The organism is Streptomyces blattellae, from assembly GCF_009709555.1.
Lineage (GTDB): Bacteria > Actinomycetota > Actinomycetes > Streptomycetales > Streptomycetaceae > Streptomyces > Streptomyces blattellae.
Genome location: NZ_WJBG01000111.1, coordinates 57672 through 115016, shown reverse-complemented (window position 1 = coordinate 115016; position 57345 = coordinate 57672). Strand labels below are relative to the sequence as shown.

Here is a 57345-nt window from a genome sequence, read left to right as displayed (position 1 = left end):
GGCGGTGCCGGGCCGCTTCTCCACCGACAGCCGGGAGCACATCACCAGCAAAATCTCGTCCACGCGCGCGTACTCCGCACGCAGACCCGCATCCCGCAGTGCGGGGTGCCGCTCCATCACATCGACGCCCAAGGGGGCCCGTACGACATTGCGCGCCCCGGTCCGCACGAACTCGCGCTCCGCGAACTCGGTGGTGCACACGACCCGCGAGTAGGTGTGCGCCGTACGGACGTTGAGGGCGTCGGCGGTCCGCCGGGACAGGTTCTCCGACAGGCCCCAGGTGCGCAGCACGCCGTCCGCGGTCTCGTGGGAGACCATCACGGCGGGGACCCGGGCGCGGCGTGCCCACTTGCCGGTCCAGCGCAGGGTCGTACGGTCGGAGACCTCCAGTCGGTCGGGTCCCAGTTCCGCCAGGAGCCCCGCGACCCGCCGCTTGTCGATGAGTACGCGGTAGCCGCCGGTGCCGGGCAGCAGCGGCCCGGGCAGCGTGATCACCCGGCCCTGCTCGGTCTCCCGGTCGGAGTACCGCTCACCCGGCACGATCAGCACCGGCTCGTGCCCGGCCGCCTTGAACCCCTTGCCGAGTTCGCGCAGCGCGGTACGCAGACCGCCCGAGGCGGGCGCGACGAAGTTCGCCAGCCTGACGATGCGCAGTGACTCGTTCACGCCGCCACCACCGTCTTCTTCCGTGTCTTCAGCACCTCGGCATAGTGCCCGATGAGCTGGTCTCCGACAGCCGCCCAGGTGCGGCCCTCCACCATGGTGCGCGCGGCGGCGCCGTACGCGGCCCGCAACGCGGGGTCGGCGGCCAGCGTCTGCACCGCGTCCCGTACGGCCGCCGCGTCACGCGGCGGCACCAGTAGCCCGGTGCGCCCGTGGGCGACCAGGTCCAGCGGACCGCCCGCGGCGGGCGCGATGACGGGCACGCCGCTTGCCATGGCCTCCTGGACCGTCTGGCAGAACGTCTCGAAGGGGCCGGTGTGCGCGAAGACGTCGAAGGAGGCGAAGATCCTGGCGAGGTCCTCGCCGGTGCGGCGGCCGAGGAAGACCGCGCCCGGCAGCACCTCCTCCAGGTTCGGCCGGCTGGGTCCGTCGCCCACGACCACTACCCGGACGCCGGGCAGGCCGCAGGCACCGGCCAGCAGCTCGATGTGCTTCTCGGGGGCGAGCCGCCCGACGTAGCCGACGATCGGCTCGCCGTTCGGGGCGAGTTCCCGGCGCAGCGCCTCGTCCCGGAGGTCGGGGCGGAAGCGGACGGTGTCGACGCCGCGCGGCCACAGCTTCACCCGGGGCACGTCGTGTGACTCCAGGTCGTGCAGGGACACGCTGGACGGCGCGAGGGTGAGGTCGGCGGCGGAGTGGACAGAGCGGATACGACGCCAGGCCGCGGCCTCGCCGGCACCCACATAGGTGCGGGCGTACCCGGCCAGGTCGGTCTGGTAGACGGCCACGGCGGGGATGCCGAGCCGGGCGGCGGCGGCCATGCCGCGGACGCCGAGGATGAAGGGGCTGGCCAGGTGGACGACGTCCGCGCGGTGCTCGATGAGCGCCGCGGCGAGGCGTCGGCTGGGCAGAGCGACGCGCACCTGGGGGTAGCCGGGGAGCGGCAGGGAGGGGACATGGACGACGGGGCACGGCGCGAGGCCGGCCACCTTGTTCCCGGGAGCGGGAGCGGGAGCGACGACGAGAGGAGCGTGACCGCGATCGACGAGGTGTCGGGCGGTCTGGAGTGCGCAGTGGGCCACGCCGTTCACGTCGGGGGGAAAGGATTCGGTCACGATGACGACACGCATATGGGTGTTGTCGCCGTACTGGACGTGGCCGCGTCAACGTCGATCTTTCCCGGCGGCGAACGCCTCATGAGCGTTGCGATGCCCACCCGAGCAGGCCAGACCGCGTCCATACCCGCCTGACTCGCGCGTCATCTCGTGTTCACACAGCGGGCGCGTCGGGGCCGATCCGGCTGCGTACGGCTGTCTGGACCTCGGCCTCCTCGGCCGGGTCCGCGGCGAGCCTGCGCAGCTGCTCCACGACCCGGGCATCGCCGGTCTCGGCGTGCCGGGCGGCGATCTCACGGGTGCCTTCCTCGCAATCCCAGAGGCATTCGACGGCGAACCCGGCGGGGAAGGAGGGATCGGTGGCGGCGAGGGCACGGGCGGCCCGGCCGCGCAGATGGGATGACGCCGTCTCGCGGTAGATATGCCGCAATACGGGCGCGGCGCAGGCGATTCCAAGCCGTCCGGTGCCGTCCACCAAGGTCCACAGGGTCGGCGCGTCGGGCCCTTCGCCCCGCACCGCCTCTCGCAGCGCCCCCAGGACCAGGTCCCGGTCCCCGGTGCCGCCGCGACAAGCGAGCACCCGCCCGGCGGCGGCGCCCAGCACATCGGGCCGGCGGGCCCAGCCGCGAGCCCGGTCGACGGCGGCGACACTGCGCATACGTTCGAATGCGTCGACGGCGGCTTCCACGACGGCGGTCGAGCCGGTGGCAACGGCGCCCTCGATCAGGTCGAGGGCCTCCGGATCGTTGCCGTCGGCGAGATAGCGCAGCGCCGTGCAGCGGGCGCCCTCGCCGCCGTCCTTGGCGGCGGCGACGATGTCGGGCCGGTCCTCGGGGCCGGCCACGGCGGTGAGGCACCGGGCGGCGGGAACATGGAGCGCCACTCCGCGCTGCACGCCCTGCTGGGCCCACTCGAAGACAGCCTGCACGCTCCACCCGGGACGCGGGCCGGTCGGGCTCATCTGACGTTGCCAGCGGTCGAAACAGCCGGCCTCCTGGGCCGTACGCACGCGCGTGGCGATGGATTCGCGCGGATCTTCGGCCCACAGGCGCCAGGGCCGGGGCTCGAACGCGTCCCGGACGGTGGCGGCCAGCTCGGCCTCGCCCTCGGCGTCGGCCGGGAAGCGCGCCAGGACGGGGGCCGCGAGGGCGCGCAGTCCGGCGTCGTCGTCCCGCAGGGCGAGCTCATCCAGCGCCCAGGCCCAGTTGGCGCCCCCGGCGGCATACCTGCGCAGCAGCCCCAGGGCGTCGCGCCTGCCGTACGAGGCGAGGTGGCCGAGGACGGCCAGGGCGAGCCCGGTGCGTGACTCGTCGGTGTCGAGGGCGTCCTCGACGTCGAAGAGGTGGGCCTCGATCTCGTCCAGCTCGCCGTTGAGGTCGAGGTAGAGACGGGCGTAGTACAGGGAGCGGTTCTCCACCTGCCAGTCGTGGCGTGGGTCGTGCAGCACGCAGTGGTTCAGTGCCGCGAGCGCTTCGGCTCGTGGGGCGGTGAGCGCGTGCAGTGTGCCGTCGCCGCGGCCCCGCTGGAGCAGGCCGAGCAGCGTTCCGCTGGGCGCTATGACCGGATCGAACATGGGAAACAGCCTCACATCAAGCGTCGACGCAACCGGGATCTTGCTCTACCTGGCCGCGTGACAACACGTCGGGGCGCCCGCCGTTTCCTGCTTGCTGCACGCCATCTTCCTCTGCCTCTCGTTGGTGGGCCCGTGCGGACCGCTCACGGCCCGCGCGGTGCGGCAACACCTGCCCAGCCATCGCGTCCGTGAATCACGACGTCATGATGACTCGGCAGTTCTGCCTGCCGCGACCGAAATTTCCGGCGGCCCCGTACCGCCTCCCCCGTTGTTTGCTTCCTGTCTGCTTCAAATCTCTGTTTTGCCTGGTCAGGACGTTCGGATCAGTGTGCGCCGAACAACTCCAGCAGTTCGGCCTTGCCGAACATCCGGGCCGTGTCGATGGCCGACGGAGTACCCGCGGCCGGGTCGGCGCCACCCTCCAGGAGGGCTCGGATCACCTCTTCCTCGCCCTTGAAGACGGCCCCGGCCAGGGGAGTCTGCCCCCGGTCGTTGATCCGGTCCGCCTCGGCGCCCCGGGCCAGCAGCACCCGTACCGCGTCCGCGTGCCCGTGGTAGGCGGCGAGCATCACCAGGGAGTCGCCGCGGTCGTTGGTGAGGTTGGCCGGTACACCCGCGTCGACGTAGGCCACGAGCGCCTCGGTCCGCCCCTGCCTGGCAAGATCGAAGATCTTGGTCGCCAGCTCCACGACCTCGGGGTCGGGGGCTTCAGTCATCGGCCGGACCGCCTCTCACTAGTACGGGTGATTCGCCAGCGTACTGGCTTCCAGGACACATGACCGGATACGCCCGGGGGCAATGATCATCGCAGGGCCGCAGTGTGCGGCCGACCTGCCCGAACCGCCGATGAGCACTGGGCCGGGCGAGCGAAATATGCCGTAATTCACCCGGTTGCACCTTTTGTAGTATGGATACATCCTGTGAGCCTGGAAGTACTCATGGTGACTGTCCCCGCGAACCAGGAGAACTCACATGATCCTGTCCATCTCAGGCGTGGTCCTGCTCGGCATCATCGTCTTCCTCTTCTTCCGCAAGGACGGCCTCAAGGCGTCGCACGCCCTGGTCTCGGCCTTGTTCGGCTTCTATCTGGCGAGCACGGCGATCGCCCCGAGCATCAAGGCCGGCGGCGAGAGCCTGGCGAGCCTGCTCGGCGGAATCAAGTTCTGACGCCGCCCTCACGCCCGTACCCACGCACGCATCTTCAGGAGACAGCAGTGGCCCGCCGCCCCCTCCCCCGCATTCTGAGCAACGGCAGCGCGCAGCTCGCCCGGAGCAAGGAGCTGGCCCGGACGGCGGCCGACAGCGCCACCGATGTCCTTCACCCGCTGATCACGATCACCCGCGGTCTGCGCCGGCTGGCAGCGGCCGGACGGCGCAAGTGGGCCGACGCGCCCAAGGACCGGCGGGGGCCGCTGCTGTTCCTGGTGGCCTCGGTGATCCTGGTCGTGGCGCTCGTTCCGTACGGCCCACTGCTGGCCGTCGTCACCGTGATGGCGGCGGCAGCCTGGCAGGGCCGGGACCGCACCCAGCGGGCCCCGGACGGCCCCGACGAGTCACAGGCCAAACGCCTCCAGGCGCTGTACGAGGCCCTGGTCCCGTACTTCTCGACCGCCGAGGACCCCGCGCCCCTGTACGCGCACAGCGGCGAGTGGGAGAAGGCGTTTCCGACCTACGGCTTCGACGACACCGGCCGGGTCACGCACCTGGTGATCCGTTACCCGGCGTATTTCACGGACGGCGAGGCCGAGGCCCGGGCCCGGATCGAGTATCTGGTCACCGCCAAGTCGGGCCGTGGCCGCGAGTACCACTTCGGCTGGGATGAGGAGGGCAACCTGCTGACGGTCACGGTCCTCGCCCCGCTGCCGACCGACATCGCCGCCCAGCGCTTCGTCACGTCCCCCGGCGAGACGGTCCTCGGCTTCACCGACCCCGTCCAGGTCCAGCGCACGCTCCCCCTCACCTTCGGTGAGGAACAGCGCGATGTCCCGCCGGTCGTCTGGCGCACCGGCGTCCGCTCGACCGAGCCGCACCTGCTCGCCATGGGCCAGCCGGGCAGCGGCACCTCGACCCTGCTGCGCTCCATCGCCCTCCAGGCCCTGCAGCACGGCGACGTCCTGATCATCGAGGGCGGCGGCACCGGCGAGTACGCCTGCCTCACCGGCCGGGACGGCGTGCTGGCCGTGGAGTGCGCACTGGCCGGGGCGCTGGCGAGCCTGGAGTGGGCCGCCGCCGAGACGGAGCGCCGCCTGATCGCGGTCAACCGCGCGCGCCAGGCGGGCCACCCGCCACCGGACGACACCAAGCGCCCGCTGTGGATCCTGCTGGACCGCCCGAGCGCCTTCACCCACGTCGCCGCCGCGGACGGCCGCAAGGACCCACAGTCCCTGCTCCAGGTCCCCCTGCGCCACGGCCGCGCGGCGAACGTGACCGTCGTCGTGGCCGACCAGTTCGACAGCGTGGACACCCTGAGCGATCCGGTACGACAGCACACCCGCGCGCGGGTCGTCCTGGGCCCGGCCACGGCCGACCAGCTGAAGACGGTCCTCGGCACGCCCCCGCACACCACCCCCGTCACCCACGTCCCCCCCGGCCGCGGCTACGCCCGCCTCGGCACAGGCCAGGTCCACCGCCTCCAGGTCCCCGCGACGCCGGACCCCTACGACGACACCACAACAGAGGCCCACCGCCAGGCGGTACTGGCCCTCCTCCCCCCGAAAACAACACCGGCCGACGCGGAACCGGCCCCCCTGCCGGAAGAGCCACAACCAAAACAGCTTTCCGAAAAGGCAGCCGCAGTAGAACCCGCGTAACCACCCCGCCCCGCACCGACACCAACCCCCACACATTCACTCCACCCCAAGCCGCGCGCATCCACACCACGCCAACCTGCGGGCATTCGTGCCGCCTAAGGCCACGGGTGGGCGCGGGCGGCACCCCGTCGGCGCCGGGCTGCGCGACCCACCCCGGCCCACGCCCCCGCGGCACCCCGCAAACGCGGGCCACGCCCAGCCCGTACGTCCCGCCCGGTCACGCCACAAACGTGCGAGGCGTCTCAGTCCCCCCGGCTCCCCCACCCCCACCGCTCTCCACCAACCGAGCCGCAGCAGCCAGCCGTACCGCGGCCTCCTCCGCCACCGCACCCCCGACCGTGAACGGCAACCGCACATACCCCTCGAAGGCCCCGTCGACCCCGAAGCGAGGCCCGGACGGTACCCGTACCCCCACCCGCTCCCCCGCCTCCGCGAGCCGCGACCCGGACAGCCCCCCGGTCCGCACCCACAGCGTCAACCCGCCTCGCGGCACCTCGAACTCCCACCCGGGCAGTTCCTTCCGCACCGCAGCCACCAGCGCCTCCCGGTTGTCCCGCGCCTGACCGCGCCGCACCTCCACGGCCTGCTCCCAACCCCCGGTGCTGAACAGCCAGTTCACGGCCAACTGCTCCAGCACAGGCGTACCCAGATCCGCATACGCACGCGCGGCGACCAGGCTGCGGATCACATCGGGAGCCGCCCGCACCCACCCGATCCGCATCCCCGCCCAGAAGGCCTTGCTCGCGGACCCCACGGTGATGACCGTCGACCCGGCAGGGTCGAAGGCAGACACGAGCCGCGGCATCTCGACCTCGTCGTCCAGCCACAGCTCGCTCATCGTCTCGTCGGCGATCAGCACGGTCCCCGCCGACCGCGCCGCGTCGACCAACTGGCGCCGCTGGTCCTCGTCGGCGAGCGCGCCGGTGGGGTTGTGGAAGTCGGCGACGACATACGCGATCCGCGGCGCCGCCTCCCGCAGCACCTGCCGCCATCGGTCCAGGTCCCACCCGGCAAGCCCTTCGGCCATGGCGACGGGCACGAGCCGAGCGCCCGCCTCCCGCATCAGCTGCAGGATGTTGGCGTACGACGGCGACTCCACCGCGATCCGCTCGCCCCGCCCCCCGAAGAGGTGACAGATGGCGTCGATGGCGCCCATCGCACCCGTCGTCACCATGATCTGCTCCGGCATGGTCGGAATCCCGCGCGCGGAGTACCGCTCGGCGATCATCGCGCGCAGCGCCGGCAGCCCCGCCGGATAGTCACCGTGCGTGTGCGCGTACGGCGGCAGTTCCTCCAGCGCCCCCTGCACCGCCCGGGTCAGCCACGGCTCGGGCGCGGGCAGCGCCGCACAGCCAAGGTCGATCATCGAGCCGAGCGCCTCGGGCGGCAGCGGCTCCAGACCGCGCGCCGGCAGCGGATTGCCGGCCGGTACGGCGGTCCAACTGCCCGCCCCACGCCGGGACTCCAGGAAACCCTCGGCGCGCAGCGCCTCGTAGGCCGCGGCGACGGTCGTACGACTGACGGAGAGGGAGAGCGCCAGCTCGCGTTCGGCGGGCAGGCGAGCGGCGACCGGGACGCGGCCTTCGAGCACGAGCAGCCGGACGCCATCGGCGAGCGCGCGGTAGGCGGGCGGACGGCGCGTGCCCGGGCCCGCCGGGCGGTCCTGCTGGGAGCTGAGCAGCCGGGCGAGCTGAGCAGCCCCCACCGCCGAGGTCCACTGCGCCATACAAATCAGTCCACCTTCCCCAAATTGGCCATGGATCACGCTTCTTCCCAAGCCACAGGGTGTCATGCATCGGGCCACAGCCACCACCAGGGGGAAACGTCTTGTCCATGAAGGACCGCAAGGACCGCAAGGACCGGAAGGACCGTAAAGGCCTTGAGAGCCCATTGCCTCGCCGGCTGATCCAGTTGTACGTCGGTCTCGCCCTCTACGGAGCGAGTGCGGCCCTGCTCGTCGAGGCGGGCCTGGGTCTGGAGCCCTGGGGCGTGCTGCACCAGGGCCTGGCCGAACTGACGGGCCTGACGATCGGCGTGGTGTCGATCGTGATCGGCGCGGCGGTCCTGCTCCTGTGGATCCCCCTGCGCCAGCGTCCCGGCCTCGGCACCGTCTCCAACGTCTTCGTCGTCGGAATCGCCATGGACGGCACCCTCGCCCTGCTTCCCGGCACCCACTCCCTGACCGTACGGATCCCTCTGCTGCTCGCCGGGACCCTGCTCAACGGCGCGGCCACCGGCCTCTACATCGCCGCCCGCTTCGGTCCGGGCCCCCGGGACGGGCTGATGACCGGGCTGCATCGGAGCACCGGCCGCTCGATCCGGCTGATGCGGACGGCCGTCGAGGTGGCGGTGGTCGTGACGGGCTTCGCGCTGGGCGGCACGATCGGCGTCGGCACGATCCTGTACGCGGTGTCGATCGGCCCGCTGGCCCAGCTCTTCCTGCGCGTGTTCGCCGTCCCGCCGGCACCGGGCCGCAGCACGGTCGTTGCCGAGGGGCCACCCCATGGAGCGATACTTCGATCGTGAGCACGCGGATACGCCACCCCTATCTCGACCATCCCGGCCCGATCGCCTTCGCCCACCGAGGCGGAGACGCGGACGGCCTGGAGAACACCGCGCTGCAGTTCCGGCGCGCGGTGGAGGCGGGCTACCGGTACCTTGAGACCGACGTCCACGCCACGTCGGACGGAAAGCTCGTCGCCTTCCACGACACGACCCTGGACCGGGTGACCGACGGGGCGGGCCGGATCGCCGACCTGCCGTGGAAGGACGTGGCGCACGCGCGCGTGGCGGGCAAGGAGCCGGTGCCCCTCTTCAAAGACCTGCTCCAGGAGTTTCCCGGCATCCGCTGGAACGTCGACATGAAGGACGAGCCCGCGCTCCACCCGCTCCTCGAACTGATCGAGCGCACGAACACCTGGGACCGGATCTGCGTCGGCTCCTTCTCCGAGGCGCGCGTGGTGCGCGCCCAGCGGCTGGCCGGGCCGCGCCTGGCGACGTCGTACGGCACACGCGGCGTCCTCAATCTGCGGCTGCGCTCCTGGGGCGTCCCGGCGACGCTGCGCCGCTCGGCGGTCGCCGCACAGGTGCCCGAGGCCCAGTCCGGCATCCAGGTGGTGGACCACCGCTTCATCCGCACCGCCCACGCGCGCGGGCTGCAGGTGCATGTGTGGACGATCAATGAGGCCGATGACATGCACCGGCTCCTCGACCTGGGCGTCGATGGCATCATGACCGATCACATCGACACACTGCGCAAGGTCATGGAGGACCGGGGCCTGTGGGTCTGAGTGGGTCTGAGTCCCCGGCAGGCATCGGCCTTCTCGGGGAAGCGAGGGCAGTCTGGGGCGGCCGGCCCGGGCCTACGGTGCCAAGCGCACCATCCTCGGCTCGCCGATCGCAGCCAGGCGCCGTCCCGCTCCCTGTTCTCACGTCCGGTCCCGCCCGGAAAGGAGGCCGAGCACTTCTCGGCATACGAACTCAGTGACCGGGGCATGAGCCGGCTGGGCCCGCTTCTGTTCGGTCTCGCCTAACGGCTGACCGGAAGTCATCGGGACGCGATCATCTCGCTGATGGTCTTCTTCATCCTGGGGTTTGCCCTGCTCGCACGGGTTCCGGTGCGGCGGGCGACCGCCGACGCGGGCAATGTCGTTCCGGCCAGGATTTAGCGCTCAAGGCGAAAGGGCGGTAGTGTACGCGTTTGGCCTGCCAGGCGTACCGTTACTGCGCGTCAAAGATGCCGAAACGCTGGGTGACATCTGCTAGCAGATGTGACAAACCGGGCGCTGGTGGGTACAACAAGGGGCGGCTACGACGGCGACGCATGACCCGGAACGGGACACGGAACGGGAATCTTTACCGCCGACCGGACGTTGACCGGATGACGACGACAGCGACACCTGTCCTGTGGGCGACAAGCCCGGGAGGCACGATTCATGAGTGAGCGAGCTCTTCGCGGCACGCGCCTCGTGGTGACCAGCTACGAGACGGACCGCGGCATCGACCTGGCCCCGCGCCAGGCCGTGGAGTACGCATGCGAGAAGGGGCACCGCTTCGAGATGCCCTTCTCGGTCGAGGCGGAGATCCCGCCGGAGTGGGAGTGCAAGGTCTGCGGGGCCCAGGCACTCCTCGTGGACGGCGACGGCCCTGAGGAAAAGAAGGCCAAGCCCGCGCGTACACATTGGGACATGCTGATGGAGCGGCGCACCCGCGAGGAACTCGAAGAGGTCCTTGAGGAGCGTCTGGCAGTTCTGCGGTCCGGTGCGATGAACATCGCGGTACATCCGCGCGACAGCCGCAAGTCCGCGTGATCCCTGCGGGGCTTGGGCAGTAGGCAACGCACACACAACCGCGGGCGCCGTACGTGAGTTGACGTACGGCGCCCGCGGTTTTCGTGTGCCCGGGCGGGCCTCAGCCCATGAGCGGCGGGCGCGGACCCTGTGGGGCGTCCCCCGGTTCGTCCCGGATGACCTCACCCTGCACGACCTTGCCGTCCGGGCGGTGGATGCGAGCCTGCTGGAAGGCGTCGCCCAGGGTGCCGGGTGCGGCCTGGCGGAGGGTGCGCTCGAAGGTGCGCTCCGCATAGCGGCTGATGGCCTTCTGGACGGGCGGGACGAGCAGGAGCAGGCCCGCCGCGTCCGAGACCAGGCCGGGGATCATCAGCAGCAGGCCGCCGAGCATCATCAGCCCGTTGCCCTCGCTGTTGCCCGCCGGGGCCGGCGGCGTCGCGCCGCTCTGCTGCTGTTGCAGCGTCTCGGTGAGGTTCCGGAAGGCACGGCGGCCCGCCCGCTTGATGACCACCGCGCCGAGCGCGAAGCCGGCGAGCAGCAGCAGGAACACCGTGAACCCGCTCGATGCGCCCGCGACCATGGTCAGCAGCCAGATCTCCAGTACCACCCAGGCGGCGATGCCGAGCGGCAGGAAGGTGCGCAACCGGGAGCGCCGGGGCCGTGCGGAGGGTGCGGGGGTCGGAGCGCCAGTCGTCATGCGTCCAGTGTGCCTGGGTCCGGCTCAGTACGGGATAAGAGGACGATCAATGGTGCCTGTGAGGTCGTAGCGCTACGACTGTGGCGGCTTTCTTCCGCCGAAGACCTTGCCGACCCGCTCCCCCACGCCCCATGTGGTGACCCGCCACAGCGCCTCCACGAGGATGTCCCGGCTCATCTTGGAGTCGCCGTGCTCGCGTTCCACGAAGGTGATGGGGACCTCGACGACGTGGTACCCGGCCTTGATCGCGCGGCGGGCCAGGTCGACCTGGAAGCAGTAGCCCTGGGAGGCGACCTCGTCGAGGCCGAGGCCCTCCAGGGTCTCACGGCGGAAGGCGCGGTAGCCGCCGGTGACGTCCCGGACGGGGACGTCGAGCAGCACCCGCGAGTAGAGGCTGCCGCCCCGGGAGATGAACTCGCGGGACTTGGGCCAGTTCACCACCCGGCCCCCGGGCACCCAGCGGGAGCCGAGGACCAGGTCGGCGCCCTTGAGGGCGGTGAGCAGCCGGGGCAGTTCCTCGGGCTGGTGGGAGCCGTCGGCGTCCATCTCGATCAGCACGCCGTAGCCGTGTTCCATACCCCAGCGGAACCCCGCGAGGTAGGCGGCGCCGAGGCCCTCCTTGCCCTGGCGGTGCAGGACATGGACCTGGTCGTCCGCGACGGCCACCTCGTCGGCGAACTTGCCCGTGCCGTCGGGACTGTTGTCGTCGGCGACGAGCACGTGCACCTCGGGAACGGCCTTGCGCACCCTCTCGACGATCGCCCTGATGTTCTCCGCCTCGTTGTAGGTCGGGATGATCACCAAGGCCCTGCCGAGCGGCCCGAACTGCCTCCCCTGGCTCTGTGCCGCGAGGGTCCCGTCGCCGTCGTTCACTGCTGCCCCTTCGTGTCCGTACGCAGGGATCCACCATAGTGGGCACTGCCTGCGCGGACGCGCCAGAAGGGTCGTACACCTGTGTCGATTCGGCAAGAGCCGGGAAAGTGTCCCCTTTTCGACGACTGTGATCCATGACGACTGTGATCCATGACGTCTGCGATCCATGACGTCTGCGATCCATGACGTCTGCGATCCATGACGTCTGCGATCCATGACGTCCGTGGGTCTGCGGATGGGGGCCCGGCGCCCTTCGGGCCGACCTGGGACCCGCTGGCTGCGGGTCGGCCGAAAGGCCGTTGTCTACTGAGCGCCCGGGCCCCACCCGGGTCACACCTCCCCGACCGGCCGGAACGTTCCCTCGTCGCGACGCGGGCGCTGAGCCTGGCTCCCAGTGGCGGTGCCCCGGTGCGGCACACCGTCCCTGACCCAGCGGCGTGGCGACGACTGCACGGAGGTTCTCCGGTCGGGTGTCCGGTGGTGGACTGGGCCGAACCTACCGGCCCCCCGCCATCGGCTGTCAACAGCCCTTTGACCTGCGGATATCTACTCAAAGCCCTGGTCAGTGCGGAGGATACGCAGGTCGCACGACAGTGCGTCGGACACCGATCTCGTGCACGCCACCCCGGGACGTCACTCGCCCGGCCGTACGAACACCGTGCGTCCGCCCACCACGGTCCGCAGGCAGACGGGGAGGTCGGCGCCGGGGCTCAGATCGGGCAGGCCGGGCGTGCCGGAACGGGGGTCGGTCGACCAGCGTGCGACCCGGTCGTCCGGGGCCTGCACGACCAGCGCGTCGGTGCGCCACACGGCATAGTCCGCGGGCGCTCCCGGCACCAGCACCCCCGCGTCGTCCCGTCCGACCGCCCGCCAGCCGCCCCGGGTGTGCGCGGTGAACGCGGCGCGCACGGAGACCCTGTGCTCGGGCGTCCGGTGGAAGGCGGCGGCCCGGACCGTGCCCCACGGATCGAGGGGCGTGACCGGGCTGTCGGAGCCGAAGGCGAGCGGAACCCCGGCCCGCAGCAAAGCCGCGAAGGGGTTCAGCAGGCGGGCCCGTTGTACGCCGAGACGCTGGGCGTACATGCCGTCCTCGCCGCCCCACAGCGCGTCGAAGGCGGGCTGCACGGAAGCGGTCAGACCGAACTCGGCGAAGGCGGCGACGGTGTCGGGGGTGAGCATCTCGGCGTGCTCGACACGATGCCGGGCGGCCCGGACGCGGGCGAGGCCGACCTTCTCGGCGGCGGCGCGCACGCCGTCCACCACGGCGGTCACGGCGGCGTCCCCGATCGCGTGGAAGCCCGCCTGGAGGCCCGCCTCGGTGCAGGCGGCGACATGGGCGGCCACCGCCGCGGCGTCCAGGTAGGCGGTGCCGGTGTGGCCGGCGTCGGCGTACGGCTCGTGCAGACAGGCGGTGTGCGAGCCGAGGGAGCCGTCGACGAACAGGTCGCCGGCCGCGCCGATGGCGCCCAGTTCGCTCGCCTTCTCGACATCCTGCTCGGCCCAGTAGCCCACCACGCGCGGGCCCGGCTTCTCGGCCGCGAGCCGCAGCAGGCCCGTGAAGTCGTCCTCCGAGGAGATGTCGGGGCCGGCGCACTCGTGGACCGAGCCGATGCCGACGGAGGCGGCGTGGGCGAGGGTGGTGCGCTGGGCCTCGGCGCGCTGTGCGGGCGTCACGGCTGCGAACGCTGCGGCGCGAACGGCGTGATGGGCGTCGCGGGTGAGAGGTTCGTCGGCGGGGGTGATACCGCCGGGGACCAGGTCGAGCAGGGCGGTGGTGACGACCGCCGAGTGGACGTCGATGCGGGACAGATACAGGGGACGGCCGCCCGTGGCCTCGTCGAGTTCCGCGCGGGTGGGGGGACGGCCGCCGGGCCAGCGGGCGGCGTCCCAGCCATGCCCGAGGAGGACCCGGTCTTCCGGCCGGTCAGCGGCGAATTCACGCACCGCCGCGAGGGCCGCGCCGAGGGAGGGGGCGGTGGACAGGTCCAGGCCGGTGAGGGCGAGGCCGGTGGACGTGGTGTGGACGTGGGAGTCGGTGAACGCGGGGGTGACGAGGGCGCCGTCGAGATCCACGATCTCGTCCACATCGTCGGCGAAGGCGTCGGCGGCGCCTTCCGAGCCCACCCAAGCGACCTGACCGCGCTCGACGACCATCGCGGTCGCGAACGGATCGGCGGGGCTGTGGACCTCCCCGCGGCGCAGGAGGACGGTTCGGGGCGAGGCGGCAGCGCGTTCACTCATGAGGGACAGTTTCGCGCCTTGCGCGCGGCGGCCTGTCGGCAGGGCGGTCAGATCCGCGGCGGCCGTGCCTCGTACGGCGTCGACAGCACCACCGTCGTGCGCGTCGAGACCCCCGCCAGCGACCTCAGCCGGGCCAGCAGCTCCTCCAGCTCGTGCGGGGTGCCCACGCGCACTTTGAGGATGTAGTTCTCGTCGCCCGCGACGCTGTGGCAGGCCTCGATCTCGGGCACGTCGGCCAGCCGCTCGGCGATGTCGTCGGGGGCGCTGGGGTCGAACGGCTTGACCGAGATGAAGGCGGTCATGGGCAGCCCGACGGCCTCCGGGTCGACGACCGCGGCGTACCCGCGGATGACGCCGCGCTGTTCCAGCCGGCGCACGCGCTGGTGCACGGCCGACGTGGACAGGCCCGTGGCCTTGCCCAGGTCGGTGTAGCTCATCCGCCCGTCCTTGACGAGCAGCTGCACGATCTGTCGGTCCAGCTCCTCCATGGCGCAAGAACCTACAGTGCCGTTGATCTCCTCGGATACCTGAGCACTCCAGGTCATACCCGGTTCGTGATGTGGCCGAGAGCAGCCTGTGAGCGGCCTGAGGGACAAACGCGCCACGCCGGGCACCTGCAGATGGCATGTGACGAACGCCACAGGCCCGCCGGAGCCTCCGTGATGTTCCCGTGATTAACGCCAAGACCGGACGGGAAGTGCTTGCTGTGGTCGAGGCCGCAGTGCCGTCACGGCCCAGCCCGAGGGGGAGAATCCCATGCAGAGTGTGAAGCGCCCTGGTCGTACCGCGCCCAAGCGGCAGCAGCCGGTCGTCGAGCCCGAGCCGGAGGGCGTCGAACCCGACGCTCCCGAGGCTCTCGAAGCGGAGGAAGTCGACGCGTACGACACCTTTGAGATGTACCGGGTGTTGTGCCCGGACTGCGCACAGCCCATCGCCCTGCTGGCGGACGAGGAGGTCCTGCCGGAGCACGCGCTGTGCGCGTCGCCGTGGAACCCGTTCGGTCTCACGGTCTGCGCCGGGACCGGCCGTCGCGCGGCCGAGTCCCGTCCCGCGGACGAGTCGGCCGAGCCCCAGGAGCAGGACACCGCCCTCCTGCTGACGCTTCCTCAGGGGCTGGACTGGCGCAAGCAGCCCTTCTCGCACGTCGGCGGACCGGGTTCGCGCCCCATGCGGGTCCCCGTGATGCGGCGTCACGCCGCCTGAACGCTCAATCCCGGTGCTGCCCTGCACCACGGCTCGCAGGCTGCGGTGGTGCAGGATCCGTGCGTCCGGGTCCGCCTGTCACACGGGGTGTGGCCGGTGAGCCGCGCATAGCGCTGCTCACCCCGTCCCGGCCCAGGAAGTCCGGCGGGCCGCGCCGTCCGAAGGCGACGGTCGGATCGTGGAAGAAGCGGTGCAGGTACCCGGTCCAGCCGAGATCGACCTCGCACGGGGCCGAGAGGTCGTAGGTGCGGCGGTCGGCCCAGCCGTGGCCGCGCCAGATGCCGTGTCAGGGTCTCCACCTCCGGTTCCGTCGGCTCGTGTGGGTCGCCGGGGCGGACGAGGGTGGCGTAGTTGACCGAGCGGTGGCCGCCGGCCTCCTCCAGGGTGATGACCATCAGGAAGCGGTCCTCGAAACGGACCGGCACCAGATCCAGTGGAAGCCCTCGGTCGGGTGCTCCGCGGCGAACCGGCCGCCGTCCTCGCCGGGGATCGGGCGCACACCCCAACCGCGGTCACGCGTCCCGGTCCATGCCCCGGCACCGAGGCGTATCTCCTGCCCGCCGGCGCGTATCCAGCCGTCGCAGTCGCCCGCCCGGACGAAGCAGCTGTCCTCCAGGGTGAGCCGGTGGCCGCGCCGTTGCCGGTGGCGCGGCTCCCACACGGCCGGGAAGTCGGCCGACCAGTCGATGTCGTACGACAGCCCGTCCGGGTCCGCCGGATCGCCCGCGCAGGTCAACACGAAGTCCTGCAGCGGCCGTTCGGCGAGGATGCGCGGCGGTCCGCCCGCGAGCCGCATCCGGTCCTACCCCAGCGCGTCCGACGCCCGTACCGCTGCGCCCGTACCTCATGGTCCGGTCGCGGTCGCCGGGCGCCATGTGCTCACCCGGGCCAGATTGTCGGAGGAGAGCATATTCAGAGCAATACGTCCGCGAACTCACGGACGATTAGGCGGCCCGGTGACCTGTCGATCAGCCCTGACGTTGGCCAGGTATGACCCCCATCTATCCGGCGACGGGACGAGCCCGCCGGGTGTTCGTTCCGGCGCCCGCAAGGTCGGTTCCGCCGGCACCGCCGCAGCCCCAGGATCCCCCCATCTACCGCGACCTCATGCGCAAGTGGGCCGACCGCGGACGCACCCTGCCGGGGCGCCACGACCCTGAGTGGGTCCGGCTCGCGGCGCCGCCGCGCGGGCTGAGTCAGGTCAGCGGGTCTCGGGACCCGCGAGATGACGGCCGATGACCATCCGCTGGATCTGGTTCGTGCCCTCGACGATCTGCAGCACCTTCGCCTCGCGCATATAGCGCTCGACCGGGAAGTCGGCCGTGTAGCCGTACCCGCCGAGGACCTGGACGGCGTCCGTGGTGACCTTCATCGCGGTGTCGGTGCAGTGCAGTTTGGCCATGGCGGCCTGCTTGGCGAACGGCCGGCCGGCATCCCGCAGCCGCGCCGCCGCCAGATACAGGGCGCGGCCCGCCTCGATCTGGGTCGCCATGTCGGCGAGCAGGAAGCGCAGCCCCTGGAAGTCGGAGATCGGCCGCCCGAACTGCTGCCGCCCGGTGGCATACGCCAGCGCCTCGTCGAGCGCCGCCTGCGCCAGGCCGATCGCGCAGGCCGCGATGCCGAGCCGCCCGGAGTCGAGCGCGGCGAGGGCGATCGCGAAGCCCTGTCCCTCGTCGCCGATCCGCCGTGCGTCCGGCACCCGCACCCCGTCGAGGTGGACCTGCGCGGTCGGCGACCCCTTCATGCCCATCTTCTTCTCCGGCGCCGCCGCGCTCAGCCCCTCCGCGTCGCCGGGCACCAGGAACGCGGTGATCCCGCGCGGGCCCTCCGCGCCGGTGCGGGCCATGACCGTATAGAAGTCGGCGACTCCGCCGTGGGTGATCCAGGCCTTGGTGCCGGTGATCGTCCAGTGGTCGCCGTCCCGCACGGCCTTCGTCCGCAGGGAGGCGGCATCCGAACCGGACGACGGCTCGGACAGGCAGTACGCGCCGAGCAGCCCGCCGCCGAGCATGCCCGGCAGGAACTCGACCTGCTGCTGCTTGCTGCCGTAGTTGGCGAGCGCATGGCAGGACAGGGAGTGGACGCTCACCCCGAGGCCGACGGTGAGCCGGACCGCGGCCAGCTCTTCGAGGACCTGGAGGTAGACCTCGTACGGCTGGTCGCCGCCGCCGTACTCCGAGTCGTAGGGCAGTCCGAGGAGGCCGGACTCCGAGAGCAGGGTGAAGATCTCGCGCGGAAAGCGTCCCGCGCCCTCCTCCTCGGCCGCCTTCGGGGCGATCTCGCGCTGAGCGATGTCGCGAACGAGGGCGAGCAGATCCCGTGCCTCGTCCGTGGGCAGTTGTCGGTCCACCGGCTGCGGGGCGCGGTCGGTCATGGCGACGCTCTCCTCCCTGACGGGCGCTGACGGCGCGCGCCTGGTGATGGGGCGGCTCCGCCGGGTCTGTCTCGATGCGGGCCGATGCTCGGTTCTCCCGGGTCACGGAAGGTGCTGACCAGCGGCTCGGCGCTGTGAGTATGCCCGATCATAGGCCCTCAGTCACCAGTTAACGACCGCTTACTCCAAGAAACCTCCGGACACTCAGAGCACGCGACGACCGACGGAGGGTGACACGGAGCACGGCCCCCCGCGTTCCGGCCGCGAAGCTGCTGCCCGGCATCGGATTCCACGCCCGCGACCGGACCGGCGGACGGCACCCGGGAGGACGGCATCGCGGACTGCGAGGCGCTCAGGACCACGCGCCCGGCGACCGGCACCGTGGGCGGCACCACTGACACGGCCGGCGGCGAGCTGATCAAGGCGATCAACCAGCCGGTCCCACGGGGGACTTGGGGCAGAGGACCACGAGACCTCCGCCCCTTGTGCTGTCAGTTGTCCCGGCGGGCGGGCTGCGGAGCGGGGTAGGCCGGATCCAGTTCCTCGATGGCGCGCATCGCGCCGCCCAGCGACTTCACCAGCAGCTCGCACATGATGTCGCGGGAGAGTTCGGGGCGGTCGATCCAGTCGAGGGCGGCACCCTCGACGCTGCACACCCAGGCGAGCAGGCCCATGCGGGCCAGCGGGGCGATGTCACTGCGACCGTACGCGCCCTCGGCGATGGTCGCGACGATCGCCTCGCGCACCCCGTCCCGGACGGCGTGCACCTCGGCGTCGAAGCCGACGCCCCCGCTGACGATGGTGCGGTAGGCGGCCTGGTTGTGCTCCGCGTAGCGCAGATAGCTGTCGATCGTGCGGTGGACGCGCTGCACCGGCGGCAGTTCGAGGCCGCTCGCGGCATAGGTGACCAGGTCGGCGACGGAGTCCTTGATGATCGCCAGGTAGTAGCCGCGCTTGGACTGGAAGTAGTAGTAGATCAGCCCCTTGGCCACCTGCGCCTGCCGGGCGATGTCGTCCATCGAGAGCGCGTCGTAGGACGTGTCGGCGAACAACTTCCGCCCGATGGCGATGAGTTCGGCGCGACGCGCCAGCGAGCGCTCGGTGCCGCGCACCCGGGGGCGTTCGGCGTCGCGCTGTTGGCTGATATGCAATTTCGACCCTGGTCTTCAACGGGCTGCGGGACATCCGCAGTATGTCAGGTCGAACAGGGGATCAGGTCACAGCAGCCCGAGTTGGGCCACGAGCATCGCGACGACCACGACGAGGGTCCAGCCCATGGCGTGTTCGAGGATCTTCGGGCCGTCGTCCCCGGGGCCGCCCGTGCGGGCACGGGCGGCGGTGGCTGCGTTCGCGGTCATGCTGTCCACCTTGCCACCATCAGGGGCTTTTGCGGCCGAGACTTCGGTCACAGCCGATCCGACAGGTCAGCGCACGCCCACCGCCTCCAGCGCCATGCGCTGCCGGGTGGTCGGCTGCGCGGGGAAGTACAGATAGCAGACGCCGCCCGTGCCGGAGACGACGTTGCCGGATGCGTTGTACCGCTTGGTGCGGAGCCAGATGTTCTCCCACTCCCGGCGCCTGTAGACCCGTCGCACCGCCTCGTTGCCGGGCGCGGCCGGGTCGCCCGCGATCACATCGCCGTCCGCCGTGAACCCGATGACCGTCATCAGGTGCCCGGCGGTCCCGTACCCCGCCCCCGTCAGCTCGCTCGCCAGGAAGGACTGGGACGTTATGGCCGGGATGCCGGCCGCGATCAGCGTCTCCAGGTCGGTGAGCGAGCCCAGCCGGGTGACGACACCCTGGAGCCCCTTGAAGGTGGCGGCGTAGGCCGCGTTGAACGGCCAATTGCCGCAGCCCGCGTACTGGTGGTCGTAGGTGAACCGGGCCGCGTGGCACACCTGCGGATCGGCGTACGACGGGTCGACCCAGGCCAGCTGCTCGGGGGTGAGACGGCCGCCCCAGTACTCGATGATCATCTGCGAGGAGGTGGGGCTGCACCAGGCCTCGCCGCCGTTGTCGTACTCGGGGTACTGGCCCTTGTGGATCTCCTGCGAGTAGCGCGGGACGCTCAGCTCCCTGGCGACGCCGGGCGTGGAGGCCGGGACGGTGAAGCGGTCGGGGACGTCGGAGCCCATCGCGCCCAGCCGCCACACGGTGGGGGTGCTCGTCGTGCCCGGCTTGCGGTAGAGGGTGAGCCGCAGCCGGTACGACGTCAGCCGCAGGCCCGTCGACGGGTCGTCGATCGCGAAGGTGTCCGTCCAGATGCTGCTCTTGCGATCGCTCTGGTCGTCGACCGACGTGCGCTTGATGTCCCGGTCACCCGCGGCCCAGCGGCCCATCACATACCAAGGGGTGTTCGTGCCGTCCGCATACGTCCCCTGCAACTCGACCTGGAGCCAGGTGCCCTCCGGGGTGTGCGCGTTCCACGACGCGATCGCCTCGGTCGAGGGGACGGAGAGCCGGTGGACGGGGGACGTCCAGGTCGCGTACTCCCAGGGGGCCGTCGTGCCGGTGTGCGGGTCGGTGTAGTCGACGGTGCCCGCCGGGGCGTCGAGCACGAGGCCGGGGCGGGCTCCGTCGACGGCCCGGGTGCCGCGCGCGGTGCCACCCCGCCAGTCGGCGTACGTGGTCCAGGCGCGGTTGTCGACAAAGCGCGCCGGGGCCTGCGCAGGATCTTCGGCGTCCGCCGCGGCGTCGGCCGGGACCGCGGCGGACGCGCCGCCCGCGACGGCCGCGCCGACGACGGCAGCCAAAACGCTTCTGCGGGACGGCAGTTCGGCTGTGCTCATGCGCGGAAGACTCCCAGGTGTCCGAGTCGGGGCAGTTTCGGTGCACGGTAGTGCACCTCACTATGAACGGCGGCGGTGTGCTCCCGCGAGCACATCCACCGTCGCCACACCGACCGATATTGGTGTCGACCACTGCCACGACCTGCGGCGCATCCCGCGCCTAGAATGAATTCACCCCCGTCCGCTCCCCCGGGAACCACCATTCACGACCTCGCCCTCCGGCTCCGTCGTCTCTCCCCGTCCTGCGGTGCGGTCCGCCTGGTCGGGATCGACGGACACGCCGGCTCCGGAAAGTCCACGTTCGCCGGACAGTTGGCGGACGCGCTGGGCGGCGCTCCCGTGCTCCGTCTCGACGACATCGCCAGCCACGAGGAACTGTTCGACTGGACGGACCGGCTGCTGGCCCAGGTGATCGAGCCGCTCGCCCGGGGCGGGAGCGCGCGCTATGCCCCGTACGACTGGCGGGCCCGCCGTTTCGGCCCGGAGCGCCTCGTGCCGGACGCTCCCGTGATCCTCGTCGAGGGCGTCGGCGCCGGCCGCCGGGCACTGCGCCCGCACCTGGCCCAGCTGCTGTGGATGGAGTTGCCCCGCGAGGAGGCCTGGACACGCGGGCAGGCCCGGGACGGGGAGGAGCAGCGGGAGTTCTGGGCCGGGTGGGTCGAGGCGGAGCGACGGCACTTCGCCGATGACCCTTCGCGCCCCTTCGCCGACCTCCTGGTACGACAGTGCGAAAAGGGATACAAGGTCTTCCCGGGACCCGCTGGAACGATTGGCCCGGACCAGGATCTCACGCACGGTGACGGGCCATCGGCAATGTGCTGAACTCGTGAAGACCCTTGTCGGCCGAGTTCGCGGAGTCCCCCAACTCGGCTTGACCCGGGGGCCGTACAGGTCTTACGTTCTCAATGTGCGGCCATTTGAGAGCCGCCCACAGACGCGAGGCCCCCGGTTGTTCCCCCGTGATCGGGGGCTTCGTTCTGCCCTCTTCGCCCATTTCGGGCGCTGCCCGGCATCATCCGCTCACCCTCGGTGACCGGACCGAGTGCGCCCCATCTGCTCCCACCTCGCCAAACGGCCCGTGCGGCACCCTGGGGCGGGCCGTGCACCCGCAGGTACGATGCCCTCGTTGCGACCTTCGGACGGCTGCTCTGCGCACCGTTGCAACTCCGGTCCGCGCTACGGCGGTTCGACACCAAGGCTGCCGACGGGCACCGGGCCCGGCGGCGAACCGAACGGGGGCACGGTTTGTGGGGGGACGTGATGGACTTCGGCACGCAGGGCCCCGAGGCCCCGGCCGACCTGGCCTGGATGCGAGGCGTCGACGCCTACACCATGGGCGCTTATCCGCAGGCGGAGGAGGAGTTCCGGACCGCGGTGCGGATGGATCCCGGGATGGCCGACGGCTGGCTCGGCCTGCACGCGCTGCGCGTCGACACGACGACCGCGCTGCTGAGGATGTTCCGGCACCGGGACCGCTTCGGCGAACAGCGCGCCCGGCACCGCCGCAACCTCAACTCCTGGTACTGGCTGGGCTGGTGGGTGCAGCCCGTGCTGGAGAGCCCGCGCGACCTGCTGCTCGCGCACGCCTCCCACTGGCTGGACGGCCGCCACGTCCCTGAACTCGACCGGGCCCTCGCGGGCCTGCCACCGGTGGACACCGATCATCAGGTCCGCTTCCTGCACGCCTGCCGCGCCTATCTGGTCAAGGACTGGGAACAGCTCGTCCGGCACACCGATCCGCTGATCGGCGACCAGATGCTCGGCATCGAGGCGGGTCTGTTCGGCGGCATGGCCCGGGTCCGGCTGGAGATGTACGGCCAGGCCGAACCCCTTCTCTCCGCGGCGCTGATGCGCTGCCGCAGCGAACAGCCCCAGCGCAAGGAACTGCGCTACTGGCTGGCCCGGGCCCACGAGGGGACGGGCCGGTCGGCCGCCGCCCTCCCGCTCTACCGGGCGGTGCACCGCGTCGACCCCGCCTTCATGGACACCTCGGCCCGGCTCGCCGCGATCGCCGAGGGCGACGGGTACGACGACGCCACCGGCCTCGCGGCGATCACCCTGTCCGGTGGGCAGGACGTCATCGACGGACCGGACGCCCTCGACCCGCTCTTCGGCACCGAGGGCCGGGACCTGAAGCTGTCCGGGCCCGACCTGCCGGCCACCGGCCCGCTGTCGTCAGTGATCGATCCGGCCGTGCGGGAGAAGTCGATCGTCCCGACACCGTCCCTGCCGACCGGACCGACCGACCCCGCGCTGCTGGAGGAGGCGCTCGCCGAGCTTGAGCGCATGGTGGGCCTGGAGCCGGTGAAGCGCCAAGTCAAGGCGTTGTCGGCGCAGTTGAACATGGCCCGGCTGCGGGCGGGGCAGGGACTGCCGGTTCAGCCGCCCAAGCGGCACTTCGTGTTCTCCGGCCCGTCCGGGACGGGGAAGACCACGGTGGCGCGAATCCTGGGGCGGGTCTTCTACGCCCTCGGCCTGCTCGGCGGCGACCACCTGGTGGAAGCCCAGCGCGCCGATCTGGTCGGCGAGTACCTCGGCCAGACAGCGGTGAAGGCCAACGAACTCATCGACTCCGCGATCGGCGGCGTCCTCTTCGTCGACGAGGCCTACTCGCTCTCCAACTCCGGTTACGGCAAGGGGGACGCGTACGGCGACGAAGCGCTCCAGGTCCTGCTGAAGCGGGCCGAGGACAACCGAGACCACCTGGTGGTGATCCTGGCCGGCTACCCCGAGGGCATGGACCGTCTCCTCGCCGCCAACCCCGGCCTGTCCTCCCGCTTCACCACCCGCGTCGACTTCCCCTCCTACCGGCCCCTCGAACTCACCTCCATCGGCGAAGTACTGGCCACGGAGAACGGGGACGTCTGGGACGAGGACGCGCTGGACGAGCTGCGGTCCATCGCCGGGCACGTCGTCGACCAGGGGTGGATCGACGAGCTGGGTAACGGGCGGTTCCTGCGGACGCTGTACGAGAAGAGCTGCGCGTACCGGGATCTGCGGTTGTCGGCCTACCCCGGGACGCTGACTCGGGACGACTTGTCGACACTGCGGCTGCCGGATCTGATGCAGGCGTACGGGGAGGTGCTGTCGGGGAGGGGGCCGCAGGACCCGTCCCCGACATAACGCCGCTGAGCCTGCGGGCGGTCGTGCGGCCCGGGGCGGCACGACTCCGCAGCGGCGGCGGCAATCACCCTGCCAGTACCTCCTCCGGCGCCCCCGACCGCGGCTCGGACACCTTCGGCACAGCGGTCACCGCACGATGCGCGGGGTCCCGTACCTCCCCCACCAACAGCTCCAGCACGTCCTCCAGCGCCACCAGCCCCAGCACCTTCCCTGCCCCGTCGGCCACCTGCGCCAGGTGCGTCGCCGCGCGCCGCATCACCGTCAGCGCGTCGTCCAGCGGCAGTTCCGACCGCAGGGTCGTCATCTGCCGCCAGATCCGCTGCGGCACCGCCCGCTCGGAATCCTCCAGGTCGAGTACGTCCTTGACGTGCAGGTACCCCATGAAAGCCCCGTTGTCGGCGACGACGGGGAAGCGGGAATAGCCGGTGCGGGCGGTGAGCTCGATGATCCCGCCCGGGGTGACCGAGGGAGGCACGGTCACCAGCGACTCCCGGCCGAGGAGCACATCGGTGACCGGCCGGGAGCCAAGCTCCAGCGCGTCCTCCAGCCGCTCCTGCTCCTCGGGGTCGAGCAGACCCGCCTGGCCGGAGTCCTCCACCAGCCGGTTGAGCTGCTCGCTGGTGAAGACCGCCTCCACCTCGTCCTTGGGCTCGACGTGGAAGAGCCGCAGGATGCCCTGGGCGCAGGCGCCGAGGGCCACGGTGATCGGCTTGCAGAGGCGGGCGAAGGCGACCAGGCCGGGGCTGAGCCACAGCGCGGTCTTCTCCGGGGCGGCCATCGCGAGGTTCTTCGGGACCATCTCGCCGATGACGAGGTGGAAGAAGACGACGGTGGCGAGGGCGATGACGTAGCCCACCGGATGGATCATCGCGTGCGGAAGGTGGATCCACTCGAAGAACGGTTCCAGGATGTGCGCGACCGTCGGCTCGGCCACCGCGCCCAGCGTCAGCGAGCAGACGGTGATGCCGAACTGGGCGGCGGCCATCATCTGCGGCAGCCGTTCCAGGCCGTAGAGCACCTGCCGGGCCCGAGCCGTGCCGAGCGGTTCGATCTGGCTGCGGCGTACGGAGACCAGGGCGAACTCGGCGCCGACGAAGAAGCCGTTGGCGAGCACGAGCAGCCCGGCGAACAGCAGCTGGAGCACGCTCATCGGACGGCCTCCGCGGCGACCAGAGCGGTCCTGACCAGCCGTACCCGCTCGGCGCGGTAGTGGCCGACCTGCCGTACCGCCAGCCGCCAGCCCGGCAGTTCGGCCTTGTCGCCGACGGCCGGGATCCGGCCGAGCAGGTCGGCGACCAGGCCGGCCACCGTCTCGTACGGTCCTTCGGGCACGTCGAGGCCTATGCGCTGGAGGATGTCGACGCGGCAGCTGCCGTCGGCGTCCCACGCGGGCCTGCCGTCCTCCGGCGGGGCGGGGGCGAGTTCGGGCAGGTCCTGACCGTCGTGCTCGTCGCGGACCTCGCCGACGATCTCCTCGACGATGTCCTCCAGGGTGACGACGCCGGCCGTGCCGCCGTACTCGTCGACGACGACGGCGATGGGCTGCTCGCTGCGCAGCCGGGCCAGCAGGGGCTGCACCGGCAGGGTCTCGGGGACCAGCAGAGGCGACTGCGCGATCCGGGTGACGGGGGTGCGCAGCCGTTCGGGCGAGGGGATCGCCAGGGCGTCCTTGAGATGGACCATGCCGACGATCTCGTCGATCCGCTCGCGGTAGACCGGGAAGCGGGACAGTCCGGTGGCCCGGGTGAGGTTGACCACGTCTTCGGCGGTCGCCGAGGACTGCAGCGCGCTGACCTTCACGCGCGGGGTCATGACGTGCTGTGCGGTCAGCTCGCCGAGCGACAGGGTCCGTACGAACAGGTCCGCGGTGTCCTGTTCCAGGGCGCCGGCGCGTGCGGAGTGCCGGGCCAGGGAGACCAGTTCGCCGGGGGTGCGGGCGGAGGCCAGCTCCTCGGCGGGCTCGATGCCCAGGGTGCGGACGAGCCGGTTCGCGACCGCGTTCAGCCCGGCGATCACCGGACGGAACAGCCGTGCGAAGGCGTGCTGCGGGCCGGCGACGAAGCGCGCGACCTGCATGGGCCGGGAGACCGCCCAGTTCTTGGGCACGAGTTCGCCGATCACCATCTGCACGGCCGAGGCCAGCAGCATGCCGATGACCACGGCCACCCCGGAGACGGCTCCCTCGGGGATGCCGGTCGCGGTGATGGGCCCGTCCAGCAGCTGCGCGAGCGCCGGTTCGGCGAGCATGCCGACGACGAGGGAGGTGATGGTGATGCCGAGCTGGGTGCCGGAGAGCTGGAAGGACAGCTCCTTGAGGGACTCGACGACGGTACGGGCCCGTTGGTCGCCCTCGGCCGCGGACTTCTCTGCGTCCGTGGCCTCGACGGTGACGAGACCGAACTCGGCCGCCACGAAGAAACCGTTGGCCAGAATCAGCAGGAACGCCGCTCCCAGGAGCAGCAGGGGGATGGTCATGCCGCCGCCTCGGGATGTCGGGAGGGGGCGGCGCAGGTACTACAGGACGATCCGTCCATCGCTGGAGGAAGTCACTCCTCGGGTAGCAGGGGGCCTCTGAAGACCGGTGGCACATCAGCGGCGGAGGCGCAACGAGAACGCCTCCGCCAACAGATTAATCAAGACAGGGCCCGCTACAGCAGATCCCCCGTCGAACGGGCTTCGGCGAGTGCCCGCAGGGTCCTGGCGTCGGCGATGGCACGCTGCTTGGCGATACCCGGCTGGATGCCGAGCGCGGGCAGGCTGGTGCCGTCGCTGAGGTTGAGGAACACCCAGGGGTCGCCCGGACGCAGGTTCACCTGGAGGATTTCGGCCCATTCCAGATGTCGCCGGCTGGCGATGTTCACGACGGTCACCCCCGACTCGTCGGCGACCACCTTCGGCCGGGAGAGCACCAGGAGCACACCGCACAGCAGGGCCGCCACGAAGACGAAGCTGATGCGCTCGCCCGGGTTGAGCCGCTCCAGCAGCAGCGCGATCGTCGTGATGACGACGAAGATCGCGGCGGCGGCGGTGAGCAGGACGGCCCGGGTGCGGCCCGGCCGGAAGGTGACGGGGAGGGCAGGCAGGTCGGACATGTTCTCCACCGCCTCTCAGAGGCGGCAGGCGTGGATGGCCGTGGTCAGGATGGCCCGGGCGCCGATGTCGTACAGGTCGTCCATGATCCGCTGGGCTTCCTTGGCGGGGACCATCGCACGGACGGCGACCCAGCCCTCGTTGTGCAGCGGGGAGACGGTCGGCGACTCCAGGCCGGGCGTGAGCGCGACGGCCTTCTCCAACTGCTCGACGCGGCAGTCGTAGTCCATCATCACGTACGTCCGGGCCACCAGGACGCCCTGGAGGCGGCGCAGGAACTGCTGCACCTTGGGCTCCTCGCCGTCCGCTCCGGTACGGCGGATCACGACGGCCTCGGACTTCATGATGGGCTCGCCGATGACTTCGAGGCCCGCGTTGCGCAGGGAGGTGCCGGTCTCGACGACGTCGGCGATGACTTCGGCGACACCGAGTTCGATGGCGGTCTCGACAGCACCGTCGAGGTGGACGACGGAGGCGTCGATGCCGTGGTCGGCGAGGTGCTTCGCGACGATGCCCTCATAGGAAGTGGCGACCGTCATGCCGTCCAGGTCTTCGACGCCCTTGGCCGTGCCCGGCTTGGTGGCGTAGCGGAAGGTGGAGCGGGCGAAGCCGAGCGGGAGGATCTCCTCGGCGTTGGCGCCGGAGTCGATGAGCAGGTCGCGTCCGGTGATGCCGATGTCGAGGCGGCCTGAGGAGACGTAGATCGCGATGTCGCGGGGGCGGAGGTAGAAGAACTCGACCTCGTTGTGCGGGTCGACGATCCTCAGTTCCTTGGACTCGCGGCGCTGCTGGTAGCCGGCCTCATGCAGCATCTCCGCCGCAGGGCCGGACAGTGAACCCTTGTTGGGCACGGCGATGCGCAGCATGAGGTCGGCTTCCTTTGCTTGAAGGGTGTTGCGTGGGGCTGGGCTTCACAGGTGGGCGTAGACGTCGTCCAGGGAGATGCCGCGGGCGACCATCATCACCTGAACGTGGTAGAGCAGCTGCGAGATCTCCTCGGCGGCTGCCTCCTTGCCCTCGTACTCGGCGGCCATCCAGACCTCGGCGGCCTCTTCGACGACCTTCTTGCCGATGGCATGGACGCCCTTCTCGACCAGCTCTGCGGTGCGGGAAGTGGCGGGATCGCCGTCTGCGGCCTTCTGCTGGAGCTCGGCGAAGAGCTCCTCGAACGTCTTCTTGGACATGGTGGCGCCCACTTTACGCGGTGTCCCGGCCCACCTAGCGCCACGGCTCGGATACTGAGCGGAGGGTCGCCGCCGTCGCCACCGCGGCCGTCACCGCCTCGTGCCCCTTGTCCTCGTTGGAGCCGGGCAGCCCGGCCCGGTCGAGGGCCTGTTCCTCGGTGTCGCAGGTCAGCACGCCGAAGCCGACGGGGACGCCGGTGTCGGCGGAGACCTGGGTGAGGCCCTGGGTGACGCCCTGGCAGACGTACTCGAAGTGGGGAGTGCCGCCGCGGATGACGACACCGAGGGCGACGATCGCGTCGTAGCCGCGGCCCGCCAGCACCTTGGCGACGACGGGGAGTTCCCAGCTGCCGGGGACCCTCAGCAGGGTCGGCTCGTCGATGCCGAGGTCGTGCAGGGCGCGCAGGGCGCCGTCCACCAGGCCGTCCATCACCTTCTCGTGCCACTGTGCCGCGATGACGGCGACCCGCAGGTCGCCCACATTGCGTACGGACAGTTCCGGTGCACCTTTGCCGCTCACGTCTCTCCTCGTCGCTCTCTCACTGGTTGCCGCAGGCGGACACGGTGGTCGTGTCCAGCCAGGGCAGGTCGTGCCCCATCCGGTCCCGCTTGGTGCGCAGGTAGCGGAGGTTGTGCTCGCCCGCCTGTACGGGCATCGGCTCGCGGTCGATGACCTTGAGGCCGTGCCGGACGAGCGCGTCGGTCTTGTCGGGGTTGTTGGTCATCAGGCGCACGCTGCGGATGCCGAGGTCTTCGAGGATCTGGGCGCCGGCGCCGTAGTCCCGGGCGTCGGCGGGCAGGCCGAGTTCCAGGTTGGCGTCGAGGGTGTCGCGACCGCGCTCCTGAAGCTCGTACGCCCGCAGTTTGGACAGCAGGCCGATGCCTCGGCCCTCGTGGCCGCGCAGATATACCACCACTCCCCTGCCCTCGGCCTGGATGCGCTCCATGGAGGCCTGCAGCTGGGGACCGCAGTCGCAGCGCAGGGAGTGGAAGATGTCGCCGGTGAGGCATTCGGAGTGGACGCGGACGAGGACGTCCTCACCGTCGCCGATCTCGCCGTGCACCAAAGCGACATGCTCGACGCCGTCGACGGTGGAGCGGTAGCCGTAGGCCGTGAAGTCGCCGAAGGCGGTGGGGAGTTGGGTCTCGGCCTCGCGGCGGACGGTGGGCTCCGAGGTGCGGCGGTAGGCGATCAGGTCCTCGATGGAGACGATCGTCAGGCCGTGCCTGCGGGCGAACGGGATCAGTTCCGGGAGGCGGAGCATACGGCCGTCCTCTCCCGCGATCTCGACGATCGCGCCGGCCGGGCGCAGTCCGGCGAGGCGGGCGAGGTCGACGGCGGCCTCGGTGTGGCCGTTGCGCACCAGCACTCCGCCGGACCTGGCACGCAGCGGGAAGATGTGGCCGGGGCGGACGAAGTCGTCGGCCTGTGCGTCACCGCGCGCGAGGAGCTGGAGTGTGGTGGCGCGGTCGGTCGCGGAGATGCCGGTGCTCACGCCGTGCGCCGTGGAGGCGTCCACGGAGACGGTGAACGCGGTCTTCATGGACTCGGTGTTGTCCTCGACCATCTGCGGCAGCCGCAGCCGGTCCAGTTCATCGCCCTCCATGGGGGCGCAGATCAGGCCACGGCACTCGCTCATCATGAAGGCGACGATCTCCGGGGTCGCCATCTCGGCGGCGACGACGAGGTCGCCCTCGTTCTCCCGGTCCTCGTCGTCGACGACCACGACCGGGCGGCCGGCGGCGATGTCCGCGATGGCCTGCTCGATCGGGTCGAGAGACCAGTTTTCGATGTTGTCGGTGCTGTACAGGACAGGTGCCGCGCTCATGCCGGCGCTCCTTCCAGAACGGGCCGCGCGTCGTTGCGGGAGCGCAGCCACCAGTCGCGCATGCCCCACAGGACGAGTGCGCCGTAGATGACGTAGACGTAGCCGGAGAAGACGTAGCCGTTGGCGAAGTTGAGCGGCACGCCGACGAGGTCGACGAGCAGCCACGCGAACCAGAACTCGACCATGCCGCGGGCCTGGGCGTACATGGCGACGAGGGTGCCGACGAAGATGTACGCGTCCGGCCAGGGGTCCCAGGACAGGGACGGGTATGCCGTGAAAAGCAGGGCCACCGCGACCGTGCCCGCGGCGGCGGCGGCGACCATCGCCGCGCGCTCGGGCCAGGTGGCGAACCGGACGGAGATGTGGCCGTCCGCCGCGCGCTCCTCGCCGCGCTGCCACCGCCACCAGCCGTACAGCGCTACGGCCATGACGACCGCCTGCTTGCCGGCGCTGCCCGTCAGATGGCCGAAGAACGCGCCGAAGAGGATGAGGCCAGCGGCGAACTGCACCGGCCAGGTCCACAGGGAGCGCTGCCAGCCGAGGGCGAGGGCGATCAGGCCGACGACGTTGCCGGCCATGTCCGACCAGATGATGTGCTGGTCGAAGACGACGAACGCCTCGGAGTTCAGCCAGTTCACCGGTCCGCCTCTCGGCCCGCCGCGAGAAGCCGCTCGACGTACTTGGCGATGACGTCGACCTCAAGGTTGACCGGGTCGCCGGGCTGCTTGAGGCCGAGCGTGGTCAGGGCGAGGGTGGTGGGGATCAGGCTGACGGAGAAGTAGTCGGGGCCCGCGTCGACGACGGTGAGGCTGATGCCGTCGACGGTGATGGAGCCCTTCTCGACGACATAGCGCGCGAGGTCCGAGGGGAGGGAGATCTTCACGATCTCCCAGTTGTCGGACGGCTTGCGCTCCAGGACCTCGCCGGTGCCGTCGACATGGCCCTGCACGATGTGCCCGCCGAGGCGTGCGCCGACCGCGGTGGGGCGTTCGAGGTTGACGCGGGAGCCTACGGCGAGGACGCCCAGGCTGGAGCGGTTGAGGGTCTCGGCCATGACGTCGGCGGTGAACTCGTCGCCCTCGTGGTCGACCACGGTGAGACAGACGCCGTTCACGGCGATGGAGTCGCCGTGCTTCGCGCCCTCGGTGACGACGGGGCCGCGCAGTCGGAAGCGGGAGGCGTCGCCGAGGTTCTCGACGGCGGTGATCTCGCCCAGCTCTTCGACGATTCCGGTGAACACTTCCCGGGTCCTCCTGCCTCTTCGGGCACGGACTCCGGGGCTGTCGATGACGACAGGATCAACGGACTGCGGCATTGGGGCTGCGCCGTACGAACCCGCCCCTGAGGGGACGAGATGATCGGCGGCGCGCACGAATGCCCGCCCGCCGCGCACTGCCTCCCATCCGGACTTTAACCGTCGGTCCAGGAATTTCACCTGGTCAACCGATCGCTGGAGGCGACCGGGTCGCGGACTTTAACCGCCGGTTCGGAGTTTCACCGACCCCGGAGTGCGCTGCTTCTGGTACAGCAAGTGTGCCACGCCTGATCGAGATCTATACGGGCGGAGGTTGTGGAGTGGCTCACAAGGGGCGCGTCTGGACTTTCCACGCTGCTCATGGCGGCACAAGTCACGCGGAGCACCGCGACCTTGAGAGTGGTCCACACCTATTGACCCACTGGTCTAGTCCTTTCTAGGATCGGCCCCAAGGTCTCACCCCGAGCAGACCGGCCCGGCGGCGGTGACGACGGCCCTTGCCCGTCGCCGGGCCCTGCCACTCCCCGTCTGTACGCGGCCGGCAGGGTGACGGCTCGGCAGCGCGTGTCACATTTCGGGAGGCTGTCCGGTCCTGTCTGGTGAGGGGCGCTCCAGCCGGGAGCACCCGGCGCCGAAGGGACTGAAGCAGCATGACCACGATCCTCGTGACCGGCGGTACCGGAACGCTCGGCCGGATCGTCACCGAGCGACTGCGTGCGGACGGGCACGAGGTGCGGGTGCTCAGCAGGCACGCGCAGCCGTACGCCGTCGATCTGCGCGAGGGCGGCAGCGGGCTGGACGAGGCTGTCGCCGGTGTGGACACGATCGTGCACTGCGCGACCACGCCGCGCGGCGACGAGCAGGCCGCGAACCATCTCGTCGCAGCCGCGCGCCGGGCGGGTGTGGGCCATCTGGTCTACATCTCGATCGTCGGTGTGGACCGGGTGCCGTTCGGCTACTACAAGACCAAGCTCGCCGTGGAGAAGCTGATCGAGGGGTCGGGGCTGGGCTGGACGGTGCTGCGCGCGACCCAGTTCCACGATCTGCTGGTGCAGGTGTTCGGGATGCTCGCCAAGCCGCCCGTGATGCTGCTGCCGGCCGGTGTCTCCGACCAGCCGATCGAGGTGGCCGAGGTCGCGAACCGGCTCGCCGAGCTGGCCGCGGGTGGTCCTGCCGGACGCGTCGAGGACATGGGAGGACCGGCGGTACGGTCCTTGGAATCGCTGGCCCGCGCGTATCTCGACGTGACCGGGCGCAGGCGGCGGATCGTGAACGTCCCCCTGGCGGGCCGCACGTACCGGGCATTCCGCGCGGGCGGGCACCTCACGCCAGAACTGGCCGTGGGGAAGGGAACGTTCGAGGAGTACCTCGCGGCCCGGCTCGAAGGAAGGCGACACCCCTGAGCAGCCTGCCCACCGACTACCGCACCCCCGACACGAACAACTCCCCCTGAGCCCGGGCGCGAGCAGACAACAACGCCCCACGCAACGAAACCGGCCATGAGGGAGGGACGTTCGAGGACAGCCGGGAGCGGCGTGCCCGCCGGCTACCGGTCCCCCGGCGCGAACAGTTCCTCCTGAGCCCGGGCGCGAGCGGTCAGCAGGGCGCCGCGCAGCACCGCGCCGCCCCCCAGGCTGCTGGCGCGTACCTCCGTGGGCAGCGGCGACATCCGGGTGAGGCGCATGTGCACCCGGGCCGCCAGCTCATCCCCACCGGCCCGGCCGACCTCGCCCGCCAGCACCACACAACCGGGGTCCAGTACGGAGACGACGGCGGCGGCGCCCAGGACGACGCGGTCGGCGAGGGCGTCGAGGAAGCGGTGGGCTGCTTCGACCTCGGCGGCCGGGCCCTCAGCGCCGCCATCGATGACGCGTCCGGCCGCGTCGAGCACGCCTTCCGCTGCCGCTGCCACCCGCCCCACCGCCGCACGCACCAGCCGGGCCGCATGCGGCTCGTCGGCCGCGCCGGATGCGGTGACCCCGTGCTCCGCCGCCAGCGTCGCGATCGCCGCCGCGCCGGCCAGGGAGTGGAAGCCGCCCTCGCAGCCGGTCGCCGACGGCAGGCCGGCGGTACCCGGTACCGGCAGGAAGCCGAGTTCGCCCGTGCCGCCGGAGGCGCCGCGGCGGAGTCGGCCGTCGAGGACGACGGCGGCGCCGATGCCCATGCCGAGCCAGAGCAGGACGAAGGTGTCGCGGTCCCGGGTGGCGCCGTCGCGCATCTCGGCCAGGGCGGCGAGGTTGGTCTCGTTCTCGACGCTGAGGCGGGCGTCCGGAAGGCGTTCCTGGAGGGCGGCCACCAGTCGGCGATGCCACTCCGGCAGGCCCGAGGAGTCCCGCAGTTCACCGTCGGCCGGGTCGATCAGGCCGGGCACGCCGATCCCTACGGTGTGCAGCCGCCCCCATTCCCTGACGGGCCCGCGTGGAGGCGCCGCCAGCGCCCCCGCCTCCTTCACCGCGCGTTCGACCAGCGTGACCGCCTGCTCCACCGCCGGTCCCGTGCCGGTGCCGTCGCCGATCGGCACGGACGCCTCGGCGAGCACCCTGCCGAGCAGGTCGGAGACGACGACGGAGACGCCCTCGGTGCGGACGTCGAGCGCGGCCAGATGGGCCCGGTCGGCGACGATACCGTACACCTTCGCGTTCGGCCCGCGCCGCTGCTCGCCCGACTCCCCCACGACCTCGATCAGCCCGGAGGCGGCGAGACGTTCGACCAGGTCGGCGACGGTCGGCCGGGACAGGCCGGTCAGCTGCTTCAACTGCCCCGCCGTCAACGGACCCTCCTGCTGGAGCAGACGCAGGGCGAGCCGGTCGTTGATGGCTCGGGCGGTACTCGGGGATGCGGGCATGCCGGGATCCTTCCAGATCGGGCGACCGGTAATCCGCTATCTATCAGGCAGGGTTCCTGATAGTTTACGCGGCGCCAGCGGGGACCATGAGCGAGGGAGGGGCCGGAGAATGAGCGCAGTGGTGTACGACCTACGTGAGGTGAGGCGGGCCCGGTATGCCGTGGCCGCCGTCTTCGCCGTGCACGGCGCCGTCACCGGCTCCTTCGCGACCCGCGTGCCGTGGATCCAGGACCATGCCGGGGTGAGCGCGGGCCAGTTGGGGCTCGCTCTCGCCTTCCCGGCGCTCGGCGCCTCCGTCGCGATGCCGCTCGCGGGCCGGATCAGCCACCGCTTCGGCGCGCGGAACGCCCTGCGCGGCCTGACCGCACTGTGGACGCTCTCGCTGACCCTGCCCGCCCTCGCCCCGAACCTGCTGACGCTGTGCCTGGCCCTGTTCACGTACGGCGCCACGGCGGGTATGGCGGACGTGGCGATGAACGCGCTCGGCGTCGAGGTGGAGAACCGCCTGGGCAAGTCGATCATGTCCGGCCTGCACGGCATGTGGAGCGCGGGCGCCCTGATCGGCTCGGCGGGCGGCACGCTCGCCGCGCACCTCGGCGCGGACGCCCGGCTGCACCACGCCCTGGCGGCGGCCGTCCTGACCGTACTCGGCGTGGCCGCGTGCGCCTGGGTGCTCGACCTCCAGCCCGCCGAGGACGAGGAACCGCCGCCGCGCTTCGCGCTGCCGCCCAGGTCGGCGCTGCTCGTCGGCGCGGTCGGGTTCTGCGCGGTGTTCGCGGAGGGCGCGAGCCTGGACTGGTCGGCGGTCTATCTGCGTGACCAGCTGCAGGCGTCGGCCGCTCTGGCGGCGGCCTGCACCACGGGCTTCACCCTCACCATGGCGATCGCCCGGATCGCCGGGGACAAGGTGGTGGACCGGTACGGCTCCGTGCGCACCGTGCGTGCGAGCGGCGTGCTCGCCGTTCTCGGCGGACTGCTGATCGTCGTCTCGGATCATCCGGCGGTGGCGATGAGCGGCTTCGCGCTGATGGGCCTGGGCATCGCGGTGGTCGTGCCGCTGTGCTTCGCCGCGGCTGGGCGCAGCGGGTCCAATCCCAGTCTGGCCATCGCGGGCGTCGCGACGATCACGTACACCTCAGGTCTGATCGCGCCGGGCGCGATCGGCACGCTGGCCCAGGCGACCAGCCTGATGGTGTCGTTCGGGCTGGTGACCGTGTTGTCCGGCGGGCTCGTCGCCTTCGCGAGCGTGCTGCGCGCGGGCGACCGGGACCGGCCGAAGGTCAGCGCGCCGGACGCGACGGTGCCCGCCCCTCGGCCCTGAGGGGGTCGGTGGGCGACCGGGGCGGGGGCGGGGTATGGCGCAGCCCGGCGTGACCGGGTGCCTCCCCCGGTACGACTGCGGCTGCCGGCCAGGTGGGTGGGCACGTCGGAGAGCACGCCGCCGAAGGCTCAGCGTGCCAAGTCGTAGGCGTACGACGGGGTGAACGTGCCGGGTGCGCCCTTGCAGCCGTCGGACTCACCCGGGAGCTTCACCCACAGGTATCCGTCGATCCCTGGCTCCCCCGTGTTCAGGGTCGGCGTCCGCCCGAGCTTGCGGCCGGCCGGGTCGCACCACTGGCCGTCGGCCGGGGCGCCGTTGCCGTTGCGGCTGGTGTCGATGACGGCGCCGAGCGAGGCTGCGGGCCCGCCGAGGGCGTCGAGGACCAGTCGGTCGTAGGCGGTCTCGTCGTCCGTGCGGTGGAAGTTGGAGACGTTGCTGAAGATGCCGTCGGACGAGACGGCCGAGGCGGCGCCCGCCTGCTTCAGCAGTGCCGCCTGCTTGGCCGCCGGGTTCCAGCCGGAGTGGCCCGCGTCGAAGTAGACCCGTGCCTTGGGGTTCGCGGCCTTGAGGGCGCGGCCGGCGCGGGCCAGGGAGGCGAAGCGGTCGGCGCGGGCACCGGCCGAGAGGCAGCCGGACTGGGCGATCGAGTCCGGCTCCAGGATCACGATGACGTCACCGGAGCCCAGCCCCGCCGCGAAGGCGTCGATCCAGGCGTCGTACGCCCCGAGGTCGGGCGCACCGCCCTGGGAGGCCCCGCCGCAGTCGCGGTCCGGGATGGCGTAGGGCACGACCACCGGCACCCGGCCCTGCGCCGTGCCGCCGGAGGTGACCGCGCGGACCCGGGCGGTGATGGTGGCCGGCGTGTAGTCGGCGAACCACACCGCCGCCGGATGATCGGCGATACGGGACTCGATGACCGCGTGACGCGGGTCGCCGGGGTGGGCGCGGACCCAGTCGAGCACCTGGGACTCGGGGTGACGGTAGAGCCGCGTGGGCACGGTCGCGGTCGGCTGCCTCGGCTCCGTCCTCGTGGGCGAGGGGGTCGCGCTCGCTGCCTCCCGCTTCTTCGGAGGAGACGAGGGAGAAGAGCGGGAAGAGGAAGGGGCCGGGGAGGTGGACGCCTTTGTCGACGGAGACGCCGACGGAACCGCGGGCAGCGGTTCCAGACGTGGCGAACTGGTCACCTCGGGCCTGGCCTCGTCGGAGCCGCGTCCGTCGTCGAGCGCGGACAACGTGCCGGTCACCGTGGCGACGGCGACCACGACGGAGGCCACCGCGACCATGGCGCCGCGCCGGGCGGCGCTTCTGCGCTCGGCCCTGCGTGCGGCCAGGCGGCGGGCACGTAAGCCTGACACGGTCCGGCTCCCCCCGTTCTTCCCCTGCTGTTCTCCCCCTGCGCGACGGACGCGTTACCCCATTCCGGGGAAGCCGCGGGCCCGCCGGTACCCCGGCCAGCCTAGGACTGGGACCCTGCCTGCATGGCGCAATCGGAACAGATCACCACACCCGTCGACACGGTCGTCTCCCGTATGCGCGCTCTCGACGCGGCCCTGCCCGAGCGGGACGGGCTCGCCGTGTTCAACCGCGTCTACCTCACCGTCACGGAGGCCGTCGACCGGCGTATCGACGAGGGCCGGTTCGCCGATGCCCGGGCCGCGATCACGCTGGATGTGCGGTTCGCGGAGCGGTACTTGGCAGCGGTGGACGCGGTCGCCGGCGAGCGGCGCCCGCCGGCCTGCTGGCGGCCCCTGTTCCAGTACCGCCGCCATCCCGGGGTACGTCCACTGCAGTTCGCGCTGGCGGGCATCAATGCGCACATCGGCCACGATCTGGCGCTCGCCGTCGTGGACGCCTGCCGTACGCTCGGCTGCGAACCCGCCGAGCTGGAGGACGAGTTCGACCGCGTGGGTGATCTCCTCGTCTCGCTGGAGGAGCGCATCCGCGAAGATCTGATGCCGGGCCCCGATCTCCTCCAGATCGCCGACCCGCTCACCCATCTGCTGGGCTCGTGGAGCCTGGAGCGGGCCCGGGACGCCACCTGGTCGACGGCCCGCGCGCTGTGGGCTCTGCGTGAACTCCCCGATGTCGCCGAGGAGTTCACCGAGCGTCTGGACGCGGTGGTGGGGTTCGCGGGGCGGATGCTGCTCACCCCGCTGCCGGGCTGATCCGGGTCAGTCCTCCGGCAGCTCCACCGGCGCGATCTCGTCGTACACGTCGCCCGGGCCGGGGTTGGTCGCGTCGGTCGCCCCGCCGAAGTGGTGCATGACGCCCCACACCGCGTTCAGCGCGGTCTGGATCGCGCCCTCGGCCCAGCCCGCCGTCCAGGAGATGTCGTCGCCGGCGAGGAAGATGCCGCGCTTGTCCTCGGGCAGCCGGTCCTGCATGAAGTGCGTGAACAGGCGCCGCTGGTAGCGGTAGTGGCCGGGCAGGTTGGCCTTGAACGCGCCCATGAAGTAGGGCTCGTTCTCCCAGGACACCGTCACCGGACTGCCGATGACGTGCCCCCGGATGTCCACCTTCGGATAGATCTCGCCGAGCGACTTCAGCATGACCTCCATCCGCTCGTTCGCGGACAGCGGCAGCCACTTCAGGCTGTCGTCGCACCAGGTGTACGACAGACAGATCACCGCGGGCCGGTCGGGGCCGTCGTCGAGGAGGTAAGTCCCGCGCGTCATACGGTCGGTGAGGGTCATCGACATGACGTCCCGGCCGGTCGGATCTCCCCTGTCGTCGACGGCCTTGTCGAGCCAGAAGGGCCGGTCGACGGGCACGAAGAGCTTGGAACTCTCCATGTAGTGGGTGCGCTCGATCGCCGTCCAGTGGTCGATCGGGAAGAGCGAGTCGTCGCAGGCGATCTTGGAGAGCAGCATCCAGGACTGCGCGGTGAAGACGGCCGCCCTGAAGGTGCGGATGTCGCCGTTCGCGTCGGTGACGGTGATGTGGTCGCCGGCGGTGCGGTGCAGACGGGTCACGGCGGGGCGCGGCTCGCCGTTGTCGTGCAGGGACTTCAGCGAGGTGCCGTACGCCCAGTGCACGATCTTCGCCGGCTCGCGCTCCCACAGCCGCAGCGGGAGCTGCTGCGAGCCGCCCACGATGCCGCGGTGGTGGTCGTCGGCCTCGGTGTAGACGACGCGCAGGATCTCCAGGATCGAGTTGGGGAAGTCGGTGTCCCAGCCGCCGGTGCCGAAGCCGACCTGGCCGAAGATCTCGCGGTGCCGGAAGGAGCTGAAGGCCTCGGAGTCGCAGAGGAAGCCGTAGAAGGTCTGATTGTCGAGCCGCTCGACGAGCTTCGCCCAGATCTCCCGGATGCGCGGCACATCGCGCTCGCGCAGGGCCCGGTTCATGGCGGAGAAGTCGGCGCCGTCCTCCAGACACCTGTTCCAGGCGTCGGCGACATCCCGGTAGACCTGCGGCAGGTCGTCGGGCGTCTCGGCGTAGTGCGACTCGCCCTTGAGGTCGACGACGGTCGACGGGGTCGCCTCCGCAAGGGGGTTGGGGAAGGGCCGGGTCTGAAGACCCACGAGGTCGATGTAGTGCTGGAGCGCCGTGGAGGACGGCGGGAACCGCATCGCGCCCATCTCGGCGGTGAGGGACGGGTCGCAGCCCTCGAAGCCGACGGTCCGCAGCCGGCCGCCGATCCGGTCGGCCTCGTAGACGACGGGCTTGAGGCCCATCTTCATCAGCTCGTAGGCGGCCACGATGCCGGAGAGCCCGCCGCCGATGACCGCGACCTCGGTGCCGTGTTCGGTCGCGGGTATCTGGCCGAGGCCCGCCGGGTGGGCGAGGAAGTCGTCGTAGGCGTACGGGAAGTCCGGACCGAACATGGTGATCGGCGGCTGCTGCGCGTCGGCGTGCTGGACGGCGTTGGGCACCGTGGACGTCATGGGGTACGGACTCCTTTCAGGGCGAAGATGAGGGTGGAGATCGAAGGGAGAACGGGGGGAGAGGGGCGGAGAGGGGGGAAGAAGGGGGGATTTCAGACCAGGGAGCCGTAGAGGCCGGGGCGGCGGTCCCGGAGATACGGGTTGGCCTCGCGGGAGGCGGCGAGGAAGGCCGGGTCGACGTCCGCGAGGAGCAGCTCCTCGCCGCGGCCGGCCCGGGTGCGGGCGATCCCGTCGGGTCCGGCCAGCGTGGAGAGCCCGACGAACTCGAACTCGCCTTCTCCGCCGACCCGGTTGACGTACGCGACGTACATCTGGTTCTCGAAGGCCCGCACCGGGACGACGGACTCGGCGACGAACTGGAACGGGTGCATCTGCGCGGTCGGCACCAGGAGGAGGTCGGTGCCGGCGACGGCGTGGGCGCGCACGTTCTCCGGGAACTCGACGTCGTAGCAGATCAGGAAGCCGACGCGGAGGCCGTTCAGCTCGGCCTGGACGACCGGCTGCTCGCCCGGGGTGAAGTGGTCGCGCTCGAAGCAGCCGAAGAGGTGGGTCTTGCGGTAGTTCGCGAGACGGGTGCCGTCGGCGGAGATCAGCTGGACGGAGTTGAACACGGTCTCGCCGGAGCGCTCGGGATAGCCGTAGGCGATCGCGAGGCCGTGCCGCGTCGCGGTCTCGGCGACGGCGTCGGCCCCCTCGCCGTCGGCGTGTCCGGCGAGGCGGGCGATGTCGTCGCCGATGGCGTACCCGGTCAGGAACATCTCCGGCGCGACCAGCAGTCCGGCACCCGCGACCGCCGCCCGGCCCGCCGCCTCGTCGAGGACCTTGAGGTTCTCGGCGACGGAGCCGGGGCGGCCGGAGCTCTGGAGCAGGGCGGTGCGCATGCGTGATCCTCACCGGGACGGAAGGGCGGTCGTGGGGGCCACGTAGACGGTACGGGCGGCCTGCTCGGGCGGACAAGGAGAAGCCGTTGCGCGCCGGTGAGCGGATCGTTGCGTCTGTTCCGGCTCCGGCGCCGATTCGTTGCGCGCGTCCACGGAACACCGGCGGCGTCCACGGTGCCGGGGCATTTGATCTCCCGCAGTCGCGCCACGACGACCCGCAGCGGTTCCGGGTCGGTTCTGCCCCGGGGCCATGCCGACGGGGTGCCGAAGTCGTCGTACGGCCCCTCGACGCGGGCAGGGGCGCGCAGTTCGCCGGTGACCGACCCCATGGCGAAGCTCCAGTCACCCATCGACAGCAAGCGGGTACCTGCGACCCGCCTCACCGCGTCGCCGTTCTCCCGGCCGCCAGCAGGGCCGCGGTCACCAGATAGGGCACCGCGGACAGGGCGAAAGCGGTGCTGTGCGCGGCCGTCGCGCCGATCGTCGCGTACGCGCCGTACGTGGCGACCGTGGCCAGCTCGGTGCCGAGACCGGCGAGCGAGGTCAGGGTGGCCCGGCGGCTGTCGTCGATACGTTCCTGGAGCCGGGCGTCGGCGAGCACGGTCGCCAGCTGGAAGCCGCCGAAGGCGAGCGCCACGAGGCCGATCCCGGCCATGGACGGCGCCGTGGCACCGACGGCGAGGGCGAGCGCGGCGCCCGCGAGGAGTCCCGCGAGCCCTGCCGTGCCGAGGCGTTCGGCGGGGCCGGCCAGCAGGCTCCCGGCCGTGGCGCCCGCCCAGATCAGCAGCAGCAGATACGGAACCCGCTCGTCCGGCACCCCGAAGTCCCGCACCAGGAGCGCCGTGAACTCGTCGAGCGCGCTCCACACCGCGGTGACGGCAGGCACCAGCAGCAACGCGCCGACCACCGACCGGTCGGCGCGTGCTTCGGCGACCCCGGCCCGCAGGGTCGCGGCCCAGTTGCCGCCGTCCTCCGCGGGCGCCCGGTGCTCAGGGAACCGGCTCGCGGTCGCCGCGGCGAGCAGGCAGGCCAGGACACTCGCCGTCCCCACCGCCGGGTAGCCGCCCCACGCGAACACCGGCCCGGCGAGTCCCATCGCCGCCATCACGCCGATCAGCCCGGCCGCCCGCGCCCGGCCCATCACCCGGGCATACCGGCCGGCCGCGCCGAGCCCGTCCAGCTCGTCGTACACCAGAGCCTCCAGCGCACCGGAGCCGAGCGCTCCGCCGGCGCCCCACAGGGCGAAGCCGGCCGCGAAGGCCCAGTACGACGGGACGATCACCCACAGCGCGAAACCGGCGGCGGTCAGCAGCGGGCCGAGCCACAGCAGCAGTCGGCGGGAGACGGCGTCGGCCCAGGCACCGGAAGGGACCTCCAGCAGCACGCCGGTGATCGACCACAGGGCGAAGAGGGAGGCGATCTGCCAGACCGACAGGCCGGTGTCGCTGAACAGCAGCGCGTACACCGGGTAGAGCAGGACGAACTCGTCCAGGAACGAGTAGCCGTACAGGGTGGCGGTCAGTCGCCGGACGCCGGGCTCTGGTGCGGATCAATGTCGCCATGTCATGACACCGATGGTAAGCGTTCCGCGGGGGGTGCGGTTCATGTGGGCGATCCCGACGAGAAGCGGCGCAGCAGCGGCGACAGCACCAGCACCGACTTCGTGCGCTCCACGAACGGCTCGCCCGCGATCCGCTCCAGCACCCGCTCGAAGTGGCGCATGTCGGAGGCGAAGACCTGGACGACCGCGTCCGCGTCACCGGTGACGGTGGACGCGGCGACGACCTCCTGATAGCGCTCCAGGCCCCGCCGGATGGTCTCCGGCGAGGTGTTGTGCCGGCAGTAGATCTCGACGAACCCCTCGGTCTCCCAGCCAAGCGCCGCGGGGTCCACCCGTACGGTGAAGCCGGTGATGGCTCCGGTGGCGCGCAGCCGGTCCACGCGCCGCTTGACGGCGGGCGCGGACAGGCCGACCAGCTGCCCGATGTCCGCGTAGGAGCGGCGGGCGTCCTCGGCGAGGGCGTGCACGATACGTTCGTCGAGATCGTTCAGCACTGCGGGTGGTTCACTTCGCTTCTGGTGTTGCGGGCGGTCAACGCGGGCCGTGCGCAAAGGCGTTGAGGCGTCAGTTCCAGCTGGCGTGCAGCGGCTTGCCCTCCGCATAGCCCGCCGCGCTCTGGATGCCGACGACCGCCTTCTCGGCGAACTCCTCAAGGGAGCCCGCGCCGGCGTACGTGCAGGACGAGCGGACGCCCGCGATGATCGAGTCGATCAGGTCCTCGACCCCCGGGCGGGCCGGGTCGAGGAACATGCGGGAGGTGGAGATGCCCTCCTCGAACAGCGCCTTGCGAGCCCGGTCGAAGGCCGACTCGTCGGACGTACGGTTGGCCACGGCACGCGCGGACGCCATGCCGAACGACTCCTTGTAGAGGCGGCCACTGGAGTCCTGCTGGAGGTCGCCCGGCGACTCGTACGTGCCGGCGAACCAGGAGCCGACCATCACGTTGGACGCGCCGGCGGCCAGCGCCATGGCGACATCGCGGGGGTGCCGGACACCGCCGTCGGCCCAGACGTGCTTGCCGTACTTCTTCGCCTCGGCCGCGCACTCCAGGACCGCCGAGAACTGCGGCCGGCCGACGCCGGTCATCATGCGGGTGGTGCACATCGCACCCGGTCCGACACCGACCTTGATGATGTCGGCGCCGGCCTCGACGAGATCCTTCACGCCGTCCGCGGAGACGATGTTGCCCGCGACGACCGGGACCTGCGGGTCGAGGGCGCGGACCAGCCTGATCGCCGTGATCATCGACTCCTGGTGGCCGTGCGCCGTGTCGATGACGAGCGTGTCGACGCCCGCGTCGAGCAGCTGCTTGGCCTTGCCCGCGACATCGCCGTTGATCCCGACGGCGGCGGCGATCCGCAGCCTGCCCTGCGCGTCGACGGCCGGCGTGTAGAGCGTGGCGCGCAGGGCGCCCTTGCGGGTGAGGATGCCGGCGAGGCGGCCGTCGCCGTCGACCGCGGGGGCGTACCGCCGGTTGTGGTGGTCGAGGGTGTTGAAGGCCTCGCGCGGGTCCATGTCGGCGTCGAGCAGCAGCAGGTCCCTGGACATGACGACCTCCAGCTGCGTGAAGCGGTCCACGCCGGACAGGTCGGCGTCCGTGACCACGCCGATGGGGCGCTGCTCGGCGTCCACGACGACACCGGCGTTGTGCGCCCGCTTCGGCAGCAGGGCCAGCGCGTCGGCGACGGTCTGGTGCGGCGCCAGCACGATCGGGGTGTCGAGGACGAGATGGCGGCTCTTGACCCAGGAGACGACCTCGGTGACCACATCGATCGGGATGTCCTGCGGGATGACCACCATGCCGCCGCGCCGGGCCGTCGTCTCGGCCATACGGCGCCCCGCGATCGCGGTCATGTTGGCGACGACCAGCGGGATCGTCGTGCCCGTGCCGTCCGGGGAGCTGAGGTCCACCCCCTGCCGCGAGCCGACCGCGCTGCGGCTCGGCACCATGAACACGTCGTCGTACGTCAGGTCGTAGGGGACCGGGGATGACTCCACATACCGACCTGTGCTGGCCTCAAGGAAACGCATAGACCCACATTTTCACGCGAAAAGGCGCAGGTCACTCCCGCGAAGACACAATGAGACGCCCCCGCGATCAGGCGATCCTCCAAAGGAGGTCCGGGAGCTCCGGTGCCGGGCAGGAACCTGCCTTACGGCAAAACGTTACCCGAGCCCTAGAAGACCGACGCCGGTGGATGGGCCGTCATGTGTGTCAGGTCGAAGATCGTGGTGCCCGGTGTGTACTCGTCGCGCAGCCGCAGCAGAAGGTATCTGGACGCCGACCGGAGGTTCGGGTCGGCGGCCTCCGTGAATTCCGCGATCTCCTCGGTGGCGTCGGCCGCCGCGGCGCCCAGGAAGGTGAGCGCGTTGAGCGCCTGCAGCTTGACCGGCCTGGCGTGGTCCCCGGCCAGTATCCCCGCGAGGACGCCGACGGCTTCCTCGGGGTTTCGGGTCTTGGCGTGGGCCTCCGCCGCCGCGATGCGCACCTGCGGGGACGCGTCGCGCAGTGCCGTGTCCAGGGCATGCCCGGCGGGCGCGCTGTCGGGGCCGAGCATGAGCAGGCCTTGGGCTCCCCAGTAGCGAAGCACCTCGTTGTCGTGGCCGAGGGCGTCGATGAAGAGGCCGAGGCTGCCCGGGGCGCGCTGGATGGCCCTGCCCGCCAGTTCCATCACCTCGTGGAGGGGATAGGCACCGGGGACACGGCTGTTGTCGTAGCCCTCGATCGGCGAGCCCTCGGGGATGAAGCCGTTGTCGTTGATGTCGAGCATGTGCCGGTCCAGCAGGCTGCTCAGGTGCTCGATCCGCTCGGCGTGCTCGGGGGCGCCGATGAGGTTGTGGACCTCGTCGGGGTCGGTGACGGTGTCGTAGAACTCCTCGGCGGGTTTCTCCTGCCAGAACCGCTCGGACGCCTCGGAGAGGGTCCCGGCCCGGTGCGCGGTCTCCCATGCCTGGTAGCCCTGGGCGAGCCACATGTACGCGACGTGCTGGCCGTGGGGTCGGTGCGGGGAGTAGTTGCGGATGTACCGGTAGCGGCTGTCGCGGACGGTCCGGACGAAGTCGTACCGCTCCCCCATCCGGTTGCGCCCGCCGAAGGCGACCCCGCCCGGGGCCGCGGCCTGCGGGCCGAACAGCGGCCTGCCCTGCATGGTGCCCGGAATCGGCACTCCGCCCAGCGCCAGCAGCGTCGGTGCGATGTCGATGTGGCTCACCGCGGTGCCGACCCGCTCGCCGGCGTGCCAGGGCGACAGGTGCGCATACCGTTGCGGCAGCCGGACGATCAGCGGCACCCTCAGTCCGTCGTCGTAACAGAATCGCTTCGAGCGGGGGCCGACACCGCCGTGGTCGGAGGAGTAGAGGAGGATCGTGTCCTCCAGCAAGCCGGCCTGCTCGACCTCGGCGAGGAGGTGGGCGAAGACGGTGTCGACCTTCTCGATGGCCGTGTAGTAGCGGGCGATGTCGGCACGGATCTCCGGCGTGTCCGGAAGGTAGGCGGGCACCCGGACCTCATCCGGTGACACGTAGCTGATCTCTTCCGCGAACAGCGCGGACTCGTGGGTGTCGTTCGGGTTGAACACCGCCAGGAACGGCGCCCCTTCGGGTCGGTGCCGCCAGTGGGCCGAGGGGCCTGAGTCGTCCCAGATCGCGTTCTTGTCGAGGTCGCTGTTGTAGTCGGTCTTGGCGTTGTTGGTGCAGTGGTAGCCCGCCTCGCGCATCAGCCCGGCGTAGGTGTCCAGGCCGTCCGGGAAGTGCGCGAGGGCACGCATCTGGTGCGCCGGGCCGCAACTGGCGGCATGGACTCCGGAGATCAGGCTGAACCGGGACGGAGCACACACCGGTGAGGTGCAGAACGCCTGCTCGAACAGCACCCCTTCCCGCGCCAGCCGGTTGATGGTGGGCGTGCGCGCCAGGGGATCGCCGTAGGCCTCCCCGTGCGGTGAGCAGTCCTCGCTCATCAACCAGAGGATGTTCGGCCGGGGCGCGTGCGTCATCTCGGAGTTCTCCTTCGCGGCCTCAGAGCTTCACCTCCGTCGCGGCGAGATCGTCGGCGATGGCCTTGAGCTGGGCGGCGCTGACATGGCCGGACCGGGCCAGGTGGTACAGCGAGATCTGCGGCATCAGCGCGACGAGTTCGGTGTGCAGGACGGCCGGCACGTGCCGTTCCACCACCGTGCGCGCGGGTGTCTGCACAAGCTCCAGGACGGGCATCGTGACCAGGTCGGCCCCAGGGAGCCCGGCCAGGTCCGGCAGCGGTTCGGCGGTCGCGTCGGCCTGCTCGCGCTGGGCCGCCACGAGCAGGTTCCGCGGCGTGACGTCGGTGTCGTACGGGATGCCGAGCCGTTCGAACTGGCTGGCCGGCGCGTCGGTGTCGTGCATCAGCTGCTTCAGCAGTCGCAGCATGCGCAGCTCGACCTCGTCGTCGACGAGGGGATTCTCCTGCCCGGGATCGGTCTCAAGGTCGAACAGCAGCGTGCCGTGCAGCCAGGGGTTGGACATCTTCGCCATCCCGGTGGCCGGCATGCGCATGGTGCGGACGCCCTTGGTGAAGGACATCGCGTCGGCCGGCTGCCAGTCGGTGAGTTCGTTCACCCCGAACCGTGCCCGCATGTGGGTCGGCATGAGGGTGTACTCCTCCAGCGGACTGTTGCCCGGGTCCGCCGCGGCGCGCATGTACACGTATCGCCCGTCGGTCACGTTGACATGACCGCCGTGGGCGCCGAACAGCGCCGCTTCCCGGATCTGCCGGTCTTCGGCCAGGACGGCGGCGAGGTCGCGGCCCTGCATGTCCGCGGTCGGTTCCAGACCGAAGAAGCTCAGCACCGTCGGCGCGATGTCGATCGTCTGGGCGAGCGCCCCACGCCGGATGCCCTGCCCGGCGGTACGCGGGTCCCACAGGAACATGGGCAGGTGCACCAGTTCGTTGAACCAGGGCATGACTCCCTTGGCCCACCAGCCGTGTTCTCCGAGCAGGAACCCGTGGTCGGTGTTCACGATCAGCAGCGTGTCCCGCCACAGATCGTGCCGGTCCATCGCGTCCAGGACACGCCCCAGCGAGTGGTCGCACATCGACACCAGCGCCGCGTACTCGTAGCGGGCGTGGTCGACCGTGTCGTGCGACTCCACGGTCTTGGCGTAGGGCGGCCAGTCGAACTGCGGACCGTCGTAGTCGTGGTCGTACTTCTTCCGGTAGTCGTCGGTGCTGAAGAACGGCTCGTGCGGGTCGAACAGTTCGATCTGCGCCAGCCATCGGTCGGCCTGCGCGTTGGTGTCGATGAAGTGCAGGCCGGCGTCCACGGTCAGCGTCTGCGAGTGCTCCGCCTCGGTCGCCATGTACCGCCGGTTGATCTCGTCCTGACGCAACATCTTCTGCCGCTGGCCCTGGGGCGGCTCGGCGGGGACGACGCCCTTCCACGGGTCGCCCTCCTGCCCGCGGAAGCACTCCCACGTCGAGTACCGGGTGTGGTAGGTCGCGCCGCCGTCCTCCCAGTAGTGCGGGTGGTCGGAGGCGAGATGGGTGTGGATGCCGGCGTCACGCAGGATCTGCGGCATCGAGTCGTCGAACGGCTCCAGCGGGCCCCAGCTGCGGTGCAGGAAGTTGTACCGCCCGGTGTGCATCTCCCGCCGGGCGGGCATGCAGGGCATCGACCCGGCGTAGAAGTTCTCGAACGTGACGGCCTTCTCGGCGAGCCGGGCGAAGTTGGGCGCGTCGACGAAGGTGTCCTGCGCGTAGGGCGACAGCATGTGCCGGTTCAGGCTGTCGAACATCAGGATGATGGCTTTCAAGGGAGGTCCTTTCCCTCTCCGTGGGCATACAGCTCGATGGCGCCGTGGGTGACGGCGGTCCGGCGGCTCATACCAAGGCCACGGTCGTCTCAAGGGGCAGTTCTACGGCGCTGGTGCCGACCCGGAACCGGTACTCCCCGGGCTCGTACTGCCAGCCGTCCGCCCAGTAGGCCAGCATCCGCGTCGGGACCGCGACCTCGACCCGCGTCGTGCCGCCGGCCGGGACGCGGACGGTGGCGAAGCCGACCAGCCAGCGCACCGGCCGGTCGACCGCGGAGCCGTCGCGCTCGGCGTACACCTGGACGACCTGCTTGCCGTCGCGCCCGCCGCGGTTGGCGACCTCGACCCCGAGGGTCACCGCCTCGCCGGGGGCCGCGTGGTGGGGGCCGTCGACGCCGGTGAGGGCGATGTCGGCGTAGCCGAGGCCGTGGCCGAACCAGTACGCCGGCTCGGTTCCGGTCTCCGCCTGCTGCCGCAGCCAGGCGCGGTAGCCGATGTGGATGCCCTCGGCGTACTCCAAAACGCCGTCGACCGGCGTGGTGGACAGGACCGGGATGTCGGCCTCGGAGGCGGGCCAGGTGGTGGGCAGCCGGCCACCCGGCTCCACGAGACCGAGCAGTACGTCGGCGAGGGCGTTGCCGAACTCCTGGCCGCCGAAGTAGCCGACGAGCACGGCCGCGACCTCGTCCCGCCACGGCAGCAGCACCGGGGAGCCGGCGTTGACCACCACGACGGTGCGCGGGTTGGCCGCGGCGACGGCGCGCACCAGTTCGTCCTGCCGGCCGGGCAGCGCGAGCGACGTGCGGTCGTAGCCCTCGGACTCGACCACCGAGTTGGTGCCGACGACCACCAGGGCGACGTCGGCTTCCCGGGCGGCCCGGACGGCCTCGGCGATGAGCGCGTCGCCGTCGGCCTCGCCGGGCTCGGTGCCGAACTGGAACGCCAGCCCGCCGAGGAACATCTCCCCGTACTTGCGCAGGTCGGCCTCGAAGCGCAGGTCGACCGGGCGCCCGGCGGTGAGCGTGATCGGCGCGGTCACCGACGGCGGGGCGAGGAACGCGGCGCCGAGGTCGTCGCCGACCGGCTTCACGGTCTCGTCGACGACCAGTTCGCCGTCGACCCACACCCGGCCGTGGCCGGTCATCGCGAACCCGACCCGGACGTCACGGCTCTCGGTGGGCGTATAGCGGGTGGTCAGCTCGACCGTGGCGGACTCCCGTATCGGGGCGTTCCCGCCCATCCACACCAGCGGCGCCGTCTTGAGCCGGTTCTCGCCGAACAGCTCCGACCCGTCCTCGCCGAGGAACCGCACGCGCACACCGGCCTCGCCGGTCACCGGGTTGGTCAGCTGCTCCAGCGGCAGTTCGGCCAGCCCGGTGTGTACGGCGGCGCCGACCGCGTAGGTGATCGCGGTGCCGGGGAGCGCGGCGCGCAGCCCGGCCAGCGGGGAGACGGTGTAGGGCGGCATCACGGTGGCGCTGCCGCCGCCCTGGGTCCGGGCGTTCGCGGCGTTGTCGCCGATGACCGCGACCGAGCGCAGGGCGGCGGCGTCCCAGGGCAGCTCGCCGCGGTTCGCCAGCAGCACCGTGCCCTCGGCGGCGGTCTCCCGGGTGAACGCCGGGCCGTCCTCGACGAGGACCGGCGCCATGGCCTCGGAACCTTCGAGCGCACCCACCCGCCGGGCCAGCTGGAGTATCCGCAGGACCTTCCGGTCGACCACGCTTTCGTCGATGTCCCCCTCGCGGACCGCCTGTATCAGCGCTTTCCCCCATGGGCCGTCGGGCCCCGGCATCACGAGATCCTGGGAAGCCTTCGCGCTCCGCAGGCTGCGCACCGCCGTCCAGTCGCCGACGACCACGCCGTCGAAGCCCCACTCGCTGTTGAGCGGCGTCTCAAGAAGCTCGTTCTCGGTGACGGTGACGCCGTTGACCGAGTTGTAGGAGCTCATCACCAGCCAGGCGCGCGCCTCGGTGACCGCCTTCTCGAACGCCAGCAGGTACAGCTCCCGCAGCGCCCGGTCCGAAACCCGCACGTTCGCGGTGAGCCGCTCGGTCTCGAAGTCGTTGGCGACGTAGTGCTTCGCCGTCGCGCCCACCCCGTTCTCCTGCACCCCCGAGACGTACGCCGCCGCCAGATCGGCGGTCAGTACCGGGTCCTCGCTGAAGCCCTCGAAGTGCCGGCCGCCCAGCGGCGAGCGGTGCAGGTTGATCGTCGGCCCGAGCACCGCGTCGACGTCCTTGCGGCGGGCCTCGACAGCGACCGCGGCGCCGTAGCGGCGGGCGAGGGCCACATCCCACGAGGACGACAGCGCGGTCGCCGACGGCAGGTTGAGTGACGGGTCACGCTCGTCCCAGTCGTTGCCGCGGACCCCCGAAGGGCCGTCGGAGACACGGATGCGGCGCAGCCCGATCTTCTCCATCGACCAGGTGTTCCAGAAGTCACGGCCGGTCAGCAGTTGGACCTTCTCCTCCAGGGTCAGCGCGGCGAGGGCTTGCCTCAGCGAGGACTCGGTGGGGGGCGGAGCAGTGTCGGCCATATGTTCGTTTACTCGTTTCTGTCCATCGGTTTCTGTGCATCAGTTTCTGTGCATCGGTTTCAGTGCATCGGTTTCAGTGCATCGGTTTCAGTGCATCGGTTTCTGTGCATCGAGAACGCGGTGAGCCTGACGTGTCCCGGGACGCCGGTACGCCTCAGGCGCCGTCGGCGAGCAGCCGGGTGCGTTCGGCACGACGCCGTCGCTGAGCCGCCGGGTCCGGAACCGGCGCCGCCAGGAACAGCTTCTGGGTGTAGGGATGCTGGGGACGGGCGGTGACCTGGTCGCCGTCGCCCCATTCGACGATTTCGCCGCGGTACATGACCGCGACCCGGTGGCTGAGGTGGCGTACGACAGCGAGGTCGTGCGAGACGAACAGATAGGCGACGCCGGTGCGGTTCTGGATTTCCTCGAACAGGCGCAGTACGCGTGCCTGGGTCGACAGGTCCAGCGCCGACACCGGCTCGTCGCACACGATCAGCTGCGGCGACAGGGCCAGCGCACGGGCGATGGCGATGCGCTGCCGCTGGCCGCCCGAGAACTCCCGCGGCAGACGTCCCCCGGCGTCCGAGGGCAGGTGCACCTGGTCGAGGAGTTCCCGAACCCGCCGCGTGGCGTCCGACTTCGCGACGTCCTGGGCGGTCAGCGGCTCGACGAGAATCTGCTCGATCGTCAGCGACGGGTTCAGCGAGGTGTACGGATCCTGGAACACGACCTGGATCTCGGCGGCCAGCTTCCGCCGCTCGGATCGCGACAGCCCGCTGATGTCCCGGCCGTTGTACCGGATCGCCCCGCCGGTGACCGGCGCCAGGCCCAGCACCGCCCGGCCGAGCGTGGTCTTTCCGGAGCCGGATTCACCGACCAGCCCGACGGTTTCGCCGGGCCGGATGTCCAGGGAGACGCCGTTCAGGGCCCGGAACGGCTTCTTGCGCAGTCCCTTGACCGGGTAGTCGACGACGACGTCGTCGACCTCCAGCAGCCGCTCACTCATGATGAGGCTCCTTGCGTTGACGCGGCGGCGGTGACGTCGGTCTCCAGCGGGCCGCGGGGCCGGCTGTCGTCGAGAATCGCCTCGAACAGCGACTGGGTGTAGGAATGGCGTGGGTCGTCGAAGATCGACTGCACGGCGCCGGTTTCGACGATCCGTCCACCGCGCATGACCGACACGCGGTCGCACAGGTCGGCCACCACGCCGAAGTTGTGCGTGACGAGGATGACGCCCATGTTCAGATCGGACTGCAGGTCGCGCAGCAGGTCGAGCACCTCGGCCTGGACGGTGACGTCGAGCGCGGTGGTGGGTTCGTCGGCGATCAGCAGGTCCGGATCGCAGGAGACGGCTCCGGCGATGAGGACGCGTTGGGCCATGCCGCCGGAGACCTCGTGCGGGTAGGCGTTGAAGGTCCGCTCGGGGTCCGGGATCCCCACTCGGGCCAGCAGCCGCAGCGCCCGGTCGCGCGCCTCGGCCTTGCTCAGGCCGAGCTGGACGCGCATCGGCTCGACCAGCTGGCTGCCGATGGAGAACGACGGATCGATGTTGCTCATCGGCTCCTGCGGGATGTAGGCGATCTTCTTGCCGCGTAGCCTGGTCATCTCCTTGGCCGACAGCCGCGCCAGGTCCGCGCCTTCGAACAGGATCGATCCGGCGACCTGGCCGCCCGGCGGCATCAGGCGCATGATCGCGAACGCGGTCTGGGTCTTGCCCGACCCGGACTCTCCGATCAGGCCGTGGACCTCGCCGCGGCGCACGGTCAGGGACACGTCCTCGACCACGGTCTTGGCCGAGCCGTCGGCCTGGTCGTAACTGACCGTCAGTCCCTGGACGTCGAGCAGGATCTCGCCACTCGGGGCGTCCTCGGTGTCCTCGGTGTCCTCGTGCACCAGCACCGGCTCGTGACGGACCGTCGCGGTGCCGGCGTCGCGGCGTCCGCGCCGCCGCTTCGGCCGGCTGCTGCGCTCCAACTCGTCCCGCAGGGCGTTCGACAGCAGGGTCAGGGAGATGGCGGTCAGCCCGATCGCGAGGCTCGGCCAGGTCAGTTGCAGCGGAGCGGTGTACATGTTGGCGAACGCGTCGTTCAGCATCCCGCCCCAGGTGGGGACCGAGGGGTCGCCCAGGCCCAGGAAGGTGATGCCGGACTGGATGGCGATCGCGACGCTTCCGATGCTGGCCGCGAGGATGATCGCCGGGGCGCGGACCACGATGAGGATGTGTCGCGAGATGATCCGCGGGTCCCGCAGCCCGGAGACGCGCGCCGCGTCGACGTACAACTCGTTGCGCACCCCGGACACCGCGGTGTAGACCACGCGATAGAACGCGGGCGACAACAGCACGCCGAAGATCGCCATCGTGGTCCAGAGAGAGGGTCCGACGGCGGCGCGGACGGCGAGCAGCGCGACCACGCCGGGCAGGGCCATCAGCAGGTTGGTGACCCAGGTGGACGCCGTCTCGAACCACCGGCCGTAGTAGCCGGAGACCAGGCCGGCGGTGACGCCCAGGGCTGCTGCGACGGCCAGGGCGAGCGCGGCACCGGCCAGGCTCACCCGGGAGGCGTACAGCAGCCGGGAGAGGATGTCGTGTCCGGAGCCGTCCGCACCGAGGAGGAAGTTCGAACTCGGGGAGGCCAGGATGTCGTTCGCCGAGGCGGCGTCCGGGTCGTGCGGGGCGAGCACCGGCGCCAGCAGCGCCGTCAGGACGATCAAGGTCAGCACACCGAGCGAAGCGGCGCCGAGCGGATTCTTCAGCAGGCGCCGGAACAGGCCCTTCGGTGCGGCGGCCGTCGCCGGGGTCTCCAGGGAGGCGGACAGTGACTCGCTCATGCGTGACGCACCTTCGGATTGAGCCAACCCTGAGCCAGGTCGACCAGGAGATTGAGGACTACGACGATCACCGCGGTGACCATGACCAGACCCATCACCAGAGGAATGTCACCCTGGCTGGTGGCCCCGACGGCGACCTGGCCGAGACCGGGGATGGCGAAGATCTGCTCGATGATCACCGCTCCGCCGATCAGGCCGACGAACTGCACACCGAGGTAGGACAGCGCCGGACCGGCCGCGTTGCGCAGCACGTGCCGGTAGATCACGCGCGTCTCGGAGAGGCCGCGGCTGCGCAACGTACGGACGTAGTCCTGCCGCAGCGCGTCGATGACCGCGCCGCGGACCTGCTGCGCGACGCTGGAAACAGCGCCGGTGACCAGTGCGAGCACGGGCAGGGTGATGGAGGACAACCACCGGGACGGCGAGTCGGCGAACTCGGTGTACCCGGTCGCGTCGAACCAGTGCCACTGAACGGCGAGGAGGGACACCAGGCCGATCGCGATCAGGAAGTTCGGGATGGCGTGCCCCAGCACTCCGAGGAACTGCACCACCCGGTCCACCCAGCCACCGCGGGTAGCGGCGACGACACCGAGCACGGTGGCGAGCACGGCGGTGAGCAGCGTCGCGCCGATCACCAGCGACAGCGTCACCGACAGCCGGCTGGAGATCGCGTCCGAGACAGGCTGGCCGTTGAACCAGGACGAGCCGAGGTCGCCGCTGACCGCGTGGGAGAGCCAGTCGGTGAACTGGGACCAGACCGACCGGTCCAGGCCGAGTTCGTGCGCCTTCGCCTGGACGGCTTCCTCGGTGGCCCCCTCTCCGACGATGCGACGGGCGATGTCTCCGCCTGAGAGATAGAGGAGGAAGAAGGTGAGTGTGGTCAGAATCGCGATGAGGACGACACCCGAAGCGAGTCGCCGCACGATGAATCGGTACACGGTGATGTCCCTGGGAGAAACGGGGCGGCGGTGTGGGGCCGCCGCGCCGGGGAATGGGGGGTCGTCGTCACGCTGGAAGGCAGCTGGAAGGCAGCTGGGAAGCAGCCGGGAAGCAGCCGGGAGGCTTCAGGACTTCGGCTCGATGTTCCACAGGTATGGGTAGGCGTTGTCCTGCTGCGGCGTCACCTTGGTGTTGCTGTCCACCACGAAGCTCTGCAGGGGCCGGTACCAGGGGGCGAACCACGCCTGGTCGACGATGTACCGGTTGAGTTCCTTGCTGGCCGCCGCGGCCTCGGTGGACGAGCCGGTCTGGATGGTCTTGGCCAGCGACTCCACCTCGGGGTCGGCCGTGTGGAACGGGTTCCACGTCGCATCGGGCAGCAGCTTGAAGTTCGCCACCTGCCAGGCCGTCGGATCCGCCTGGAGCGGAAGGGCGGAGACGGCGGAGAACTTGGCGCCGGAGACGTCGGCGAGGAAGTTGTTGGCCGGCTCGTTGACGAACTTGACGTTGATGCCGACATCGCCGAGGTACTGCTTGACCAGGTCGTACTGGGCCGTGCTGCCGGTCGCCAGCTGGGGCATCGTGACGGAGAATCCGTTGCCGTAGCCGGCTTCCTGCAGCAGTTGCTTGGCCTTGTCGGGGTCGTAGGGGTACTTGCTGTCCAGCGACTTGTCGTAGGAGGCGGTGTCGCTGGGCTTGAAGAACTGGGTGGTGGTGGTGCCCATCCCCTGGCCCGCCCCCTTCAGCATCGCGTCGCGGTCGATCGCGTAGTTGATCGCCTGCCGCACGCGGACGTCCTTCATCGCGGGAGTGAGCTTCCCGTCCCGGTCCAGCAGGAGCAGGCCCACGACGTTGAGCTCCCAGTTCTCGATGTCGTAGCCGGCCGACTTCAGCTGGTCGACGGCGGAGTTGTCGATCAGCGCGAGTCCGTTGACCTGCCCGCCGCGCACCGCGTTCACCTGGGTGGGAGTCGTCTGGTAGACGTTGATCACCAGGTCGTTGTAGTGCTGGTCCTGCGGCGCCCAGTAGTCCGGGTTCTTCTTGTACACGTACTTCGAACCGACCACCGTCTTCGACGTGTCCAGGATGTACGGGCCGGAACCCACCGGGTTCGTCGCCTCGTCCGGTGCGTCGAAGCTCTTCGGGCTCTGCTGCAGGCCCGCCGCCTGGGACAGGTACTGCAGCAGCGCCGGGTTGGGCTCGCTCAGGGTGATCCGCAGCGTGGCGGCGTCGACCGCCTCAGCCTTGGTCATCTGGCTCAGATAGTTCCTGAGCGATGAGGTGCCGTTCTTGAACCTGGTCAGGTTCTGGGCCGCCGCATCGGCGTTGAACGCCGTCCCGTCCGAGAACTTGACGTCGGTGCGCAGCTTCATGGTGAGCACCGTCTTGTCCGCGTTGTACGACCAACTGGTCGCCAGCGACGGCTCGATCTTGAGGTCTGGGGTCTCGCGCACCAGGGTGTCGTAGACAGCCTGCTCGTAGACCGACTGGTTGCCCCACACCGCGGCGTCTGCCGCATAGGACGAAGGCAGTACTACGGAGCCCAGGGTGAGTGTGCCGTTGGAGTTCTGGCCGCCGCTTGAGCTTTCGGTGCCGCTGCTGCAGGAGGTCATCGCCAGCGCGAGAGCGAGCGTCGACGCCGCGAGCACGGCCGTTCTGATCGGAACCACGAGTGATCCTTTTCGTTCGGCGCCACCCGCTCAGGGCGGGCTGTGGTAGCGGACGCTAGACTCAAAACCGACCGAGCGCTAGGGGTCTTTTTCAACTTTATGGGCCCCTTCACATGACCGTCGCACGGTTGCAATGGAGTATCAGTGGCGTTTCCGCGCCGAGTCGGCCGATGAGAACACCCAGCATGCTGCAGGAATCGGAGTGACTGAACCCAGTTCACCGCACTCGCCGGCACCGACCCGCCAAGCCGTCGACAGGACAAAGATCCGACCAGTCACTAGGTTTTCGTCCGCCATCTGGGCTATATTCCTCACCATGACGTCGACGACCCGCAAAGCCCGGGGTGAGTACGCCAAGAGCGGCGCCCGGCGCCAGGAGATCCTCCAGGCAGCGGTCGAGGTGTTCTCCGGCTCCGGCTTCCACAAGGGATCGCTCCGTGATGTCGCCGACCGGGTCGGGCTGAGCCAGGCCGGGGTGCTGCATCACTACCCGAACAAGACCCGCCTGCTCGAAGCAGTCCTGACCTGGCGTGACGCCGAGACACGGAAGCGGATGGGCGATCCGCCGCCGAAAGGTGTGGAGATGCTGCGCGCCACGTTGGACGTCGCAAAATACAACGAGACGACCCCCGAACTCGTCGAGCTCTACGCCACGCTGTCGGCCGAGGCCACGTCACCGGACCATCCGGCACATGACTACTTCATCCGCCGCTATGCACAGGTGATCGAGGCGACGCGCCGGGCGTTCGAACACGCGGCCGTGAACGGACAGGTCAAGCCCGGTATCGACTGTGTGAGCGCCGCGCGGTCGCTGGTGGCGTTGATGGACGGGCTGGAACTGCAATGGCTGTTCGATCGTGACTCGGTCGACATGGCAGCAGAGATGCGCCGGTACCTGCAGTCGGTGCTGACCGTCGATCTGTAGGGATTGACCCGATGACTGCTGCGTCCCGGGCCGGAGAGCACACGGTCGTCGACACCACCGCCGGACCCGTCCGCGGCTTGTGGCGCGGGGACTCCGCGGCGTTCCTCGGTATCCCCTTCGCCGAACCGCCCTTCGGGGAACGCCGGTTCCTGGAGCCGCAACCGCGTGGCGCCTGGAGCGGTGTCCGAGACGCCGTCAGCTACGGCCCCACCCCGCAGCGCAGGCCCCTGGCCGCGATCACGACCATCCCCGAGCCCAGCATCCCGGGCGAGGACATCCTCAACCTCAACGTCTTCACCCCGTGTCCGTCGGCGGACGGTGAGCTGCGACCGGTCCTGTTCTATCTCCACGGCGGCGGATACGTCGCCGGGTCGCCGGCCAGCCCGTGGTACGACGGCGCGAGCTTCAACCGGGACGGCGTCGTGGTCGTGACCGTCGCCTACCGGCTCGGGTTCGAGGGCTTCGGCTGGTTGCCGGACGCGCCGGTCAACCGCGGCGTCCTCGACTGGCTGCTGGCGCTGCGGTGGGTACGGGACAACATCGCCCAGTTCGGCGGCGATCCCCGACGCGTCACCCTCGCCGGGCAGTCGGCAGGCGGTGGTTCGGTGCTGACCCTGCTGACGACGGAGCGGGCACGCGGCCTGTTCTCCCGGGCGATCTCCCTCTCCGGAGCTCCCAGCGACCTCCACCTGGCCGATGCTCAGCAGACCTCGCACGAGGTGGCCGCGCGTCTCGGTGTTCCGGCGAGCCGCTCCGGCTTCTCGTCGGTCCCCGAGACCGCCCTGATCGCCGCTCAGGGCGGCGGATTCCGCCCGCTGAAGCAGCCCACGGCGGATCAGCTCATCGAGGTGATGCGCGGGATGGCGGGCGGGCGCCTCATGGGTCCGGTGGTCGACGGCTCCCTGCTCCGGTGGTCCGTCGCCGAGGGGGTGCGCGCCGGGGCAGGGAGCGACATTCCGCTCCTCATCGGAGCGACCCGCGATGAGTTCAGCGCACTCGCGCACCGCTTTCGCCACCTGTTCGACGGCTGTGACGCGGTGCGGCTGCTGGACAGGCTCGGCGTGCCACCGGCGGTCGCCC

At 70.8% G+C, this 57345-nt stretch carries 49 protein-coding genes, 2 pseudogenes and 1 riboswitch (2 of these 52 running past the window's edge); of the genes and pseudogenes, 14 read left to right on the top strand and 37 right to left on the bottom strand.

The window, feature by feature from the left end; genetic code table 11:
- The 4 genes from GFH49_RS04810 to GFH49_RS04795 form a co-directional block, all read right to left on the bottom strand.
- Nucleotides 1–666, bottom strand: the 5' portion of a protein-coding gene (locus GFH49_RS04810) for a glycosyltransferase (RefSeq protein WP_155054487.1). The gene continues 501 nt to the left of window position 1, outside the view; the window shows 666 of its 1167 coding nt (coding positions 1–666); it begins with the start codon at nt 664–666; its stop codon lies off the left edge, out of view.
- Nucleotides 663–1793: a glycosyltransferase family 4 protein gene (locus tag GFH49_RS04805; protein WP_155054486.1), complete on the bottom strand. Its 1131-nt coding sequence runs from the start codon at nt 1791–1793 to the stop codon at nt 663–665. Before GFH49_RS04805 ends, GFH49_RS04810 begins: the two co-directional genes overlap by 4 nt.
- Nucleotides 1794–1932: 139 nt before the next feature.
- Complete coding sequence (locus tag GFH49_RS04800; protein WP_155054485.1) at nt 1933–3351, bottom strand: HEAT repeat domain-containing protein; 1419 nt, start codon at nt 3349–3351, stop codon at nt 1933–1935.
- Between the two features lie 323 nt (nt 3352–3674).
- Complete coding sequence (locus tag GFH49_RS04795; RefSeq protein WP_155054484.1) at nt 3675–4067, bottom strand: ankyrin repeat domain-containing protein; 393 nt, start codon at nt 4065–4067, stop codon at nt 3675–3677.
- A 256-nt stretch (nt 4068–4323) separates the two neighbouring features.
- On the opposite strand from GFH49_RS04795, the gene GFH49_RS04790 reads away from it, so the two are divergent.
- Both GFH49_RS04790 and GFH49_RS04785 read left to right on the top strand, forming a co-directional pair.
- A complete protein-coding gene (locus GFH49_RS04790) occupies nt 4324–4518 on the top strand; it encodes a hypothetical protein (protein ID WP_016434155.1) in 195 nt (64 codons plus the stop codon).
- 47 nt (nt 4519–4565) lie between these two features.
- Complete coding sequence (locus GFH49_RS04785; protein WP_155054483.1) at nt 4566–6161, top strand: P-loop NTPase family protein; 1596 nt, start codon at nt 4566–4568, stop codon at nt 6159–6161.
- Between the two features lie 217 nt (nt 6162–6378).
- On the opposite strand, the gene GFH49_RS04780 is transcribed toward GFH49_RS04785, so the two are convergent.
- Entirely contained in the window at nt 6379–7887 is a 1509-nt protein-coding gene (locus tag GFH49_RS04780) for an SCO1417 family PLP biosynthesis transcription factor (RefSeq protein WP_155054482.1), read from the bottom strand.
- A 107-nt stretch (nt 7888–7994) separates the two neighbouring features.
- Between GFH49_RS04780 and yczE the strand changes: the two genes are divergently transcribed.
- The 4 genes and pseudogenes from yczE (at nt 7995) to GFH49_RS04760 (ending at nt 10471) form a co-directional block, all read left to right on the top strand.
- Nucleotides 7995–8687, top strand: coding sequence for a membrane protein YczE (gene yczE / locus GFH49_RS04775; RefSeq protein ID WP_155054481.1), 693 nt, complete (start codon nt 7995–7997; stop codon nt 8685–8687).
- Nucleotides 8684–9451 carry a glycerophosphodiester phosphodiesterase family protein gene (locus tag GFH49_RS04770; protein WP_155054480.1) on the top strand — a complete coding sequence of 256 codons (768 nt, stop codon included), beginning with the start codon at nt 8684–8686 and terminating at the stop codon, nt 9449–9451. The genes yczE and GFH49_RS04770 overlap by 4 nt, the downstream gene beginning before the upstream one ends.
- Nucleotides 9452–9500: 49 nt before the next feature.
- A pseudogene (locus GFH49_RS04765) lies at nt 9501–9829 on the top strand (MFS transporter); the annotation flags it as partial.
- A 267-nt stretch (nt 9830–10096) separates the two neighbouring features.
- Nucleotides 10097–10471: an RNA polymerase-binding protein RbpA gene (locus GFH49_RS04760; RefSeq protein WP_003977404.1), complete on the top strand. Its 375-nt coding sequence runs from the start codon at nt 10097–10099 to the stop codon at nt 10469–10471.
- A gap of 100 nt (nt 10472–10571) precedes the next feature.
- Here GFH49_RS04760 and fxsA read toward each other — a convergent pair whose 3' ends face one another.
- The 4 genes from fxsA to GFH49_RS04740 form a co-directional block, all read right to left on the bottom strand.
- A complete protein-coding gene (gene fxsA / locus GFH49_RS04755) occupies nt 10572–11147 on the bottom strand; it encodes an FxsA family membrane protein (protein WP_155054479.1) in 576 nt (191 codons plus the stop codon).
- Between the two features lie 72 nt (nt 11148–11219).
- Nucleotides 11220–12020 (bottom strand): polyprenol monophosphomannose synthase, encoded by an 801-nt coding sequence (locus GFH49_RS04750; protein WP_155054478.1) that lies wholly within the window; start codon nt 12018–12020, stop codon nt 11220–11222.
- 633 nt (nt 12021–12653) lie between these two features.
- On the bottom strand, nt 12654–14261 hold the full coding sequence (locus GFH49_RS04745) for an amidohydrolase (RefSeq protein WP_155054477.1): 1608 nt from the start codon (nt 14259–14261) through the stop codon (nt 12654–12656).
- 47 nt (nt 14262–14308) lie between these two features.
- Nucleotides 14309–14749: an Lrp/AsnC family transcriptional regulator gene (locus GFH49_RS04740; protein WP_155054476.1), complete on the bottom strand. Its 441-nt coding sequence runs from the start codon at nt 14747–14749 to the stop codon at nt 14309–14311.
- A gap of 268 nt (nt 14750–15017) precedes the next feature.
- Between GFH49_RS04740 and GFH49_RS04735 the strand changes: the two genes are divergently transcribed.
- Nucleotides 15018–15464, top strand: a complete 447-nt coding sequence (locus tag GFH49_RS04735; RefSeq protein WP_155054475.1) for a hypothetical protein — start codon at nt 15018–15020, stop codon at nt 15462–15464.
- Nucleotides 15465–15479: 15 nt separating this feature from the next.
- Here GFH49_RS04735 and GFH49_RS41795 read toward each other — a convergent pair.
- From GFH49_RS41795 to GFH49_RS04705, 5 genes and pseudogenes are all read right to left on the bottom strand, one after another.
- A pseudogene (locus GFH49_RS41795) lies at nt 15480–16260 on the bottom strand (Rv3169 family protein); the annotation flags it as partial.
- Between the two features lie 405 nt (nt 16261–16665).
- Nucleotides 16666–17838, bottom strand: a complete 1173-nt coding sequence (locus GFH49_RS04720) for an acyl-CoA dehydrogenase family protein (RefSeq protein WP_155054473.1) — start codon at nt 17836–17838, stop codon at nt 16666–16668.
- 491 nt (nt 17839–18329) lie between these two features.
- Complete coding sequence (locus GFH49_RS04715) at nt 18330–18989, bottom strand: TetR/AcrR family transcriptional regulator (protein ID WP_155054472.1); 660 nt, start codon at nt 18987–18989, stop codon at nt 18330–18332.
- A 66-nt stretch (nt 18990–19055) separates the two neighbouring features.
- Complete coding sequence (locus GFH49_RS04710; RefSeq protein WP_155054471.1) at nt 19056–19196, bottom strand: SCO1431 family membrane protein; 141 nt, start codon at nt 19194–19196, stop codon at nt 19056–19058.
- A gap of 66 nt (nt 19197–19262) precedes the next feature.
- Nucleotides 19263–20627, bottom strand: coding sequence for a C39 family peptidase (locus tag GFH49_RS04705; RefSeq protein ID WP_155054470.1), 1365 nt, complete (start codon nt 20625–20627; stop codon nt 19263–19265).
- Nucleotides 20628–20792: 165 nt separating this feature from the next.
- Between GFH49_RS04705 and GFH49_RS04700 the strand changes: the two genes are divergently transcribed.
- Nucleotides 20793–21449 carry a uridine kinase family protein gene (locus GFH49_RS04700; RefSeq protein WP_155054469.1) on the top strand — a complete coding sequence of 219 codons (657 nt, stop codon included), beginning with the start codon at nt 20793–20795 and terminating at the stop codon, nt 21447–21449.
- A gap of 438 nt (nt 21450–21887) precedes the next feature.
- Nucleotides 21888–23750, top strand: a complete 1863-nt coding sequence (locus GFH49_RS04695; RefSeq protein ID WP_155054468.1) for an AAA family ATPase — start codon at nt 21888–21890, stop codon at nt 23748–23750.
- A 64-nt stretch (nt 23751–23814) separates the two neighbouring features.
- On the opposite strand, the gene GFH49_RS04690 is transcribed toward GFH49_RS04695, so the two are convergent.
- The 9 genes from GFH49_RS04690 to GFH49_RS04650 form a co-directional block, all read right to left on the bottom strand.
- Nucleotides 23815–24900, bottom strand: coding sequence for a hemolysin family protein (locus GFH49_RS04690; protein ID WP_155054467.1), 1086 nt, complete (start codon nt 24898–24900; stop codon nt 23815–23817).
- On the bottom strand, nt 24897–26225 hold the full coding sequence (locus tag GFH49_RS04685; RefSeq protein WP_155054466.1) for a hemolysin family protein: 1329 nt from the start codon (nt 26223–26225) through the stop codon (nt 24897–24899). Before GFH49_RS04685 ends, GFH49_RS04690 begins: the two co-directional genes overlap by 4 nt.
- A gap of 173 nt (nt 26226–26398) precedes the next feature.
- Nucleotides 26399–26842, bottom strand: a complete 444-nt coding sequence (locus GFH49_RS04680) for a PH domain-containing protein (protein WP_155054465.1) — start codon at nt 26840–26842, stop codon at nt 26399–26401.
- 15 nt (nt 26843–26857) lie between these two features.
- The gene (gene hisG, locus GFH49_RS04675) at nt 26858–27706 is read right to left on the bottom strand and encodes an ATP phosphoribosyltransferase (protein WP_155054464.1); all 849 of its coding nucleotides are present in this window, start codon (nt 27704–27706) and stop codon (nt 26858–26860) included.
- 45 nt (nt 27707–27751) lie between these two features.
- Entirely contained in the window at nt 27752–28024 is a 273-nt protein-coding gene (locus GFH49_RS04670; RefSeq protein WP_155054463.1) for a phosphoribosyl-ATP diphosphatase, read from the bottom strand.
- A gap of 34 nt (nt 28025–28058) precedes the next feature.
- Nucleotides 28059–28544, bottom strand: coding sequence for a 6,7-dimethyl-8-ribityllumazine synthase (gene ribH, locus GFH49_RS04665; protein WP_155054462.1), 486 nt, complete (start codon nt 28542–28544; stop codon nt 28059–28061).
- A 19-nt stretch (nt 28545–28563) separates the two neighbouring features.
- Nucleotides 28564–29853, bottom strand: coding sequence for a bifunctional 3,4-dihydroxy-2-butanone-4-phosphate synthase/GTP cyclohydrolase II (locus GFH49_RS04660; RefSeq protein WP_155054461.1), 1290 nt, complete (start codon nt 29851–29853; stop codon nt 28564–28566).
- Nucleotides 29850–30491 carry a nicotinamide mononucleotide transporter family protein gene (locus tag GFH49_RS04655; protein WP_155054460.1) on the bottom strand — a complete coding sequence of 214 codons (642 nt, stop codon included), beginning with the start codon at nt 30489–30491 and terminating at the stop codon, nt 29850–29852. The genes GFH49_RS04660 and GFH49_RS04655 overlap by 4 nt, the downstream gene beginning before the upstream one ends.
- Nucleotides 30488–31093, bottom strand: a complete 606-nt coding sequence (locus GFH49_RS04650; protein ID WP_155054459.1) for a riboflavin synthase — start codon at nt 31091–31093, stop codon at nt 30488–30490. The genes GFH49_RS04655 and GFH49_RS04650 overlap by 4 nt, the downstream gene beginning before the upstream one ends.
- A gap of 145 nt (nt 31094–31238) precedes the next feature.
- Nucleotides 31239–31369, bottom strand: a riboswitch (FMN riboswitch).
- A gap of 389 nt (nt 31370–31758) precedes the next feature.
- On the opposite strand from GFH49_RS04650, the gene GFH49_RS04645 reads away from it, so the two are divergent.
- Nucleotides 31759–32511 carry an SDR family oxidoreductase gene (locus GFH49_RS04645; RefSeq protein ID WP_155054458.1) on the top strand — a complete coding sequence of 251 codons (753 nt, stop codon included), beginning with the start codon at nt 31759–31761 and terminating at the stop codon, nt 32509–32511.
- 143 nt (nt 32512–32654) lie between these two features.
- Here the strand turns inward: GFH49_RS04645 and GFH49_RS04640 are convergent, their stop codons facing one another.
- On the bottom strand, nt 32655–33953 hold the full coding sequence (locus GFH49_RS04640; RefSeq protein WP_155054457.1) for an ROK family transcriptional regulator: 1299 nt from the start codon (nt 33951–33953) through the stop codon (nt 32655–32657).
- 109 nt (nt 33954–34062) lie between these two features.
- Between GFH49_RS04640 and GFH49_RS04635 the strand changes: the two genes are divergently transcribed.
- Complete coding sequence (locus tag GFH49_RS04635; protein WP_155054456.1) at nt 34063–35274, top strand: MFS transporter; 1212 nt, start codon at nt 34063–34065, stop codon at nt 35272–35274.
- Between the two features lie 128 nt (nt 35275–35402).
- Here GFH49_RS04635 and GFH49_RS04630 read toward each other — a convergent pair whose 3' ends face one another.
- Nucleotides 35403–36557: a glycoside hydrolase family 6 protein gene (locus tag GFH49_RS04630; protein ID WP_155054603.1), complete on the bottom strand. Its 1155-nt coding sequence runs from the start codon at nt 36555–36557 to the stop codon at nt 35403–35405.
- Nucleotides 36558–36752: 195 nt separating this feature from the next.
- Between GFH49_RS04630 and GFH49_RS04625 the strand changes: the two genes are divergently transcribed.
- A complete protein-coding gene (locus tag GFH49_RS04625) occupies nt 36753–37439 on the top strand; it encodes a DUF5995 family protein (protein WP_155054455.1) in 687 nt (228 codons plus the stop codon).
- 6 nt (nt 37440–37445) lie between these two features.
- On the opposite strand, the gene GFH49_RS04620 is transcribed toward GFH49_RS04625, so the two are convergent.
- The 12 genes from GFH49_RS04620 to GFH49_RS04565 all read right to left on the bottom strand — a co-directional run bounded on the left by GFH49_RS04620 (nt 37446) and on the right by GFH49_RS04565 (nt 55340).
- Nucleotides 37446–39158, bottom strand: coding sequence for a flavin monoamine oxidase family protein (locus GFH49_RS04620; protein ID WP_155054454.1), 1713 nt, complete (start codon nt 39156–39158; stop codon nt 37446–37448).
- A gap of 92 nt (nt 39159–39250) precedes the next feature.
- Nucleotides 39251–40039 carry a carbon-nitrogen hydrolase family protein gene (locus GFH49_RS04615; protein ID WP_155054453.1) on the bottom strand — a complete coding sequence of 263 codons (789 nt, stop codon included), beginning with the start codon at nt 40037–40039 and terminating at the stop codon, nt 39251–39253.
- A gap of 379 nt (nt 40040–40418) precedes the next feature.
- On the bottom strand, nt 40419–41561 hold the full coding sequence (locus GFH49_RS04610; protein ID WP_155054452.1) for an MFS transporter: 1143 nt from the start codon (nt 41559–41561) through the stop codon (nt 40419–40421).
- 80 nt (nt 41562–41641) lie between these two features.
- Nucleotides 41642–42094: an Lrp/AsnC family transcriptional regulator gene (locus GFH49_RS04605; protein ID WP_155054451.1), complete on the bottom strand. Its 453-nt coding sequence runs from the start codon at nt 42092–42094 to the stop codon at nt 41642–41644.
- Nucleotides 42095–42164: 70 nt separating this feature from the next.
- Nucleotides 42165–43631 carry a GuaB1 family IMP dehydrogenase-related protein gene (locus GFH49_RS04600; protein ID WP_155054450.1) on the bottom strand — a complete coding sequence of 489 codons (1467 nt, stop codon included), beginning with the start codon at nt 43629–43631 and terminating at the stop codon, nt 42165–42167.
- Nucleotides 43632–43777: 146 nt separating this feature from the next.
- A complete protein-coding gene (locus GFH49_RS04595) occupies nt 43778–45592 on the bottom strand; it encodes a sulfatase-like hydrolase/transferase (protein WP_155054449.1) in 1815 nt (604 codons plus the stop codon).
- 22 nt (nt 45593–45614) lie between these two features.
- Complete coding sequence (locus tag GFH49_RS04590) at nt 45615–47384, bottom strand: sulfatase (RefSeq protein ID WP_155054448.1); 1770 nt, start codon at nt 47382–47384, stop codon at nt 45615–45617.
- 67 nt (nt 47385–47451) lie between these two features.
- Nucleotides 47452–49920 carry a glycoside hydrolase family 3 protein gene (locus tag GFH49_RS04585; protein WP_155054447.1) on the bottom strand — a complete coding sequence of 823 codons (2469 nt, stop codon included), beginning with the start codon at nt 49918–49920 and terminating at the stop codon, nt 47452–47454.
- A 154-nt stretch (nt 49921–50074) separates the two neighbouring features.
- A complete protein-coding gene (locus tag GFH49_RS04580) occupies nt 50075–50908 on the bottom strand; it encodes an ATP-binding cassette domain-containing protein (protein WP_155054446.1) in 834 nt (277 codons plus the stop codon).
- Nucleotides 50905–52731 carry a dipeptide/oligopeptide/nickel ABC transporter permease/ATP-binding protein gene (locus GFH49_RS04575; RefSeq protein WP_155054445.1) on the bottom strand — a complete coding sequence of 609 codons (1827 nt, stop codon included), beginning with the start codon at nt 52729–52731 and terminating at the stop codon, nt 50905–50907. The genes GFH49_RS04580 and GFH49_RS04575 overlap by 4 nt, the downstream gene beginning before the upstream one ends.
- A complete protein-coding gene (locus tag GFH49_RS04570) occupies nt 52728–53669 on the bottom strand; it encodes an ABC transporter permease (protein WP_155054444.1) in 942 nt (313 codons plus the stop codon). The genes GFH49_RS04575 and GFH49_RS04570 overlap by 4 nt, the downstream gene beginning before the upstream one ends.
- Before the next feature lie 126 nt (nt 53670–53795).
- Nucleotides 53796–55340 carry an ABC transporter substrate-binding protein gene (locus tag GFH49_RS04565; RefSeq protein WP_230396163.1) on the bottom strand — a complete coding sequence of 515 codons (1545 nt, stop codon included), beginning with the start codon at nt 55338–55340 and terminating at the stop codon, nt 53796–53798.
- Between the two features lie 316 nt (nt 55341–55656).
- Between GFH49_RS04565 and GFH49_RS04560 the strand changes: the two genes are divergently transcribed.
- On the top strand, nt 55657–56265 hold the full coding sequence (locus GFH49_RS04560; protein ID WP_230396162.1) for a TetR/AcrR family transcriptional regulator: 609 nt from the start codon (nt 55657–55659) through the stop codon (nt 56263–56265).
- A gap of 11 nt (nt 56266–56276) precedes the next feature.
- A protein-coding gene (locus tag GFH49_RS04555) for a carboxylesterase/lipase family protein (RefSeq protein ID WP_155054443.1) crosses the window boundary here: on the top strand, nt 56277–57345 show its 5' portion. The gene runs 416 nt beyond the window's last position; only the first 1069 of its 1485 coding nucleotides appear in the window; it begins with the start codon at nt 56277–56279; the stop codon falls past the right edge of the window.

Bases quoted from the DNA above. Each gene is read 5' to 3' on its own strand.
- GFH49_RS04580 (WP_155054446.1), bottom strand. From the start codon at position 50,908: ATGAGTGAGCGGCTGCTGGAGGTCGACGACGTCGTCGTCGACTACCCG.
- GFH49_RS04720 (WP_155054473.1), bottom strand. From the start codon at position 17,838: ATGACCGACCGCGCCCCGCAGCCGGTGGACCGACAACTGCCCACGGAC.
- GFH49_RS04560 (WP_230396162.1), top strand. From the start codon at position 55,657: ATGACGTCGACGACCCGCAAAGCCCGGGGTGAGTACGCCAAGAGCGGC.
- GFH49_RS04595 (WP_155054449.1), bottom strand. From the start codon at position 45,592: ATGACGCACGCGCCCCGGCCGAACATCCTCTGGTTGATGAGCGAGGAC.
- GFH49_RS04760 (WP_003977404.1), top strand. From the start codon at position 10,097: ATGAGTGAGCGAGCTCTTCGCGGCACGCGCCTCGTGGTGACCAGCTAC.
- GFH49_RS04700 (WP_155054469.1), top strand. From the start codon at position 20,793: ATGAATTCACCCCCGTCCGCTCCCCCGGGAACCACCATTCACGACCTC.
- hisG (WP_155054464.1), bottom strand. From the start codon at position 27,706: ATGCTGCGCATCGCCGTGCCCAACAAGGGTTCACTGTCCGGCCCTGCG.
- GFH49_RS04670 (WP_155054463.1), bottom strand. From the start codon at position 28,024: ATGTCCAAGAAGACGTTCGAGGAGCTCTTCGCCGAGCTCCAGCAGAAG.
- GFH49_RS04710 (WP_155054471.1), bottom strand. From the start codon at position 19,196: ATGACCGCGAACGCAGCCACCGCCGCCCGTGCCCGCACGGGCGGCCCC.
- GFH49_RS04735 (WP_155054475.1), top strand. From the start codon at position 15,018: ATGCAGAGTGTGAAGCGCCCTGGTCGTACCGCGCCCAAGCGGCAGCAG.
- GFH49_RS04780 (WP_155054482.1), bottom strand. From the start codon at position 7,887: ATGGCGCAGTGGACCTCGGCGGTGGGGGCTGCTCAGCTCGCCCGGCTG.
- GFH49_RS04795 (WP_155054484.1), bottom strand. From the start codon at position 4,067: ATGACTGAAGCCCCCGACCCCGAGGTCGTGGAGCTGGCGACCAAGATC.
- GFH49_RS04620 (WP_155054454.1), bottom strand. From the start codon at position 39,158: ATGACGTCCACGGTGCCCAACGCCGTCCAGCACGCCGACGCGCAGCAG.
- GFH49_RS04740 (WP_155054476.1), bottom strand. From the start codon at position 14,749: ATGGAGGAGCTGGACCGACAGATCGTGCAGCTGCTCGTCAAGGACGGG.
- GFH49_RS04575 (WP_155054445.1), bottom strand. From the start codon at position 52,731: ATGAGCGAGTCACTGTCCGCCTCCCTGGAGACCCCGGCGACGGCCGCC.
- GFH49_RS04640 (WP_155054457.1), bottom strand. From the start codon at position 33,953: ATGCCCGCATCCCCGAGTACCGCCCGAGCCATCAACGACCGGCTCGCC.
- GFH49_RS04615 (WP_155054453.1), bottom strand. From the start codon at position 40,039: ATGCGCACCGCCCTGCTCCAGAGCTCCGGCCGCCCCGGCTCCGTCGCC.
- GFH49_RS04695 (WP_155054468.1), top strand. From the start codon at position 21,888: ATGGACTTCGGCACGCAGGGCCCCGAGGCCCCGGCCGACCTGGCCTGG.
- GFH49_RS04585 (WP_155054447.1), bottom strand. From the start codon at position 49,920: ATGGCCGACACTGCTCCGCCCCCCACCGAGTCCTCGCTGAGGCAAGCC.
- GFH49_RS04625 (WP_155054455.1), top strand. From the start codon at position 36,753: ATGGCGCAATCGGAACAGATCACCACACCCGTCGACACGGTCGTCTCC.
- GFH49_RS04705 (WP_155054470.1), bottom strand. From the start codon at position 20,627: ATGAGCACAGCCGAACTGCCGTCCCGCAGAAGCGTTTTGGCTGCCGTC.
- GFH49_RS04800 (WP_155054485.1), bottom strand. From the start codon at position 3,351: ATGTTCGATCCGGTCATAGCGCCCAGCGGAACGCTGCTCGGCCTGCTC.
- GFH49_RS04790 (WP_016434155.1), top strand. From the start codon at position 4,324: ATGATCCTGTCCATCTCAGGCGTGGTCCTGCTCGGCATCATCGTCTTC.
- GFH49_RS04805 (WP_155054486.1), bottom strand. From the start codon at position 1,793: ATGCGTGTCGTCATCGTGACCGAATCCTTTCCCCCCGACGTGAACGGC.
- GFH49_RS04635 (WP_155054456.1), top strand. From the start codon at position 34,063: ATGAGCGCAGTGGTGTACGACCTACGTGAGGTGAGGCGGGCCCGGTAT.
- GFH49_RS04685 (WP_155054466.1), bottom strand. From the start codon at position 26,225: ATGACCATCCCCCTGCTGCTCCTGGGAGCGGCGTTCCTGCTGATTCTG.
- yczE (WP_155054481.1), top strand. From the start codon at position 7,995: ATGAAGGACCGCAAGGACCGCAAGGACCGGAAGGACCGTAAAGGCCTT.
- GFH49_RS04645 (WP_155054458.1), top strand. From the start codon at position 31,759: ATGACCACGATCCTCGTGACCGGCGGTACCGGAACGCTCGGCCGGATC.
- fxsA (WP_155054479.1), bottom strand. From the start codon at position 11,147: ATGACGACTGGCGCTCCGACCCCCGCACCCTCCGCACGGCCCCGGCGC.
- GFH49_RS04660 (WP_155054461.1), bottom strand. From the start codon at position 29,853: ATGAGCGCGGCACCTGTCCTGTACAGCACCGACAACATCGAAAACTGG.
- GFH49_RS04680 (WP_155054465.1), bottom strand. From the start codon at position 26,842: ATGTCCGACCTGCCTGCCCTCCCCGTCACCTTCCGGCCGGGCCGCACC.
- GFH49_RS04630 (WP_155054603.1), bottom strand. From the start codon at position 36,557: ATGGTCGCGGTGGCCTCCGTCGTGGTCGCCGTCGCCACGGTGACCGGC.
- GFH49_RS04600 (WP_155054450.1), bottom strand. From the start codon at position 43,631: ATGCGTTTCCTTGAGGCCAGCACAGGTCGGTATGTGGAGTCATCCCCG.
- GFH49_RS04690 (WP_155054467.1), bottom strand. From the start codon at position 24,900: ATGAGCGTGCTCCAGCTGCTGTTCGCCGGGCTGCTCGTGCTCGCCAAC.
- GFH49_RS04745 (WP_155054477.1), bottom strand. From the start codon at position 14,261: ATGAGTGAACGCGCTGCCGCCTCGCCCCGAACCGTCCTCCTGCGCCGC.